This is a genomic window from Mycobacterium sp. SM3041, from assembly GCF_039668335.1.
In the GTDB taxonomy this organism is placed as follows: Bacteria; Actinomycetota; Actinomycetes; order Mycobacteriales; family Mycobacteriaceae; genus Mycobacterium.
This window is the reverse complement of sequence record NZ_JAYXBQ010000047.1, coordinates 1-57,671: the sequence shown is the minus strand read 5'-3', so window position 1 is coordinate 57,671 and position 57,671 is coordinate 1. Positions and strand designations below refer to the sequence as shown.

The following is a 57,671-nucleotide window of genomic DNA, read 5'->3' as shown; positions in this document are numbered from 1 at the left end:
CACCACTTGGCGGTCGACGCCGTGTCGTGGCGAATCCTGTTGGAAGACCTGAACATCGCGTGGGTGCAGCACCGGGCCGGACAGCCCGTGGCATTGCCGGCGGGTGGTACCTCGTTCCGGCGGTGGGCGCAGGTGCTCGCCGAGCATGCCCAGACGACCGACGTCGCCGCTCACGCCGCGGCCTGGCAGCGCGTCACGCAGGCGCCGGCCGTATTGCCTGCCGTGCAGCCCGCGATCGACACCTTCGCCAGTGCGGGGCACCTCGCCGCCGAACTGGATGCCGAGACCACCGCGACGCTGCTGAGCGCCGTGCCGTCGGCGTTCCACGCCGGGATCAACGACATCCTGGTCATCGGATTCGCCTTGGCCCTGGCGGAATTCGCGGGTGAGCACGGCGGGACGATCGGCATCGATGTCGAGGGGCACGGGCGTCATGAAGACCTCGGCGCCGATATCGACCTGACCCGGACCGTCGGCTGGTTCACCACCAAGTCCCCGGTGTCGATCACCCTCGGGGACATCACCTGGGCACAGGTGATCGCCGGTGACACGGCGCTGGGCGCCGTCGTCAAGGACGCCAAGGAGCAACTCCGGGCACTGCCGGACCCGCTCAGCTACGGCTTGCTGCGGTACCTGAATCCCGTTGTGGACGGCAACGATCCGACCGTCGGCTTCAACTACCTCGGGCGACAGGGCGGTACCACCGAACTGTCCGAGGACCTCTGGCGCATCGGGGACCGGACCCCCTCCGCGGCCCTGGCGATCCCCATGCCGCTCATGCACACCCTGGAACTGGGGGCCGGCGCCGTCGAGACTCCCGACGGTCCACGGCTGCATGCCAATTGGACCTGGGCGCCATCGGCACTCGACGCGGAACAGGTGACGCGCCTGAGCCGGCTGTGGTTCGAAGCGCTGTCCGGCATCTGCGCCCACGTGTCGGACGGCGGTGGCGGCCTGACACCGTCCGACATCGCGCCGGCCCGCCTCAGCCAGCAGCAGCTCGATGAGCTGGAACGGCAGCGCGCAGTCGCCGACGTACTACCACTGACCCCGGTGCAGGAGGGCCTGCTCTTCCACGCCACCACCGCCCAGAGCGACGGTGACCTCTACGCCGGACAGCTCGACATCGGCGTCACCGGCCGGCTCGACGCCGACCGGCTGCACACCGCCGTGCGCGCCGCGGTCGCCCGGCATCCGCATCTGGTGGCGAGCTTCCACTCGAGGTTCGGCCAGCCGGTCCAGGTCATCCCGGCCGAGCCCGAAATCGGCTGGCAGTACCTGGAACTCGACAGCGACGCGCAGGTGACACAGCTCCGCGCAGCCGAGCGTGCCGCGGTGTGCGACCTCGGTGCCGGGCCGGTCTTCCGCGCCGCGCTGATCCGGGTCGCACCCGACCGGTACCGGTTCGTGCTGACAAACCACCACATCGTGCTCGACGGCTGGTCGATGCCGATCCTGCTGGCGGAGATCTTCGCGAACTACCACGGTCACCGGCTCCCGCCGGCCACGCCGTACCGCAACTACGTCAGCTGGCTGACCGATCGGGACCACGACGCGGCCACCGCCGCATGGGGCGAACTGCTCCGCGGCCTCGATACGCCCACCTTGGTCGGACCCGCCGGTCGCACGGAATCGGGGCCGCGCGGTGTCGAGACCGTCACGCTCCCGGCGGAAATCGCCACGGCGGCCGCCGAATTGGCACGCGCCCGGCACACCACCGTCAACACCGTGCTGCAGGCCGCGTACGCCCAGCTCCTGTGCTGGCTCACCGGCAGCCACGACGTCGTGTTCGGCACCACGGTCTCCGGCCGGCCCGCCGAGGTCGCCGGCGTCGAATCGATGGTGGGCCTGTTCATCAACACCGTGCCGGTGCGCGCCAACCTCACCGCGACCACCACGGCCGCCGCGCTGCTCGACCAACTGCAGGGTGGGTACAACGACACGTTGGAGCATCAGTACCTGGCGCTCAATGACATTCACCGCATCACCGGTCAGGACCAGCTGTTCGACACGCTGTTCGCGTTCGAGAACTACCCCGTCGACACCGCGGCCCTGTCCAGCGATGCCGAGCTGGCCGTCACCGATGTGGCGACCCACGAATCCACGCACTACCCGCTGACCGTGCAGGCGCAACCGGGCCGCGAGCTGACCATCCGCGTCGAGTACGACACGACGGTCTTCGGCACGGCCGACATCGCGGCGATGGTCGAGCGGCTGCAGACCGTGCTGGCGGCCATGGCCGCCGATCCGGACCGGCCGCTGTCGGCGATCGATGCCCTCGAGCCGGACGAGCGGGCCACGGTCGATCGGTGGAGCGGGCGCGCCGTCCTGACCGAACCCGTCGCCGGGCAGACGGTTCCGGAACTGTTCGCCGCGCAGGTGTCTCGCACCCCCGATGCGGTGGCCCTGACCTACCAGGACTCGGCCTGGACGTACCGGGACCTGAACGACACCGCGGACCGGTTGGCTCACGCGTTGGCGGCTCGCGGCGCGGGTCCGGGACAGACCGTGGCACTGATGTTCCCCCGCTCGGCCGACGCGGTCATCGCGGTCCTGGCGGTGCTCAAGACCGGCGCGGCCTACCTGCCGATCGACCCCGCACTACCCACGGAACGCGTCGAGTTCATGGTCGCCGACGCGGCGCCGGTGCTGCTGTTCACCACCCCGGAACTGGTCGCCGAGATGTCGGGACCGGGTGTCCCCGTGCTGGACGTGGACACCGTCGCGGAACAGCGCAACGGCACCGTCACAGCGGTTTCCGGACCGGGCCCCGACGACATCGCGCACATCATCTACACCTCCGGAACCACCGGGCAGCCCAAGGGCGTCGCCGTCACGCACCGCAACGTGACGCAGCTCTTCGCCGGGCTGGACCTCGGCTTCGACCTGGGTCCGGAACAGGTGTGGGCGCAGTTCCATTCGTACTCGTTCGACTTCTCGGTGTGGGAGATCTGGGCGGCCCTGCTGCACGGCGGGCGCCTCGTGGTGGTCTCCGACGCGGTGGTCCGGTCGCCGGATGAGTTCCACGCCTTGCTCGTTCGCGAGGGCGTCACCGTGCTGGCGCAGACACCGTCGGCGGTCAGTCTGCTGTCGCCGCAGGGTCTGGAGTCGATGGCCTTGCTGATCGGTGCCGAGGCCTGCCCGCCGGAACTGGTGGACCGGTGGGCGCCGGGGCGTGTGATGCTCAACGTCTACGGCCCGACCGAGACCACCATGTGGGTCTCCAAGAGCACGCGGCTGACCGCGGGGTCCGGTGCGCCGCCGATCGGTTCGCCGGTCCCGGGCGCCGCGCTGTTCGTGCTCGACGAGTGGCTGCGGCCGGTGCGGCCGGGCGCGATCGGCGAACTCTACGTGGCGGGCCGCGGCGTCGGGGTCGGCTACTGGGGCCGATCCGCCTTGACCGCAACACGTTTCATGGCGTGCCCGTTCGGCGCGCCCGGAACGCGCATGTACCGGACGGGCGACCTGGCGAGCTGGGGTCCCGACGGGCAGCTGCGCTACCTCGGCCGCGCCGACGAACAGGTCAAGATCCGCGGCCATCGCATCGAACTGGGTGAAGTGCGGTCTGCTCTGGCGGCGGTGGCCGGCGTCGAGCAGGCGGTGGTGGTCACCCGCGAGGACGAAGCCGGCGGCAAGCGTCTGGTCGGCTACGTCGTCGGGTCGGTGAATCCGGCCGAGGTGCGTGCCGCGCTGGCGCAGCGTCTGCCCGGCTATATGGTGCCGGCGGCCGTTCTCGGCCTGGCCGAACTTCCCGTCACGGTCAACGGCAAGCTCGACACCCGCGCGCTGCCGGAACCGGAATACGTTGCGGGCGTGTACCGCGCGCCGGGCAGCCTCACCGAGGAGATCCTGGCCGGCGTCTACGCGCAGGTGCTCGGCATCGAACGGGTGGGTGTTGACGATTCGTTCTTCGACCTCGGTGGCGATTCGCTGTCGACGATGCGGCTGGTCGCGGCCATCAACTCCGCACTGGACGTCGACCTCCCGGTCCGCACGGTCTTCGAGGCACCCACCGTCGCACAGCTGGCGCCGCGAATCGTCGCCGGCGAGCGTGGCCTGCAGCCGCTGACCGTGGCGGCGCGGCCCGACGTGGTGCCGCTGTCGTTCGCGCAGAACCGGTTGTGGCTCGTCGACCAGGTGCAGGGGCCTTCGCCGGTCTACAACATGGCGACGGCCCTGCGGATCGAAGGCGCACTGAACGTCGAGGCCCTCGGCGCGGCGCTGACCGATGTCGTCGGCCGGCACGAGAGCCTGCGCACGCTGCTCACCGCACCCGACGGCACGCCCCAGCAGGTCGTGATTCCCGCGGCGCGTGCCGATTTCGGCTGGAACGTCGTCGACGCCACGCAGTGGTCGGCGAGCCGGCTGCACGACGCTCTCGAGGCCACCGCGCGGAGCACCTTCGACCTGGCCGTCGATATCCCGTTGCGGGCGAAACTCTTCCGCGTCGCGGACGACGAACACGTGCTGGTGGCCGTGGTGCATCACATCGCCGCCGACGGTTGGTCGCTGCGGCCGCTGGTCGCGGATCTGGGACTGGCCTACGCCAGCCGGTGCGCCGGGCAGGCGCCCGACTGGGCACCGCTGCCGGTGCAGTACATCGACTACACCCTCTGGCAACGCGCACAATTCGGCCGCCTCGACGACCGTGGCAGCCGGGTGGCGGCGCAGCTGGCGTACTGGGAGGACGCGCTCGCCGGCCTGCCCGAGCGCGTACAGCTGCCGACTGACCGGCCTTACCCGTTGGTCGCCGACATGGCCGGCGCGACGGTCGCCGTGCAGTGGCCCGCCGAGTTGCAGGAACAGGTCGCCCGGCTGGCCCGCGAGCACAATGCCACGACCTTCATGGTCGTGCAGGCCGCCTTGCTGGCGCTGCTCGCCAAGGTCAGCGCGAATGCCGATGTCGCCGTGGGCTTCCCGATCGCCGGACGACGCGATCCCGCACTCGATGACCTGGTCGGTTTCTTCGTCAACACTCTCGTGCTACGCGCCGACCTGACCGGCGACCCGACATTCGCCGACCTGCTGAACCAGGTCCGCAGCCGCAGCCTGGAGGCCTTCGAGCACCAGGACGTGCCGTTCGAGCTGTTGGTGGAGCGGCTGAATCCGGCGCGCAGCCTCACCCACCATCCGCTGGTGCAGGTCATGCTGTCGTGGCAGAACTTCACCGGCCTGACCGACCCCGCCGCCGGTTCCGGGTTGAAGGGCTTGGACGTCACGTCGATCCCGCTGGGCACCCAGTCCGCCCGCATGGACCTGACCTTCTCGCTTTCCGAACGCTGGACTGCGACAGGTGCACCCGCCGGCATCGGCGGCGAGGTGGAGTTCCGCACCGACGTGTTCGACGCGGAAACCGTTGCCGCGCTGGTCAACCGGATGGAATTGCTGCTGGCGGCGATGACCGCTGAGCCGCAGCGGGCGCTGTCGTCGGTGAGTCTGGTCGACGCCGCCGAACAGGTCCGCCTCGACGAGCTCGGGCACCGTGCGGTGCTCACCGCGCCGGCCGGGGCAGCCGGCTCCATCCCGGAGTTGTTCGCCGCGCAGGTGGCCCGCACTCCGGACGCGGGTGCGCTCACCTGGCAGGGCCGGACCCTGACCTACGCGGAACTGGACGCGGCGGCAAATCGGTTGGCACACGCACTGATCGGTCTCGGTGCCGGTCCGGGGCAGACGGTGGCACTGCTGTTCCACCGGTCTGCCGACGCGATCGTCTCGATCCTCGCGGTGCTCAAGACGGGGGCGGCGTACCTGCCGATCGATCCCGCCCTGCCGTCGGCGCGCATCGAGTTCATGCTCGGCGACGCCGCACCGGTCGCCGCCGTCACCACCGGCGATCTGGTCGAGCGCTTGGCCGGATTCGACCGGCCCGTCCTGGACGTCGCCGACGCGGATATCGAAAACCAGCCCGCCACAACGCCTCCGGCACCCAGCCTGGGTGACATCGCGTACCTGATCTACACCTCCGGCACCACCGGCGTGCCCAAAGGTGTTGCCATCACGCACCGCAACGTCGTGGGTCTGCTCGGTGAGCTGAAAGACCAGCTGCCGACGGCACGCGTGTGGAGCCAGTGGCATTCACTGGCCTTCGACGTCTCGGTGTGGGAGATCTTCGGTGCGCTGCTGCACGGTGGACGCCTCGTCGTGGTGTCCGAGACGGTGGCTCGCTCGCCGGAGGAACTGCACGAGCTGCTGGCTGCCGAGGGTGTCACGATGCTGACCCAAACTCCCTCCGCCGCAATGATGTTGTCGCCGGCGGGGCTGGAGTCGACGTCGCTGGTGGTCGCGGGCGAAGCCTGCCCGCCCGAGCTCGTCGATCGCTGGGCGACCGACAGTGCCCGAGCGGGCCGCGTCATGCTCAACGCCTACGGCCCGACCGAGGCCACCATCTACGCCGCGGTGAGCGCGCCGCTCACCGCGGGTTCGCCCGTCGCACCGATCGGCACGCCGGTGTCGGGTGCGGCGGCCTTCGTCCTGGACGAGCGGTTGCGCCCCGTGCCGGTCGGCGTGGTCGGTGAGTTGTACGTCGCCGGCTCGGGCGTCGCGGCCGGATACGTGCAGCGCGGCGGATTGACCGCGTCGCGCTTCGTGGCGTGCCCGTTCGGCGCGCCGGGACAACGCATGTACCGCACCGGTGACCTCGTGCGGTGGGGCGCCGATGGCCAGCTGCAGTACCTGGGGCGGGCCGACGAGCAGGTCAAGATTCGTGGCTACCGCATCGAACTGGGTGACGTGCAAACGGCTTTGGCCGGTCTCGACGGCGTCCGCCAGGCCGCGGTGATCGTGCGCGAGGACCGCCCGGGCGACAAGCGCCTCGTCGGCTACATCACCGGCACCGCCGACCCGGCCGAGGCGCGGGCCGCGGTGGCCAAACACCTTCCGGCGTACATGGTTCCGGCCGCGGTGGTCGCGATGGCGACGCTGCCGCTGACCCCCAACGGCAAGCTGGACCGGCGCGCGCTCCCGGCACCGACGTACGGCAACGCCGACCAGTACCGGGCGCCGCGAACGCCGGTCGAGGAGACGCTCGCCGCGGTCTACGCCGACGTCCTCGGCGTCGAGCGCGTCGGCGTGGACGATTCGTTCTTCGAGCTGGGCGGCGACAGCATCATGTCGATGCAGGTGGTGGCCCGGGCCCGGGCGGCCGGTCTGAGCTGCCGGCCGCGCGACGTCTTCGTCGAGCAGACGGTGGCGCGCCTGGCCCTCGTGGTCGAAACCGTCGGCGACACCGCCGATGTCGCCGACGCGGGTGTCGGCCCGGTGGTCGCGACACCGATCATGCGATGGCTGGCAGGTGTCGACGGTCCGACGGACCACTTCAACCAGACCATGGTGGTGCAGGCTCCGGCAGGCGCCACCGAGGCCGACGTCGCAATGCTGTTGCAGGCCCTGCTGGATCGGCACGCCATGCTGCGACTGCGGGCCGGCACCGACTGGTCGCTGCACGTGCCCGACGCGGGCACTGTCGATGCTCGGGAGTGCCTGCACACGGTCGACGAGCTGACGGAAGACGCGGTCTCCGCGGCACGGTCGCGGCTGAATCCGGCGGCCGGTGTGATGCTCAGCGCGCTGTGGGTGGCGCCGGCGCGTCAGCTCGTGCTGATCATCCACCACCTCGCCGTGGACGGCGTGTCGTGGCGAATCCTGCTGGAGGACTTGAACGTCGCGTGGCTGCAGTCCCGCGCGGGGCAGCCGGTCGAGCTTCCGGCGAGTGGCACGTCGTTCCAGCGCTGGGCGCAGGTCCTCGTCGAACACGCGGCGGCGCCCGAGGTGGTTGCGCAGGCCGAGGCGTGGCGGGAGGCGGCGGCGACGCCCGCACTGTTGCCCGCCGTGCAGCCGGAGCGGGACACCTTCGCCACGGCCGGGCAGCTGTCGGTCACGCTGGACGACGTCGACACCGTCCAGACGCTTTTGCGCGAGGCCCCGGCGGCGTTCCATGCCGGCATCAACGACGTCCTGCTGATCGGGTTCGCCCTGGCGATGGCCGAATTCGCCGGTAGCGGCCGCACCATCGGTATCGACGTGGAAGGCCATGGCCGGCACGACGAGATCACCGATAACGTCGATCTGTCGCGCACCGTCGGCTGGTTCACAACCAAGTACCCGGTGGCCGTCACGGTCGGGGAGCTGTCCTGGAGCCAGGTGACGTCCGGCGAGGCCGCCCTGGGCGCGGTGCTCAAGCACGCCAAGGAGCAGCTGCGCGCACTGCCGGACGGCCTGACCTATGGCCTGCTGCGCTACCTCAACGACGACATCGATCTCGAAACCGCCGATCCAGCAATCGGATTCAACTATCTGGGCCGACTCGGTGGTGGGTCCGAGCTGTCCGACGAGCTGTGGCAGGTCGGCCGGGACGGTGCGGCGGCAGCTGAGGTCACCGGTCTGGCGACCGCGGTACCGATGCCGTTGATGCACACCCTCGAGCTCAACGCCGGCACAGTCGACACCGACGCCGGCCCGCAGCTGCACGCCAATTGGACGTGGGCACCGTCGGCGCTCGACGGCGAGCAGGTCGAGCGGCTCAGCCGGTTGTGGTTCGATGCGCTGACCGGCATCTGCACCCTCGTGCGTGCCGGCGGTGGTGGGCTGACCCCGTCGGACATCGCACCGGCCGCACTGAGCCAGCAGCAGATCGACGAGCTGGAGCGTGAACACGCGATCGCCGACATCCTGCCGGTGACGCCGCTACAACAGGGCCTGCTCTTCCACGCCGCGCAGACCGGCGCCGAGGCCGATCTGTATGCGGTGCAACTGGATCTGACGCTGGCCGGACCGCTCGACGCGCAGCGGCTCCGCGACGCCGTGCAGACGGTGGTGCAACGGCACCCGAACATCGCGGCCCACTTCTACGCCGGCCTGGAGGTGCAGGTCATCCCGGCGGCACCCGACGTAGCGTGGCGGGTGCTGGACGCAACCGACGACGAGGTCACGCACATCTGCGCCGCCGAACGCGCCGCGGTGTGCGACCTCGGCGACCAGCCGCCCTTCCGGGTTGCGTTGATCCGCGCCGGCGAACAGCGGCACCGGCTGGTGCTCACCAACCACCACGTCGTGATGGACGGCTGGTCACTGCCGGTCCTGCTGCGCGAGATCTTCGCGGGCTATCACGGCTACCGGCTGCCCGCCGCGGTGCCGTACCGCCGCTTCGTCACCTGGCTCTCCGACCGGGATCTCGATGCCGCGCGCACCGCCTGGGCCGAGGTGCTGGCCGGTGTCGACACTCCGACACTGGTTGCCGCACGGACCGCATCGGGTGGCCGTGGCGTGAAATCCGCTGCGCTGTCAGCCGAAACCACACGTGCCGTCGCAGAGCTGGCGCGGGCCCGTCACACCACCGTGAACGTCGTCCTGCAGGCGGCCTACGCGCAGCTGCTCATGCAGCTGACGGGCCGGCACGACGTGGTGTTCGGAACCGCGGTGTCGGGCCGCCCGACCGACGTGGCCGGCGCGGACGAGATGGTCGGCCTGATGATCAACACCGTCCCGGTGCGGGCCACCGCGACCGCGGTCACCACCGTGGCCGAACTGCTCGACCAGATGCAGGACGCGCACAACCGGACGCTCGATCATCAGCACCTGTCACTCGCCGAGATGCACCGGATCACCGGCCAGGACCGGCTTTTCGACACGCTGTTCGCGTACGAGAACTACCCGCTGGGCGCCGCCGCGTCAGGCGGCGTCGGGGACCTGACCATCACCGAGTTCAGCAGCCATGAGCAGAACCACTATCCGTTGACGGTGCAGGCCATGCCGGGTGACGAACTCGGCCTGCGCCTCGAGTACGACACCGCGGTGTTCGAGGCGGCCGACATCGACCGGCTCGTCGAGCGGTTCGAACGCGTGCTGGTCGCGATGACCACCGCGCCCACCGGGCGGCTTGCGTCGGTGAATCTGCTTGCTGCCGAAGAGTGCTCGCAACTGGATCGGATCGGCAACCGGGCCGCCACAGCCGAGGCGCAGGCATCGATTCCGGAACTCTTCGCCGCCCAGGTCGACCGCACCCCGGAGGCTGTCGCGCTCACCGGACCGGACCGCTCGCTGACCTACCGCGATCTCGACGAGGCCGCGAATCGGTTGGCACACCACCTGATCGATGCCGGCGCCGGTCCGGGGCGGACCGTGGCACTGCTGTTCCCCCGGTCGGTCGACGCCGTGGTGGCGATCCTCGCGGTCCTCAAGGCCGGGGCGGCGTACCTGCCGATCGATCCGGCGCTGCCGGCGGAGCGGCTCGCGTTCCTGCTGTCCGATGCGACGCCGAGCGTCGCGGTCACGACGGCAGACCTGGCCGGCCGGCTCGGTGACTTCGACGGCCCGGTCATCGTCGACGCTGCCACCGAAAACTCTCCTGCCACAAGGCTTCCGGACCCGGACCCCGACAGCGTCGCCTACCTGATCTACACCTCCGGTACCACCGGCCTGCCCAAGGGCGTGGCGGTGGCGCACCGCAACGTGGCGCGCCAATTCGCGACACCGCTTGCGGGTCTGCCCGCCGATCCGGTGTGGACGCAGTGCCATTCGTACGCGTTCGACTTCTCGGTGTGGGAGATCTGGGCCGCGCTGCTGCACGGTGCCCGGCTGGTGATCGTGCCCGAGTCGGTGACGGCGAGCCCCGACGAGTTCCAGCGCCTGCTCGCGGCCGAGCACGTCAACGTCCTCACCCAAACCCCTTCCGCAGCAGGCGCGTTGGTGCCGGATGCACTGGCGCCACTGGCGCTGCTGCTCGGCGGTGAGGCCTGCCCGACCGAATTGGTCGACCGCTGGACGGCCTGCGGGCACACCGTCGTCAACGCCTACGGCCCCACCGAGACCACGGTGTACGCGGCGGTGACCGAACCGCTGACAGCCGGCACGGCCTCGGTACCCATCGGCACGCCGGTGCCCGGCACGGCGCTGTTCGTGCTGGACGGCTGGTTGCGCCCGGTTCCCACGGGCGTCGTCGGCGAGCTGTACGTCGCGGGTGCCGGCGTGGGTGTCGGCTACGCCGGCCGGCCGGGGCTGACCGCGGGCCGGTTCGTGGCCTGCCCGTTCCCGGGCGTGGGGGAGCGGATGTACCGCACCGGCGACCTGGTGCGCTGGGACGACGACGGTCGTCTGCACTACGTCGGCCGCGCCGACGAGCAGGTCAAGATTCGTGGCTTCCGCATCGAACTCGGCGAAGTACAAACGGTTTTGGCACGCCTCGACGGCGTGGAGCAGGCGGCGGTGATCGTCCGCGAGGACCGCGCCGGCGACAAGCGCCTCGTCGGCTACATCACCGGCACCGCCGATCCCGCGGCACTGCGCACTCAGCTCGCCGACCTGCTGCCGGCCCACGCGGTCCCGGCCGCCGTCGTCGTCCTGCCGGCGCTGCCCGTCACGATCAACGGCAAGCTCGACGTCCGCGCGCTGCCCGCGCCCGAATACCGGGCGGGCGCCTACCTGGCTCCGCGCACCGCCACCGAGGTGGCGCTGGCCGCCGTGTACGGCCGGGTCCTCGGTGTCGAACGGGTCGGTGTGGACGAGTCGTTCTTCGACCTCGGTGGCGACAGCATCTCGGCGATGCGCTTCGTTGCGGCGATCCGCGCCGACCTCGGCACCGAGCTGTCGGTCACGGCGGTGTTCGAGGCGCCCACGGTGCAGGAGCTCGCCGAGCGGCTGACGGAAGACAGCGCGGCGGCACCCGAGATCGCCCCGGTGCAGGTGCTGAAGACCGGTACGGGCGTCCCACTGTTCTGCCTGCACGCGGTCAGCGGCATCAGCTGGCCGTACCAGGTGCTCGGCGGCCACGTCGACGGTCCGATCATCGGCATTCAGCAACCCGCCGCGGACACCCCGGGATCGCTGAGCGACATGGCGGCGACCTACGCCGACCGGATTCAGGCCGAGCAGCCGTCCGGCCCGTACCACCTGCTGGGCTGGTCGTTCGGCGGTGTCGTCGCGCATGCCGTCGCGGTCGAGCTGCAGCGGCGCGGCGGCACTGTCGCCCGGCTGGTGCTGCTCGACGCCGAGCCGAGCCTGCGCGTCGCGAACCAGGCGGTCGACCGGGATCAGCTGGCCGGCATCGTGGACGACGGTCTGATGGACCTGTTGGTGCGCAACTTCGACACCAACGTCGCGCTGTACCGGGAGCACGAGGCCGGCCGGTTCGACGGCGATGTCGTGGTGATCGCGGCGGCCGCGGATGACGCCGAGCGCGGCGCCTTCCTCGCACAGAGCTGGCGCCCGCACGTGGCCGGCACCGTCACGGTGCACGAGGTGCGGCGCGGACACCATGAGATGCTGACCGGCGAAGCGCTTGCCGAGTACGGCAGGTATCTGAGCGGTGAGGCAACGTGATAGCTCGGTCGGGCAAGGGTGTGTTCGCCGGGGCTTTCGAGCTGCTGGCGCGATTGGTGCTACGCCGGCCCTGGGCCGTGATCGGCGCCTGGCTGCTGCTCGTCGTGGCGCTGTCGGCGGCCGTGCCGCCGCTGATGAAGCTGGCGAGCGACCGCAACCAGGAGCTGTTGCCGAGCAACTCCGCGGTCATGGCGGCGACCCGGGACATGACGTCCGCGTTCCACGAACCCGGGATCCAGAACATCGCGCTGGTGGTCCTCACCGACGAGAACGGCCTGACCAAGGCCGACGAAGACGTCTACCGCACCCTGGTCGACAGCCTGCACCGCGACACCGCCGACGTGGTGATGGTGCAGGACTTCATCTCGCAACCACCCATGCGAGAAGTGTTGGCCAGCAAGGACAACAAGGCGTGGTTCATCCCCGTCGGTATCCGGGGTGAGCTCGGCTCACCGGAGTCCAGCGAGGCGTACAAACGCGTCGTCGGCATCGTCGACCACACCGTCTCCGGCTCGACTCTGACGGTCCACATGACGGGCCTGACGGCCACCGTCGCCGAGCGCGAACAGCTCGGGCTGCGTGATCTGCGGGTCATCGAGACCGCCACCGTCGCCATGGTGCTGCTGATCCTCTTTGTGGTGTACCGCAACATCGTCACGATCCTGGTGCCGCTGGCGACCATCACGGTGTCGCAGGCCGCCGCGACGCAGGGCGTGGCGGCGCTGGCGACATGGGGGCTGCCCATCTCGCAGCAGACCGTCGTGTTCATGAGCGCCATGATGATCGGCGCCGGCGTGGACTACGCCGTCTTCCTGATCAGCCGCTACCACGAATACCTCAGGCAGGGACTCGATTCCGACGAGGCCGTGGCGCGGGCGCTGACCGCCATCGGCAAGGTCATCGCGGCGTCGGCGGCCACCGTCGCGGTGACGTTCCTGGGCATGAGTTTCACCAGCCTCAAGGTCTTCTCGACGACGGGTCCGGCGCTGGCGGTCACGATCGCGGTGGCGTTCCTGTCGTCCATCACGTTGTTGCCGGCGATCCTCACGCTCGTCGGGCGGCGCGGCTGGGCCCGGCCCCGCAAGGAACTGACCAGCCGCTTCTGGCACCGGTCCGGCATCAACATCGTGCGGCGCCCCGTGGTCCACCTGGTCGGCAGTCTCGTCGTGCTGATCGCGCTGGCGGCCGGCGTCGGCTGGCTGCACACCAGCTACGACGCCCGCACCGCACTGCCCGCGACGGCCGAGAGCAACATCGGCATGGCCGCCATCGAGCGGCACTTCCCGGCGAGTGTGACGGCGCCGCAATACCTTTTCGTCCAGTCGCCGCACGACCTGCGGACGACCAAGGGCCTCGCCGACCTCGAACAGATGGCGCAGCGCGTCGCGCAGCTGCCCGACATCGCCGCCGTCCGCGGCGTCACCCGCCCGACCGGCGCCCCGCTGGAGCAGGCGACGCTGAGTTACCAGGCCGGCGAGATCGGCGACAAGCTCGCCGAGGCCACCAACAAGATCAACGGCAGCGTCGACCAACGGCAGGCTCTCGTCGGCGGTGCGGGCAAGCTCGCCGACAGCCTCGCCACGGTGCGCACCCAGCTGACCAAGACCATGGGCGTGATCGACAGCCTGAACAAGAGCATGGCGAGCATCAAGGACCAACTGGAGAGCTCACAGGAGTTCCAGGACGCGCAGCGGCAACTGGACAGCGTGCGCAATTCCGGTGACGTGCCGAACATCCCGCCGCGGTCGGGCAGCCAGAACTTCCAGGACATGGTCGCCATGGCCGACGCGCTGCTGCAGCAGCGCAAGGACAACCCGGGTTGCGATGCCGATCCCGATTGCGCGGGGCAGCGCGACCAACTGCAGCGGCTCTCGGACGGCCTGCACAAGATGCAGCCCTCTTTGGACTCGGCGGCCAAAGCCCTTCGCTCCCTTGGCGGCAGTGGTGCGGGCGCCAGCCCGGCGAGCATGAAGCAGAACATGGCGTCGCTGCAGGAGGGCGCCAACGCGCTGGCCGAGGGCAGCCGCAAGATCGCCGAGGGGCTGCGCGTCCTCGACGACCAGACCAAGCAGCTCGGCGAAGGCCTCTCGCACGCGTCGGCATTCCTGCTGGCGATGAAACTGCACGCCTCGGAGCCGGGAGCCGCGGGCTTCTACATCTCCCCGGAGATCCTCGGCAATGACAAATTCAAGGACCTGGCCCGGGTCTTCATGTCCCCGGACGGGCATTCGGCGCGGTACCTGGTCGAGTCCAAGCTGAACCCCTACGACACCAAGGCCATGGATCAGGTCAAGGCGATTCTCGCCGCCGCGCAAGGCGCACAGGCCAATACGTCGCTGGCGGACGCCAAGATCGCGATGTCGGGCATGACGCCGTACTACGCGGAACTGCGCGACTACTTCAACAAGGACCTGCGGTACATCGTGCTGATGACCGTCATCGTGGTTTTCCTGATCCTGGTGCTGCTGCTGCGGGCCGTCGTCGCACCGCTGTATCTCGTTGGCACCGTGATCCTCTCGTGCCTGTCGTCGCTCGGCATCGGGGTCATCGTGTTGCAGATTCTCGGCGGTCAGCCCATGGCGGCGAGTACTCCGGGCATGGCCTTCATCGTGCTGGTGGCCGTCGGCGCCGACTACAACATGCTGCTGATCTCCCGGATCCGCGACGAATCGCCGAACGGCATCCGTTCGGGCGTCATCCGCACGGTGCGGAGCACCGGCAGCGTGATCACCTCTGCCGGAATGATCTTCGCCGCACCCATGTTCGCCATGCTGTTCAGCAGCATCGGCTCGATGGTGCAGGGCGGCTTCATCATCGGCGTGGGCCTGCTGATCGACACCCTCATCGTCCGCACCGTCACCGTGCCGGCGCTGGCCGTACTGGTCGGCAAGTACAACTGGTGGCCATCGAGAAACAGGAGCGGTTCCAAGCGGAGGCCGGCGCCCGTCCTCGGCTAGCGTGGGGACATGGCCGAACTGCTCGCGCTGACCCCGTTGTTGTACCGACTGCGGATCCCTGGCGAGCGGGCCCATCTGCTCAACTGCTATCTGCGGCTCGACCCCGACGGTGTGACGCTCGTCGATACCGGCTGGCCCGACAGCGCCGCACTGGTCGCCGACGCCCTCACCGCACTCGGCCGGGAGCCCGCCGATGTGAAACGTATTGTGCTGACGCACTTTCACGAGGACCACTGCGGCGCCGCCGCGGAGATCGCCGGCTGGTCCGGTGCCGAAGTGATTGCCGGGGAGCTGGATTCGTCGTACATCACGGGTGCCGCCGACGGGCCGGTACCGGTCCTCACCGATGCCGAGCGGACGCTGCGGCCGGACTTCGACGCCGCACCGCACGGCCCGGCCTGCCCTGTCGACCGCACGGTGGCCGATGGTGACATCCTCGACTTCGCCGGCGGCGCCCGCGTCATCGCCGTCCCGGGTCACACGCCGGGCAGTATCGCGCTGTACCTGTCGGACGACGATGCCGTGCTCACCGGCGACGCCGTCGCGGAGGTGAACGGTCAAGTGGCCGTGGGTGTCTTCAACACCGACCGGCCCGCCGCGGTCCGGGCCGCCGGCATCATCGCGGCGACCGGCGCCCGCATCGCCGGGTTCGGCCACGGTGAGGCGATCGTCGGCGATGCCGCGGCCCGCATCGCCGCGGCCGTCGACCTGTTCGGGTGAATCCGCGGCCAGCAGGCCATCTACTCAACGGGCGCTGCGGATCGGTCAAGTCTCGGCATCCAGTAAAGATCGGTCAATTCTGATTTTGCTGACGGTTCGCCCTCGCGGTGCGCGATATCCTCGAACGCGAGGGTGGGGAGGATCCGAATGCTGGTTGACCCTGAGATTTTGCGGGCGTTCGCAGATCAAGTTGGTATCGCATCCAATGCGATCCGTGCCGCGGACATGGGGAGCAAGGCGAGTAGCGCCGGAGATGGGCTACCTGGTTCCACTACGCAATGGGCCTGCCGCGTTGTCGGAGCCCATATCGCCGCCGAGGCTGAGAAGATCGCAAGCAGCATCACGCGTATGGGGGCGGCGGTTCGCGGGGCCGGCGACAAGTACGAGGTGACCGACAGCGACCTCGCCGGGGCGTTCAAAGGGCTGTTCTGACCGATGTTGCCGTCGAGACCCCGGTTGGAGAAATGGTCGCCAGATTCCCTCGTCTCGGCGGGGAGTGCACTGGGAAAGAGCGGCGACGATATCGCGTCAGCCGTTCGATCTCTCGACGACCAGATCAGGCGGATGCCTGAGGCGAGCGCATGGTCGGGCTCCGCACATGACGCAGCGACCGCGATGTTCGGCCGGGCGACGAGAGCCGCTGATGATTTCGCGAAGTACACGAGCTCGGTGAAATCGGCACTCGCCAAGGGCGCGTCAGATATTGGCAATGCAAGGGCCGCGCTCATCAACAAAGCCGACGCGATCGATCGGACCGAACTTCACGTCAGCGATCAGTGGGTAGTGCTGATCAAACCAGCCGAGATGTCAGAGGAGAAGGCCGCCGCGCTCCAGCGTCAAGCGGAAGTGGAGCAGGTAGAAGTCAACCGGCTGCTGGTGGCCGTCGGTGGCGCCGATAGTGGTACGGCAGCTGCGGTGCAGGCTGCTGCGAAGAATTTTGGCTTCGCGTTGCCTGCGCCGAGTGACATCGGCTTGGGGTTCCCGACGACCGGGCCGGTGCAACCGGCGGACGAGGTTCCAAACCCGCTCACCATGGACGGATTGATGCAGCAAGGCATCGTCCGTGGCGAAGATATGGCGACTATCAGAATTGCCACGACCGAATCGATTGACAAGGACGGAAATCACGTCACCACGTTGACAATGGCGGACGGCGGCAAGAAGGTCATCACGACGTATGACTTCAATAATACGAAGAAGATGGAACATGTGGGGTCGAATTGGTTCGACAAGAACGGCAATTTGCTTTGTCACACGGCGTCCTGGGTTGACCCTGGAACAAAGGTGAAATACACCCAGATGGATTTCGGGAACAACGGTGCATTCTTCCTCGCCACCGAGACCCCGGACGGACACCAAACAGCGGGTTGGACAATGCCGGATGGGCGGCACGGAGCGTTGCCGCCCGACAATCCGTTCTTTACCAGCGACGCGCCGACGGTGGTCGGCGGGGCACTCACAGGCCTCGATGCACACGTGGGCCGAGGCGGCAGCCTGCCGGGGCTGACCCCGGACTCCGTCAAGGACATCGGTAAGGCTGCCAGATACGGCGGGCCAGCTCTGGGACTATTGACAACAATGTATAAGTTTGCCGCTGCGCCGACTCCGCATGAGGCCTGTGTCGCAGGCATCTCTGGGGTTTTCGGGGTTGGCGGTGATTACGCCGGAGGCTGGGGCGGTGCAAAGCTCGGTGCCGTAGTCGGTGCGCCGTTTGGGCCCGAGGTGGCGGCGTTTACAGTGCCAGTGTTTGCGGTCGGGGGTGCGTTCGGCGGGGGCAAGGGAATGGAGTGGATAGGAAATCAGGTTGGTGGTGCATTTTGCCCGAAATAGAATTACAGATGCCCGAGCACTGGAAAAATCCAAGAGTGGCCGCGAATTTTTCTATCTCGGTTTTTGCGGTTCTCGTTGCGCTTTGCCTCATCTGGGTTCTCTATCTACTTGGCCGTCGTGACTATCTAACTTCTGTATTCGCTGTCGGACTACTACTGTGTTTCCTGTTTCTGCTTGTTTTGGCACTACAGGTTCGGCTGGGTCGCGTTGTTCCTCAGGCAACCAGTGAAGCCGACGGCACATATTTCCGTCCACCACACGCAAAGACCCGGTTCCTGGAGCTATCGATTGTCAGCGCGATAGTTAGTGGAATTTCTTTTGTTTGCTACGTTCCTAGCGGGCGGCTCGCAATCGGAATCGGTGGGGCCAGGCAAATCTATTACCCCATTATTGTTGCCGGAATGGTGTGTTGGTTTGCCTACCTTCTCCTGCGCGGTAGGTCGAACGGCTGGGGATATCTGAAACTGTCGCCGGAAGGGTTTGAGGTCTCAAACTCCGTAACCACGACCGCCAGTGGAGCGTGGGATGACGTGGTGGATGTCATTGACCAGGCGCCCAAGGGCAAGGCCGTGAGCTGTCCGGCGGTGATGGTGATGACAGATGGTGAAACGCAGACCATCAACAGCTTGCCTACCTACCAGGCGAATGGAGCTGCGCTCTACTGGGCTATCCGGCATTACTGGCTGTATCCGGAGAACCGCGGTGAGCTCGCCAATGGCCGGGCGATCGAACGGTTGCGGGCGCAGGACTTCGAGGTCGAATGATCCGTCGAGGCGGGCTTCGCAAATGGTGGCTGGTGGCTGGTGCGCTGGCTTTGGCTGCTGCGGTGGTGGCTGCCGTGATCGTCGTCCAGCGACCGGTCGACGGCAGGCCACAGTCTGCGCCACCGCTGGCCACCGCAGAGCAGTTGGGGTTGCCCAACCAGTTGTTGCTGTCTCAGTCGATGCGGAAGCAACCGGTGTTCGGCTGGCACGTGACGGCAGCCGAGCTGGGGCTACCGGCAGATTCGATGATCCATCCGGCCGGCAATGTGGGGGACCGTGGATTCTTTCTCGGTGCCTCGAGCGACGGGTGGCGAGTTGTCGGGGTCAACGTGGCGGATGGTCACCGGCTGTTCGCTCCGGTTCGGCTGGGCCCCAACGCACGCGCGGCCAGTACTCGCTGTTTCGTGAATGGGCCGGCGATGTTGTTGTGCGTATGGGAGGCTTCGGGACAGCCGCGGCGGGCGTGGGTCGTCAACACCGAGACTGGGGCCGTGATGTTCGACGGCCCGACTGAACTACGAGCATACGGATCAGGTCCCGAACCACGCTTGAGCCAGGTAGGTGACTACGTGGTTGCCGCGGTGCCGGACAGTGGTGTTCATGGGGTCGGCCCGCATGCCGAGCTCACATGGTTTGTCCCGGGCGATGGTCTGCTCGGGGATTCTGCGGGAGCCAATTCGGACCTTCAGCCGATGAAGTTTGCGTCGCAAGGTGTTTTCAGGGCGCCGGACATCGTTTTCTCGGTTGTCGACGGCGTCTCGGTGAAGCCTTCAGCGGGGCGTGACGCATCAGTCGGGGGTGCCATCGTCTACGCCGGTGGGTTCGGGTTCAGCTATCACGATCAAGACGGCTCGGAACGCGTTGCGCTGCTTGATGAATCCGGCCGGTTATCGGCGCAGATAGCCGGAGGCCTTGTGAATACCTCGCCCGACGTGCCGATCGTGGAGGACGAGTCGCAGCTTCGAGTCGTCACGATGAGTGGGCGGCAACTGCTCGAAATCCCCAAGCCGACGTTACGGCTATACGCACGGCTCATTGGTACGACCCTGTACGTCGCCTCCGACAAGCGGCTTCGAAGTTGGCAGCAATTCGACCTGCGAACGGGCGCCAAGGGAAAGGCCTGCGATGCCGAAGGCCTGTCCACCAGCTACATCGGCTCTGATGGCGCGATCGCCATCCTGACGGGCGAGCCGTCACCGGTCGCCTATGGCATGGATATGGCGACATGTGAAACCGCGTGGGCCATGCCAGGCACAAGCTCCCCAGACGTGACTGTGCGGGAAGTATGGAGGGTCAACACCACGCTGCTGGGTCGCGGCGCGAACGACTTGTTTTCACTTGTGTCGCAGCCTAAATGAGCTGGAGCTAGTGGAAATCCCTGGGCATTCTCGGCGCGCTCGGTGGGACAGCTAGGCCGTGACGGTGAGCTCGACGCGGCCGTCGGTGCCGAGGGTCTCGCGCTCGGCCAGCGCGGAGGTCTTGGCGACGAGCCGGACCCGGTCGGCGCGGAACAGATCCTCGGAGTATTCGAACGGCCGCCCGCCCGCATCCGAGGCGACACGCGTCATCGCCAGCAGGGGAGTGCGCGTCGGGATTTCGAGCCAGGACGCTTCACGGGGATTGGCGCTGACGACCTCGATGCTCTCGACCGAGGTGACCGGCCGCAGGTCGTAGCGGACGGCCAAGATGTCGTAGAGCGACCCGCCGAGAGGTTGCTCGAGCAGGTCCGGAACGAGGTCGGCGGGGAAGTGCGCGCAGTCGACCGACAGCGGGAAGCCGTCGGCATAGCGCAGGCGCTGGATGACGACGAGTTCGGTGTCGGGCTCGATGCCCAGGCGTTGCGCCTCGATGGCCGTGGCGCCGCGCAGGGCCGTCGACAGCACCCGGCTGCGGGTCGTGGAATGACCGCCCTGCTTCAGCCGATTCGGCAGGCCCGACAGCTCGGCGACGTTGCGTTCCACGAGCACGGTCTTGATGAACGTGCCGCCCGCACGGCCGCTGCGCCGCTCCAGGATGCCGGCGCGGCTCAGCGGAACCAGGGCACTGCGCAGCGTCGCCCGCGAGACGGAGAACTGCTCGGCCATCTCGCGTTCGGAACCGAGACGGTCACCGGGACGGAGCGTTCCGGCGTCGAGCATGCTGACGATGCGGCGCCGCACATCCTCGGCTACCGGGCCACCCTCGGACTCGTCCATGTCGTTCACCGTACCGACCTGGTATCACCCGGCGACGGCGTCCAGGGATTCCGGCAGGATTTGCCCGCCGTCGACGACGATGGACTGGCCGGTGAGGTAACGGGCCTCGTCGCTGGCGAGGAACGCGGCGACGTGGCCGATGTCTTCGGGAGTGCCCAGCGTCCCGGCGGGGATGGAGCGGGCCATGCCGGCGATGTAGTCCTCGCCCATCTCCTGCAGACCCTCGGTGAGGATGTTGCCGGGCAGGATGGCGTTGACGGTGATGCGCTTGGGCGCGAGTTCGATTGCCGCGGTGCGCATGAAGCCCAGCTGTGCGGCCTTGGATGCGCCGTAGTGCGACCAGCCGGGGAAGCCCGTCACCGGACCGGTGATCGACGAGGTGAGGATGACACGGCCGGCGCCGCTGCGGGTGAGCGCCTCGAGACAGGCCTGCACGCTGTAGACGGTGCCCTTGACGTTGACGTCGAGCACGGTGGCGAGATCGTCGGGTGTCATGGTGGCCAGCGGTGCCTCGGGGAAGATGCCGGCGTTGGCGCACAGCACGTCGATGCCGCCGAAGGCGTCGACGGCAGCCTCGGCCATCGCGTGGCAGGACCGGGGATCGGCCACGTCGACCGCGACCCCGATGATCTTGCCGGACCCGAGCCCGTCCAGGCCGGAGACGGCGGTGTCGAGGTCGTGCAGTGAGCGGGCCGCCACGGCGACATTGGCGCCCGCGGTGGCGAAGACCGCGGCGATGCCGTAGCCGATGCCCTTGGTGGCGCCGGTGACGATGACGTTCTTGTTGGTGAGATCGAACATGGTGCGCGGTGTCCTGTCAGTGGGAGAGAGTGGGAGCGGTCGCGGGCACATCAACCCGGAACCACGATGGGTCGGTTAGGTAGGACTGCGCCAATTGTGCTGTGCCGGAGGCGTATCGGTGCCCGAGGGTCTGTGCCGGTCCGGATTCGGGATGGCTGCCGATCCAGGCTGTGAGCATCAGGCGGCGCAGCATGACGAAGGTGGGGATCTCGGCGAGGTCGGCGGCGGGGATGTCGCGGACGGTGCGGTAGCCGGCGAGCCATTCGTCGATGATGCGGGCGGCGTCCGGGGTGTCCTCGACGAACGACACCACCGCACCCAGGTCGGCGAGGTACCACGACCAGCCGCAGTCGTCGAAGTCGATGACGGTGATCTTGCCCTTGTGCACCATCAGGTTCGACATCCGCAGGTCGGCGTGGACCAGCCCGAAGCGGTCGGGGCCCATGCCGTAGTCGGTGAGGCGTTCGATGACCTTGCGCTCGGCCTCCTCGATGACGGCGGCATCGCCGGCCGACAGGGCCGGCGCGTCCCGCCAGTCACCCCACCGGCCGGCGGCGCCGAGCATGGTGTCGAGGTCCCACCGGAAGCGTGTGAAAGCCTCCGGTCGCTGCCAGCGCTGGACGTGGTCGTGCAGCGTCGCCGTGATCGCGCCCAACTCGCTGAAGCTGATGTCCGAGGCGTCGTCCTCGGCGATGGTGCCTTCCACGAACGTGAACAGGTCGACGAGACAGCTCTGGTCGCCGATGCGGGCCTCCACCACCCGGCGTCCGTCGGGGGCGGGAATCACCTGCGGTGTCGTGATCGCGGAGTCGCGGCGCAGGCTCTCCATCCAGTCGAGTTCGGATTCGATGGCGGCCAGCGAGTGGTAGCCGGGCCGGTGCACGCGCAGGACCTGGCGTTCGGTCCCCGATTCCACCAGGAAGGTGCCGTTCTCCGAGTAGCTCAGCAGCGTCACGGTTGCCGAATCGAGCCCATAGTGCGGGAGCGCAGCGCGCGCGAAGCGTTCGTAGTCGGTGGCGGCCATGTCGCTCATTGTGGCTCTCCTGAACTGGCGGTGTGGGCACGGTCACTATTTGGTCTGGTCAGTTGTAGCGCACTTTGGCTCGAAAGTGAACCAAAACCGAAAATTGGTAACGACGGCTTTACGGGCCGGAAATATGGCGCGATTTTGGCAGGGCGCACAGGAAGTGTGCAGGTAGTTCGGGTATTGACCACGTCGGGGCGGTCTGGTACCAATAGCCCTGTGCCGATGGCGTGGGGGTCCATTGGTCCATCGGATTAGCTGAAGTGCCGCTCGACAGAGCAGACCAAATAAACCCAAAACCGGCCAGCGTGGCCCGGACCCATCTCCCATCAGATCGGATCGGTCAGCACCCATGAGTGAAATCGACGACCACCCACGAACCGCCCCGCTGACACCGGCACCGCCCGACAGCGGCCCCGGCGTGCAGCGCCTCAAACCCAACGCCGTCGGCTTGATCGGCGTGCTGTTCATGGCGGTGGCCACCGCCGCCCCGATCACCGCGATGGTCGGCAACGTCCCGATCGCCGTCGGGTCCGGTAACGGCGCCGCCGCTCCTGCCGGGTACCTCATCGCCACCATCGTGCTGGGCCTCTTCGCTGTCGGATATGCGGCGATGTCGAAGCACATCACCGCCACCGGTGCGTTCTACGGCTACATCTCGCACGGACTCGGGCGGGTGCTCGGTCTGTCGGCCGGTTTCCTGACGGTCCTGGCGTACGTGGTTTTCGAGGCGTCCCTGGTCGGCATTTTCTCGTTCTTCTCACGGGATCTGTTCGCCTCACTGTTCAACGTGCATCTGCCGTGGCTGCTGTTCGCCGTGGTGATGATCGTCGCCAATGCGGTACTCACCTACTTCGATGTCAACTTGGCCGCGAAAGTGCTTGGCGGACTGCTGATCACCGAGATTGTGATGTTGACGCTGATGGCGGGTTCGGTGGTCGTCAGCGGCGGTGGCCCGGAAGGCTGGTCGCTGTCATCTCTCAACCCGATCAACGGGCTGAAGGGGCTCGACGCCGTCGTCCCAAACGTCAGCGGCGCGGGCACCATGGCCGTGGCAGGCTCCGCCGGGATCGGCTTGTTCTTCGCCTTCTGGTCCTGGGTGGGATTCGAGTCCAGCGCCATGTACGGCGAAGAGTCCAAGAACCCCAAGAAGATCATCCCCGTTGCGATCATGTCGTCGGTGCTCGGCATCGGGGCGTTCTACATCGTGGTGTCGTGGCTGGCGATCGTGGGCACCGGACCCAGCAAATCCATTGCGCTGGCGCAGGATACGAACACCGCCGGGGAGATCTTCTTCACCCCGGTGCGTGAGCACCTCGGTGGCTGGGCCGTGACCATGTTCCAGATCCTGCTCACCACCGGCTCGTACGCGTGCGGCATGGCCTTCCACAACTGCGCTGCCCGCTACATCTACGCGCTCGGCCGGGAAGACATCCTCCCCGGAACCGCGAAAACCATTGGCCGTACCCACCACATCCACGGATCCCCGCACTTCGCGGGCTTCGTGCAGACGGCCATCACCCTGGTGATCGTGCTGTGGTTCGCGGTCTCCGGTCGCGATCCCTACAGCGGGCTCTACGGCCTTGCCGCGCTGCTGGGCACATCCGCCATTCTCATCGTGCAGGCGATGGCGGCGTTCTCGGTGGTCTCGTACTTCCATGTGCGCAAGCAACATCCGGAGACCACGCACTGGTTCCGCACCTTGGTCGCCCCCGGGCTCGGCGGCATCGGCATGCTGTACGTCATCTACCTGCTGATCAAGAACGCCTCGTTCGCGGCGGGTACGGCCAAGGACGACATCGTCTTCGATTCGATTCCCTGGGTCGTCGGTGGCACCGCGATCGCCGGAATCGTTGTCGCCCTGGTACTTCGGGCCCGGTCCCCGCAGCGCTACGACCGATTGGGGCGCGTCGTGCTCGACGAAGAACGTTGACGCCGTAGGCGTCATCCAGCATCCGCCGTCACCTCGTCACACCGCGCCGATCGCTTTCTACCGCAAGGACAACGAACATGGCTTTCTCCACAATCATGGACTCCAACAGCTACACCGGAGGGGAAGATCTCGACCCCACCACCGATGCCATGGTCGAGAAGCGGCGATCGACGCTGGGTCCGTCCTATCGGCTCTTCTACAACCGGCCCGTCCACCTGGTCAAAGGCTCGGGCGCCCATCTCTATGACGCCGACGGCAACAAGTACCTCGACGCCTACAACAACGTGGCCAGCGTCGGGCACTGCAACCCGCGGGTCATCGAGGCCGTCACCCGGCAGATGTCGGAGCTCAACACCCACACCCGGTACCTGCACGGCGGCATCCTCGACTACTCCGAGAAGCTGCTGGCCACGTTCCCGGCGGAGATCTCGTCGATCATGTACACCTGCACGGGATCCGAGGCCAACGACCTGGCCGTCCGGGTCGCCGAACAGTACAGCGGCGGCACCGGGGTCATCGTCACCGAGGAGGCGTACCACGGCAACAGTGCGCTGATCTCGGCGATGTCGCCGTCGCTGGGCGTCGGTGTGCCACTGGGCGCCAACGTGCGCACGGTGCCGGCGCCGGACTCGTACCGCATCGACCCGGCGGTGCTGGGCCAGTGGTTCGCCGACCAGGTCAGCGCCGCGATCGCCGATCTGGAGCGGCACGGCCACAAGTTCAGCGCGCTGCTGCTGGATTCGATCTTCTCCTCCGACGGCATCTACGTCGATCCATCGGTGCTGGCGCCCGCTGTCGAGGTCGTCCACCGCGCCGGCGGCGTGTTCATCGCCGACGAGGTGCAGCCGGGCTTCTCGCGGACCGGCGAGGCGATGTGGGGTTTCCAGCGGCACGGCGTGGTGCCCGACCTGGTGACGATGGGCAAGCCCATGGGCAACGGCATTCCTGTCGCGGCGATGGCCGCCCGCCCGGAGATTCTCGACGCCTTCGCACAGGAGACGCCCTACTTCAACACCTTTGGCGGCAACCCCGTCTCGATGGCCGCGGCGCAGGCCGTCCTCGACGTCATCCAGGGCGACGGGCTGGCCGCGCACGCCGTCGAGGTCGGTGACCAACTGCGCGCCGAACTGCGCGCGCTGGCGAAGGACTACCCGTTCGTCGGCGACGTCCGCGGCGCGGGCCTGTACACCGGCGTCGAGATCGTCGCCGACCCCGACAGCAAGGAACACGACCGCGGGCAGGCGCAGCGCATCGTCGACATGATGCGCGATAACCGCGTTCTGATCTCTGTGTGCGGCGGACATGGCAACATCCTCAAAGTGCGCCCACCTCTTGTCTTCTCGATGTCGGACCTGGACTGGTTCATGACGGTGTTCTCGGCTGTCGCCAAGGAACTCGCGTGAGCGCCTATCGCGAGGCGTTCGAGGCCGCAGCGGAGCGGCCCGACGACTTCTGGCTGACGGCCGCGCAGGCCATCGACTGGACCGTCGCGCCGACCCGCGCACTCGACGATTCCGCGGCGCCGCATTACCGCTGGTTCCCCGACGGTCAGCTCAACACCTGCTACAACGCCCTCGACCGGCACGTCGCGGCCGGTAACGGCGGCCGCACCGCACTGATCTACGACTCCGCGATGGTCGGCGTGCAGCAGTCCTTCACGTACGCCGAACTGCTCGACCGGGTGGCGCGCTTCGCCGGAGTGCTTGCCGCACAAGGCGTCACCAAGGGCGCCCGCGTCGTGGTCTACATGCCGATGATCCCCGAAGCGGTTGTCGCCATGCTGGCCTGCGCCCGCATCGGCGCCGTCCACTCGGTGGTGTTCGGTGGGTTCGCGGCGAACGAACTCGCGGCCCGCATCGACGACGCACAGCCGGTGGCGCTGCTGACCGCCTCCGGTGGGCTGGAACCGGGTCGCACCGTCGAATACCTGCCCGTCGTCGCCAAGGCGCTGACGCTGACCAGCGCCGCGCCGGCCACGGTGATCGTCAAGAACCGCGGCGAGATCGCGGGGGAGGCCGCCGACTATCCGGGCTACCTCGATTGGGACACGTTGGCCGCAGGTGCCGAGCCCGCCGCTCCGGTGCCGGTGGCCGCCACCGACCCGCTCTACATCCTGTACACCTCCGGCACGACCGGGCGGCCCAAGGGCGTCGTCCGCGACAACGGGGGGCACGCCGTCGCGCTGGCCTGGTCGATGAAGAACGTCTACGACATCGGTGCCGGCCAGGTGATGTGGACGGCCTCGGACATCGGGTGGGTCGTCGGCAGCTCGTACATCGTGTACGGGCCGCTGATCGCCGGCGCCACCACCGTGCTCTACGAAGGCAAGCCCGTCGGCACTCCCGACGCGGGCGCGTTCTGGCGGGTCATCGAGCAACATCGCGTGGCGGCGCTGTTCACCGCGCCGACCGCGCTGCGTGCCATCCGCAAAGCCGACCCTGACGCGTCATTGCTTGCGGGCCATGATATTTCGACGCTGCACACGCTCTTCGTCGCCGGGGAGCGGCTGGACCCCGACACCTATGAATGGGCCTCGGAGAAGTTGCACTGCCCCGTCGTCGACCACTGGTGGCAGACCGAAACCGGCTGGGCGATCTGCGCGAACCTGCGCGGGCTCGAACCCATGCCCATCAAAGCCGGCTCCCCGACCGTGCCGGTACCCGGCTACCGCGTCAGCATCGTCGACGCGTCGGGCAATCCGGTCGCGCCCGGCGTCGAGGGCAACATCGTCATCAAGCTGCCACTGCCGCCCGGCACGCTGGCCGGGCTGTGGCAGAACGACAAGGGCTACGTGCAGTCGTACCTGTCGGCGTTCCCCGGCTACTACCTCACCGGTGACTTCGGCTACGTCGACGACGACGGTTACCTCACCGTGCTGGGCCGCACCGACGACGTGATCAACGTTGCGGGGCACCGGCTTTCGACCGGGAGCATCGAAGCCGTCATCGCCGGCCACCGGGCCGTCGCCGAGTGCGCCGTCATCGGCGTCCACGACGACCTCAAGGGGCAGCGGCCCAGCGGCTACGTCGTGCTCAAGGCCGGGGCGGACATCGACGGCGGGGTGCTGCAACAGGAACTCGCGGCGATGGTGCGGGACCAGATCGGCGCCGTCGCCACCTTCCGTGACGTCACCGTCGTGGGCGCGCTGCCCAAGACCCGCTCGGGCAAGATCCTGCGAAAGACCATGCGGCAGATCGCCGAAGGCACCGACTACGTCGTCCCGTCCACCATCGAGGACAGCTCGGTGATCGACGCGCTCATCCCGGTGCTGCGCCCCAGCTAGCACTCCGCCGCGCCCGGTAAGTTGGCGGCAATGTGGGGTTCTGTGGCGGTGCTGGCACTGCCGATCGCGTTCGATCCGGTGCGCCTCGGCGTCAACCTGTTGCTGATCTCCCGGCCGCGCCCGGCGCAGAACCTGCTGGTGTACTGGGTCGGCTGCGTGGCCGCGAGCGTCATGCTGCTGTTGCTTCCGCTGCTGGCGCTGCACTTCACCGACCTGGCGTGGGTGCACGACCTGGCCAACCCGCGCACCACCGCGAGCGCGACGATGCGGCACCTCCAGGTGGCCGTCGGCGTGCTGCTGCTCGTCATCGCGGCAGTGACGGCGGTGCGGATGGTGACGCGCCGGCGCACCCCGGACGACGACGTCTCACCCATCTCGAAGTTGCTGCACCGGGACCCCGACGCGCCGCCGCGCGGCGGCCTGCTGGGGCGCGCGCAACGCGCCTGGGAGAGCGGGGCGCTGTGGGTCGCGGCGGTGATCGGCTTCTGGGCCGGCCCGAACCCGTCGCTGGTGCTGTTCGCGCTGACGACGATCCTGGCGTCGGGCGCCGCCATCGGCACACAGATCGCCGTCGCGCTGGTGTTCATCGTCGTGAGCCTCGCCGTCGTCGAGGTGGTGCTGCTCTGCAATGTCATCGCACCGGCGAAAACCCAAGCGGCACTGCGGAAAGTGCACGACTGGGTCGGCGGCTACCGGCAACAGATCGTGGTGGCGATCGTGACGCTCGTCGGCCTGGCGTTCATCGCGCAGGGTGCGGGGTTGTTGGCGTAGGGTTAAAGCCGCTCCAACTGGGAAAAGAGTGGGGATGGCTGATCACGAGGTCCACCACGACGGATATCCGACCCACCGCCGAAAGGTCCGCTTCGACTGGTCGGACACGCCGCTGCACTGGGTTCCCGGCGATCCGTTTTCCACCCACATGCTGAACGTGCTGCACCTGATGCTGCCGGCCGGTGAGCGCTGGTTCATCCAGGTCGTCAACGAGGCCGAACCGCTCGTCGACGACCCGCAGATGAAAGCCGCGATCAAGCCGTTCGTGCAGCAGGAGGGCTGGCATGCCCAGGCGCACCAGATGGTGCTGCAACATCTGCTGGAACAGGGCATCGACACCACGCCGTTCACCGGCACGATGTCCACCGAACTGCCGGCGGTGGGTGACAAGGCCGCTGCCAAACAGTCACGACTGCCGCGGGTGGTGCAGCGGTGGGCGCTGTACCAGCGCCTGGCGGTGGCCGCGGCCCTCGAACCCTTCAACGCGGCGCTGGGCCAGTGGACGATCCAGAACCGCGGCCTCGACTACGCCGGCGCCGACCCGACCATGCTGGATCTGCTGCGCTGGCACGGGGCAGAGGAGATCGAACACCGCGCGCTGGTGTTCGACATCTACCAGCATCTGTGTGGCAACTACCTCATGCGGGCGGTGACGATGCTGCTCACCGCGCCCGGGTTCCTGCTCACGTGGTACCGGGGTATGCGGTACCTCATGAACGCCGACCCGACCATCTCCGCCAAGCCACGGTTCCGCGACTGGCTGCGCGCCTCGCGGGAGTACCGGGTGCCCGGTCCCTGGCTGCTCATGGTGACGGTGCCGTTCCGCTACATCCGGCCCGGCTATCACCCCAACGCGGAGGCGTCGACACAGATGGCGCTGGACTACCTGGAGTACTCGCCAGTGGCCCGTGCTGCCCGGGAACAGGCCGCGGCAGGCGGTCAGTAGTCGATCTGCGCACCCAGATCGAATTCGGCAAGGACTCGTGACACCGTGTCGCGCAACGCTTCCCGGGTATCGAGCCGGCCCGGGAGATAGGCGGAGATTCTGATCGACATCTTCCCGCCGGCGCGCCCCGACGACAGGAACATCTGGCCGCCCATCGCCTCGAGCAGGCCCTTCGTGATGTCGGGCTCGACCGATCGCATGGACAGGTAGTCAGCCTCGGTGCCGTCGGGCCGGCTCACCGCCGCCGGCACGTCACCGACGTTGGAGCACGTGACGGGCAGGACGGCGCCGCCTGCTGCCATCGCACCGAACTTCCGGACCGCCCACTTCGGCGTGACCGCCGCCAGGGCCGTCGGCGCCAGGGCCTCGTCGTCAGGGTTCTCGATGGTCTCGAGGGTGGCGCGCGTGATCTTGGCGCGGATGTCGGCGAGGTCCTTCGCCGCGTGTGTGGGGTCGACCACGACGTCGGCGCTCGTCAGCGCATTGGCGCGGGTATCACCCTCGGTGCGACGCGACAGCACGAAGCGCAGCGTGACCGTCCCGTCCTCCTGAACGCGTCCGGTCGCCACCGCGAGCCGGCACGCGATGCCGGCGACGAGCGAGTTGCTGCCGCCGCCAAGGCTTTTCGCGCGCGCATCCCATGCGCTCAGATCGATCTGCGCGGTGAGGCCGGGGACGTCGACCTTCTGGTCGCTGCCGGCTCTGCTCGGGGGTGCCGGCTTGGCCGGCGGCGCTGATTCGCTCCCTCCGGGCCACGGCGGCCACGCCGTGCGCCATGTCGGGCAGGTCCTTGACCGTCCTGCCGCAGATCCTCGCGCAGCGCGCGACCGCGAGGCCGTGACCGCGCCGACAGATAACCCAGGTCGTGCGTCCGGCCCTCGACGGCGTCGGCGACCGCCTGCCCGAAGGCGATGGCATCGACGATCAGATGCGACGCCACGAGGCTGATCGCGGTGGCGCCGCCCTCGAGCGGCAGCACCCCGAGGTGCCATCCGGGCCCCCGCTCGGGATCGAGCGGCAGCCTTGCGCGTTCGTCGGACCATGCGCTCACCTCGGCGCGCGGCCGTGGTGTGGCGGCGAAGTCGATGTCCGGCGCGGCCGGAGACCGGACCCAGCGATCGCGGGCGAACGGTACTGACGCCCGCTCGATCAGGCGGCCCAGCAGTCCATGACCGAGGTTGTGGTGAAACCGCCGCAACGCGGCGACGTCGACGGCCCGGTCATAGATCCAGGTCATCTGCAGGACCGTGCCATGGCTTGCGCGCAGCGCGAGGAACGCGGCCTGGTCCAGGTAGGCCAGCCGGTCGTCCACGGGCCGAGCGGAGGGCGCGTCGACATGCGTCACTGCCGCGGGGGCGTCGGTGGCGGTGAGCGAACCGGCGAGGTGGGCCGCCAGCGCACTGGCGCTGGGGTGGTCGAAGATCAGGGTCGGCGGCAGGGCCAGGCCCGTCACAGTCTTGAGGCGGTTGCGTAGTTCGACGGCGGTGAGGGAGTCGAAGCCCAGCTCCTCGAAAGCGGCCTCGCGGTCGAGATCGTCGGGCGTGGGGTGGCCGAGCACCGCCGCCGCCTGCGCGCACACCATGTCGGTCAGCAGCGTGCGCTGTTCGTCGCGCGTCAACCCGTCGAGGCGGTGGGCCAGCGCTGACTTCGAGGCGGTGGCATCGCCGGAATCGTGGGCCGGCCGCCGCCGCGGACTGCGGACCAGCCCGCTGAACAACACCGGCAGATTTCCGTTGCGGGCCTTGGTGTTCAGTGCGGCCCGGTCGAGGCGGGCGGCGACGGTCACGGGGTGATCGTGCGTCAGCGCGTCGTCGAACAGTTGCAGCGCCTGCGCGGGTGTCATCGGCGCCAGCCCACTGCTGCTGATCCGGGCCAGATCGCGGTCGCTCAGGTGGGCCGTCATCCCACCGGACTGTTCCCACATTCCCCACACGAGGGACGTCCCGGGCAATCCCAGGGCTCGCCGATGGGCGGCAAAGCCGTCCAGGAACGCGTTCGCCGCTGCGTAATTGCCCTGTCCCGGTGCGCCCACCGTGGCGGCGATCGACGAACACAACACGAACATCGCCAGATTCAGATCACGGGTGGCTTCGTGCAGGTTCCAGACCGCGTCCACCTTGGCCCGCAGCACCGGGCCCAGCCGGTCCGGCGTCAGGGAGGCGATCACGGCATCGTCGAGGACGCCCGCGGCATGGATCACTCCGCGCAGTGGCGGGGAGCACCGCGCGACCAGCGCTCGCACCGCGTCCGGATCGGTGACATCGCAGGCCACCAATTCCACGTGGGCGCCGGCACTTTCCAATTCGGCGGCCAGCGCGGTGGCGCCCTCGGCGCGGTCCCCACGCCGGCTGGCCAGCACCAGGTGCCGGACGCCGTAGGCACTGACCAGATGGCGGGCCAGATGCGCGCCGACCATTCCGGTGGCGCCGGTGATCAACACCGTGCCGTCGGCGAGCCGGCCGGCCAGCGCCGTCGGCATCGTCAGCACCACCTTGCCGACATGGCGCGCCTGACTGATGAACCGGTAGGCCTCCGGGGCGCAGCGGACATCCCAGGGCGTGACGGGCAGGGGCCGCAGCCGCTCCGTTTCGAAGAGCTTCGTCAACTCGCACAGCATCGCCTGCATCCGTTGCGGTTCGGCCTCGGAAAGATCGAATGCCTGGTACCGGACACCGGGATACTGCGCGGCGACCGCCTCGGCGTCGCGGATGTCGGTCTTGCCCATCTCGATGAAGCGCCCACCGCGGCCCAGCAACCGGAGCGACGCGTCCACGAATTCCCCGGCCAGCGAGTCGAGCACGATGTCGACGCCGCGGCCCCCGGTGACCGCCAGGAACTTGTCCTCGAAGTCGAGGGTGCGCGAATCGCCGATGTGGTCATCGGCAAAACCCATGGCGCGCAAGGTGTTCCACTTGCCTGGACTGGCGGTGACGAAGACGTCCGCACCGAGGTGGCGGGCCAGCTGCACCGCCGCCATGCCCACCCCGCCGGTGCCGGCGTGCACGAGTACCGATTCCCCGGCAGCGATGCCGGCCAGATCCACCAATCCGTACAGGGCCGTCAGGAACGCCACCGAGACCCCGGCGGCCTGCTCGAGCGACCAGCCCTCCGGCACCGTGGTGAGCAACTGCTCATCGACCACGGCCACCGGGCCGGTGCCGGCCATCAGGCCCATCACCGCATCACCGACCGCAATGCCCGAGACGCCCGGGCCGGTCTCCACCACCACGCCGGCGCCCTCGGCGCCCAGCACGGGGGCCTGCCCGGGATACATGCCCAACGCCGCCATGACGTCGCGGAAGTTGACCCCGACCGCCGCCACCGCCACCCGCACCTGGCCGGCCGGCAACGCTGCTTCCACCTCGGGGCAGGCCCGGATGGCGAGGTTCTCCAGTGTTCCGTCACCGCCGACGGCCAACCGCCACGCACCTTCCGGTGGCACCAAAAGCGCTGGGGCCGAGGCCAACCGGGCGGCGTGCACCTTGCCGGACCGCACCACGAGTTGCGGCTCGCCGGCGGCGACGAGCTTTGTCGGGTCGACCGTGCCGTCGGTGTCGAGAAGCATGATGCGGCCCGGGTTTTCGGCCTGCGCCGAGCGCACCAGACCCCACACCGCCGCGGCAGCCAGATCGCCGACGTCCTCGCCGGCCAGTCCCACCGCGCCGCGGGTCGACACCACCAAGGTGCCGGCTCGCTCGTCGGCCAGCCAATCCTGCAACACCTCGAGGGCGGCGCGCGTGCCGGCATGCACCGCGCCCACCACGTCGTCGTCGGCGGATGTGTACTCCCACACGACCACTCGGTCACGATCCGCCGGTTCGGGCTTGTGGCTCAACGATATCGGTGTCCAGAGCACTTCCAGTGGTCCGTCGGGGGCGGGCAGTTGCCCGGCGCCGATCGGGCGGGTGGTCAGGGCGCGCACCGTGAGCACCGGCGACCCGGCGTGGTCGGCCACGTCCACCGACAGTTCGTCGTCGCCCAGCACGGTGATGCGGGCCCGTACCCGCCCGGCGCCGCCGGCATGCAGCGTCACACCGCGCCAGCAGAACGGCAACATCGTCTGGGTGGTGTCGCTGGCCAGCCCGGCCGCGTGCAGCACCGCATCCAGCACCGCCGGATGGATACCCATCGTGTCGGTCGCACCCGCGTCTTCGGGTGCGGCAACCTCGGCGAAAAGCTCAGGGCCGCAGCGCCAGAGCGCGATCAGGCCCTGGAACGCCGGCCCGTACTCGTAGCCGCGCTCGCCGAGCCGCGCATAGCCACCGGACAGGTCGACGCTCGCCGCACCGGGCGGCGGCCACGCCGTCAGGTCTCCTGCGCGCTCCGAAGCGTGGGCCGTCAGCGTGCCCTCGGCGTGCAGCGACCACTCCGCGTCGGACTCATCGCGACGTGCGTACACCGAGACCGCCCGGCTGCCCGACTCCGCGGCAGCGCTCACCACGACCTGCAGTTGGGTCGCGGCGTCCTCGTCCAGGACCAGGGGCGCGGCCAGCACCAACTCTTCGACGGTTCCGCAGCCCACCTCGTCGCCGGCCCGCAGGGCCAGCTCCACAAACCCGGTCCCGGGGAAAAGCACCGCGCCGCCGATCAGGTGATCGGCCAACCATGGCTGATCCGCCAAGGACACGCGCCCGGTCAAGACCACCCCACCGGAATCAGGCCGCTCGACCACCGCGCTCAGCAACGGATGGTGGGCGGCATTCAGCCCCAGTGCCGCGGTGCCCGCGGATCCGGTGGAGGTCGGCATCGTCCAGAAGCGACGCCGCTGAAACGCATACGTGGGCAACTCGACCCGGTGTCCGTGCGCGGACACCGCCGGCCACGCCACGGGCAAGCCGGTGGTGAACAACCGGGCGGCGCCGTGCAGGAGTGCCGCCACCTCCGGCCGGCCCTTGCCGAGCAGCGACACCGTGACGGGTTCGGCCGGTGACACCGACCGTTCGACGGCGGCCGTCAACCCGCTGCCCGGACCGACCTCGATGAAATGCGTCGCGCCGCTTGTCTGCAGGTTCCGGATGCTGTCGGCGAAACGCACGGGCCGCCGGATGTGGTCCACCCAATATGGTGCCGAGCCGAAACCGGCTGCGGCATCAACTGATTGGGCCGTCACATTCGAGATCAGCGGAATCTGCGGCCGGCGCGGTTCGACTTCTGCTGCGAGCCGCACGAACTCGTCGAGCATCGGCTCCATCAACGGCGAGTGGAAGGCATGCGAGACCGCGAGCGGGTGCACCCGGTGGCCCAGCGCGGCCAGCCGCTCGGCGGTCTCGGTGACGGCGCCCTGCGGACCTGAGAGGACCACCGACTCAGGCGCATTGATCGCCGCGATCACCGCACCGTCGGCCAGCAGTGGCGTCACCACGTCTACTGCGGCGCTCACGGCCGTCATCGCGCCACCGGCTGGGAGGGCCTGCATCAGGCGTCCCCGGGCGGCGACCAACAATGCGGCGTCCGGCAGCGTGAGCACCCCCGCGACGTACGCCGCCGAGAACTCACCGACCGAATGTCCCAGCACGAAGTCGGGCGTGACGCCCCAGCTCCGCAGCACCGCGAACAACGACACTTCCACCGCGAACAGCGCCGGCTGCGCGAATTCGGTGCTGTCGAGCAGGCCGCTGTCGGAGCCCCAGAGCACTTCGCGCAGCGGCAGCCGCAGATGACGGTCCAGCTCGGCGGCCACTTCATCAAACACCGTGGCGTACAACGGCAATTGGTCATACAGCTGCCGGCCCATCCCGAGGCTCTGTGAGCCCTGCCCGGGAAACACGACCACCGACTTGCCGACCGCGCCGGCACGGCCTGCCACGACTGCCGCATGCGGTTTCCCGGCGGCCAACGCAGTCAGTCCCGAGGCGAGTGCCTCACGATCCGCGCCCAGCACCACCGCGCGGTGCTCGAACACCGAACGTCGGGCCAGCGAGTACCCCACGTCGACAGGCTGGAGTTCCGGATGGGCGCGCAGATGTGCCGACAAGCGCTCGGCTTGCGCGCTCAGCGCCTCGGCTGATTTGGCCGAGATGACCCACGGGAGTGCGCCGCTCGGGTTCTCCGCCCCGTGACTTTCCGGTTCAGGCTGCGGACCCTGCTCCAGGATCACGTGCGCGTTGGTGCCGCTGATGCCGAACGACGACACACCGGCCCGGCGCGGGCGGCCATCGAGTGGCCAGGGCCGGGCCTCGGTCAGCACGGACACCGCTCCGCGGTCCCAATCCACGCGCGGGGAGGGGACATCCACGTGCAGCGTCGCCGGCATCACGCCATGGCGCATGGCCTGCACCATCTTGATCACCCCGGCGACGCCGGCGGCGGCCTGGGTATGACCCATGTTCGATTTGATCGAGCCCACCCACAACGGCCGCTCCGCCGGGCGGTCCTGCCCGTAGGCGGCCAGAAGCGCCTGCGCCTCAATGGGATCCCCCAACGTGGTGCCGGTCCCGTGCCCCTCCACGACATCCACGTCGGCGGCGGTCAACCCCGCGCTGGCCAGGGCCGCCCGGATCACCCGCTGCTGCGACGGCCCGTTGGGTGCGGTCAGCCCATTGGAGGCGCCATCCTGGTTCACGGCACTGCCGCGCACCACCGCCAGCACGGGATGTCCCAACCGCTGGGCATCCGACAACCGCTCCAGCGCCAGCACGCCGGCGCCTTCGCCCCACGCCGTCCCGTCCGCGGCGCCGGCGAAAGCCTTGCACCGGCCATCCGGAGCGAGCCCGCGCTGTCTGCTGAACCCGATGAAGGTCTCCGGCGACGTCATCACCGTCACGCCACCGGCCAACGCCAGGTCGCATTCGCCCGACCGCAGGGACTGCGCGGCCCAGTGCAGCGACACCAACGACGAGGAGCACGCGGTGTCCACCGACACCGCGGGCCCCTGCAGCCCCAAGACGTACGACACCCGGCCCGAGGCCACACTGAGTGCCGAGCCGGTCAGCCCGTAGCCTTCCAGCCTGTCGGTTCCCGCGGCGCCGTAGCGTTGCGCGAAGACCCCGGTGAACACCCCGGTGGCGGAGCCGTGCAATGACGTCGGATCAATTCCGGCCTGCTCCAAGGCTTCCCACGAGCATTCGAGGAGCAGCCGCTGTTGCGGATCCATCGCCCGCGCCTCACTGGGGCCGATTCCGAAGAAGCCGGCGTCGAAGCCGGCCACGTCCGCGAGGAAGCCACCCCAGCGGGTGTAGGTCTTGCCCGCCGCATCGGGGTCGGGGTCGAACAAGCTTTTCACATCCCACCCCCGGTCGGTGGGGAACTCCGACACCACATCCCGCGCGTTCGCCACCAATTCCCACAGGCCCTGGGGCGTGTCCACCCCGCCGGGGAAGCGGCAGCCCATACCCACGATGGCGATCGGTTCGTCGGCCCCGGTTGCCGGGGCAGACGCGACGGGGCTTGCGCCGGCGGACAATTGAGCTTCCACATACCGGGCCAGTTGCCCGATCGAGCCGTAATCCCAGCCGACGGTGTCCGAAAGCTGAAGTCCGGTAACGGCTGCCAGCCGGTTGCGAAGTTCGACCGTCATCTTCGAATCGAAGCCGAGTTCGGAGAAGGCGAGATCCCGGTTCAGTGCTTGCGCGTCCGTCAGGCCCAGCATTTTCGCGACCTCGGCGCACACGGTATCGGCCACCAGCCGGTGCTGTTCCTGCCGCAGGGCGGCGACCCGGTCACTGAGCGTCACGTGATTCGGTGGGCGTTCGGGAGCGGGCGGCGGTGTATCCGAGGGTGTTTCGGCGGCCGGGTAATCCCAGATCGGCGGCGCCGGGCTCTCGGCGCGCAGCGCGGGGCGGACCAGCTTGCCGGTCGGCGTGCGGGGGAGCTGCTCGACCACGGCGAATCTGTGTGGTACCTGGACGGCAGACAGCTGAGAAACCAAGCGCTGGTGCAGGTCTCGGAAGACCGATTCGTCGACGACGGCATTTTCGGCGGGGACGAGGAACGCCTGCAGTGCCGAGACACCGGGTGACTCTTTCACCCCGACAACGGCCGCGTGCGCGATTCTGCCGTCCTGGGTGATGAGGCGCTCGATGTCCCGTGGATTGACGTTGACGCCACCGATGATCTCGGTGTCGTCCGCGCGGTAGCAGTACGTCACCCAGCCGTCGGCGTCGACCGACACCCGGTCCCGCGTATCGTGCCAGTCGCCATCCCGTACGAGAGTGCCGGCCGGACGATTCCAGTACCCCGGCGATATCGACGGCCCGCGGGCCCAGAGGTTCCCCACTGTGCCGGGAGGCGCCACCGCGCCCTCCGGCGTGACGACGCGGATCTCGTAGGGCGGGAGAACTTTTCCGATGGTGCCAGGACGCCAGTCCGCGATGGTGTTCGAGACGAACGTCTGCCCCACCTCGGTCGAGCCGATCCCGTCGAGTATCGGGATACCGCCGAAGAACTCCGTCATCCGCTCGGCGAGCCGCACGTCGAGAGCTTCGCCGGCTGATACCAGGCAGCGCAGCGAACGGAATGATGCGGGGGAGCAGGCTTCGACGATGCGCGCGAAAAACGTCGGCACGCCGTAGAGCACCGATGCGCCGAATGTGGTGCTCAGGTCGGCTGTCGCTTCGGGGGTGACCGGCCGTTTGACGATGACCGCGGAACTGCCTGTCGCAAGCGGGAACCAGACCGCGTTGCCGAGCCCGTACGCGAAGTACATTGGCGCACTGCACAACCCGACATCGGGTGCGGTGAGGCGCAGTGCTCGGTCACACATCGCCTCGACGTAGGCCCACACGTCGGAGTGCCGGTGGATGGCGGCCTTCGGTGCACCCGTCGTACCGGAGGTGTAGGTGGCGTAGGCGGGAGCGTCGCCGCTCAGCGGCTCGTAGCCGGCCGGGCCGGCATGGGCCGCTTCGGAAACCAGCTCCGCGGCGTCGGCGACGGCCGACTCACCAAACCGGTCGAGGAGCGCGCCGGATGTGATGACAAGGCCTGGCTCCGTGTCGTTTTCGGCGAAACGGTGGTCCCGGCGATTGAGCTCGGGGTTGGCGAGGAAGGCCACGATGCCGCGGCCGAGGCAGGCCAGCAGCAACTGTACGAGTTCGGGAGAATCCGGAAGGCACAACAGGACGCGGTCTCCGGCGGAGAGTCCACGGCGCTGTAGCACCGTCCCCAAACGTGCTGCGCCGTCGTGGATTTGCCCGTGGGTCACGACCTGCGGGCCATGGTAGGCGGGCCTGTCCCGCCATCCTGCCTGCGATGCACGTTCGGCCAGCAGCGCTGCCAGATTTCCGCTCGGCAGCGTCATGATGCGGTTGCCTCGAAATCGAGGAAGTACTCGGTGATGACGATGACGGGCCGGCCGTCGAGGATGATGCGGTACCGGCGGCTGACGGTCCTCGATTGCGCGTCCCGATCCGTCGCGGCGGCAAGCCAGTCGGGTGATTCCGCCACCCAGATGTCGGCCGGCTCCTTGAATGTTTCGAGGCGGCTGGCGGCCATGATCTCGCCGATGGGCGCAGTTGTGCTCGTCAGGTCTGCCGCGATGGTCGGGGGCAGCAGGTCGATGGCGATGAGGGATTCGGCGCCGACGAATCGCCGGCCCGAGGTCCGGCCGTTGAGCAGGACACGGCGTTGCAGAACCCGGCCCGACAGGTGGTCCCACTGGTCGAGTTCGTGCGGATGAATCTGCTGCTCGACGACCTGGACCACGATCTCCTCGCCGCTGACGACACCGAGAATCCGCGTGAGGGTGCCGTTTGTCGCGATGAGTATCCGTAGGTCCCGATTGAGCTGGTGGATTTCTTCGCCCGCCAGAAAGCACTCGGACATATGGCCGTTCCTAATCGAAGACGCCAATACTCAACGTGCTGCAGGCTCGCGAGACGCTGCGAACCGTGCGGTTCATGATCCCCCACGACCGAGTGCGGTGCATGGCGAACTGACGAGAAATGAACTGGGTACGCGGCTTTCCACGAGCCGGAAAGGTTTGCCTAACCAAATAGGCAACCCATGGCGCGAGTGTGGTGTATTGCGTGAAATATGCACTACAGCAATGTCTTTCACGCTACCTCGGCGTGCTCCTGTGCTGTCGAACTGTCGCAGTGGAGGCAGATGACCGTGTCGAAGGTGAAGTCGCCACACTGGGGGCAGAAGAAGTCGAACATGAGCACACCTCTCGAGCTGGGCAGTGGTGGCTCGTATCTACCCGGTTGTCGAATGGTGAAACCGCGCACGTGCGCGTTGACAGTCAGTTCACAGCAACGGGCTCAAGCGCTTTCGCCGGCGTCAAGCCCGGCGCGGTGCGGCGAGGCGCTCGCGGCGGAGCAGGTCGACCTCGGGCAGTTCCAGGGGTGGCAGCTCACCGACCACCTGAGCCAGCAGGTAGTCGGCCAGCTCCGGATTCCGGGCCAGGCACGGGCCGTGCAGGTAGGTGGCGACCACGCTGCCCTGTACGACACCGTCGTAGCCCGACCCCGCGCGGTTGCCGGCACCCTTCTCGACGCGCGCCAACGGCTTGGCCAGCGGGCCGAGATCGGTTCCGCCGCGGTGGTTTTCGAAGCCTGTGAGGTTCTGGGTGAGGCCGTCGAGCATCGGCACCGACGCCACCTCGCCGATGGTGCGTTCGGGCTGCGGCGAGGTCGTCACGTCCAGCAGGCCGACGCCGTCGACGCGCTCGCCTGACGACGTCTCGTACCAGTGTCCGAGCACCTGGATGGCGGCGCAGATCGCCAGCACCGGAGCGCCGCGCTCGACGGCACGCTGCAGGCCCGGGTATTGCAGCAGGTGGCGGGTAGCCAGGCGCTGTGCATAGTCCTCGGCGCCGCCGAGGGTGTAGAGGTCCATCGAATCCGGCACCGGGTCGTCGAGGGTGATCTCGACGATCTCGGCGTCAATTCCCCTGAGCCGCAAGCGCTGTCGCAGCACGACGGCATTACCGCTGTCACCGTAGGTGCCCATGACGTCGGGCAGGACCAGGCCGATGCGGACGGGCGTGTTCATGCCAGCTCCCGATTCAGCTGCAGGAACGCCGTGTAGTTCGCGATGACCTCGACGTGCCCGGGCGGGCAGGACTTGATGGCGGCCAACGTGTCGTGCACCAGCGTGTGGTCGACACCCGCGTAGCCGAGGCGCACCGCGAGATCGGTGCCGCGCTCGCCCGCCGATACGATGGGCGCCGGGAAGTCCACGAAGTGCTCGAAGTTCACGTCCCACAGCCACGACAGATCCTCGCCGTCGGGTACCTGGCCGTTCACTGAAATGACCGCTCCCGCAACATCGCTGGAGACCATAGACAGCGCCTCCTGCCAGCCGGCGGGGTTCTTGGCCAGCAGCATGCGCACGGTGTGCTCGCCGACGTGCAGGGTCCGGTAGCGTCCGGCGACCTCGTCGACCGTCGACACCGCGGCCACCGCCGCGGCGGGTGACGCGCCCAGCGCGACCGCGGCGGCCACGGCCTGCGTCGCGTTGCCGCGGTTCACCGTGCCGGGCAGGGCCAGCGTCATGGGGGCGGTAAAGCCGTCCGGCCCATAGATGTTCGTCTCGTCGTACCACCACTGGGGCGTCGGCCGGGAGAAATCGGTACCGGTCGAATGCCAGTGCCCGTTCTCGCGGACGATCACCTCACCGCTGCGCGGACAGCTCACCGAATCGCCGGACCAGCCGCCACCGGCGGCGACCCAGACGACATTGGGGCTGTCGTACGCCGCCGAGGTCACCAGAACGTCGTCACAGTTGGCCACGACAACGGCCTTGGGGTGACGGGCCAGTCCGGCACGCAACGTCCGTTCGATGTGGTTGATCTCGCCGACACGGTCCAGCTGGTCACGAGACAGGTTGAGCAACACGATCACCGACGGATCCACCGCGTCGGAGACATGCGGCACGTGCATCTCGTCGACCTCGAGCGCGGCCAGCGTCGCCTTGCGCGATCCGGCCAGCGCGGCAATCAGCCCGGCGTCCATGTTGGCGCCCTCGCTGTTGGACGCCACCGGCCCGAGGGTCGCCAGCGCCGCCGCCGTCATCCGCGTCGTCGTCGACTTGCCGTTGGTCCCGGTGACGACGACGGAGCGCCGCCCGGAGCCGAGCTGTCCGAGGATCGACGGGTCCAGCTTCATGGCGACGAGCCCGCCGATCATGGCGCCGGCACCGCGGCCCGTCACGCGCGACGCCCACCGGGCGGCGGCGCCCGCGCCCAGCGCGACGCGTCCTCGTGCGGTGATCATCCCCGGAAGTCTAGGAGGGGCGCCCCGAATGTGACGACACGTGTGAGGGTGCCCACTACGGCAGCCGGATGCTCGGCCGCTTGCGCACGATGCCGTCGTCGAGCATCTGCTGGAAGTGGTCGGTGACGGTCTGCTCGATGGGTCGATACACCAATCCGAGCTCGCTCTGGCTGCGACTGGCGTCGAAGACGAGCGGGTAGCCCACGTTGGTGTCGACGAACTCGCGCGTCAGCCCGATGACCGGCGCTACGGCCTTGACCGCCAGCTTGGGCACGTTGAGCCACGGGAACGGATACAGGACGCCGAACTTGGCGCGCAGGATCTGGCCGATCTCCAGCAGGCTCAGCGAGGCGGCGTTGACCAGGTAACGGTCGTGCGCCTCGGGTGTGTAGCCGGCGCGTACGTGGGCGTCGGCGACGTCGCGCACATCCACGATGCCCGAGGTCAGCTCCGGCGCACCGGTCAGCATGGTGCCGTCGGCGAACTGCTTCATGGTGGCCAGGCTGGCCGAGTCGCTGGCGCTCGTCAGAGACGGGCCGAGCACCAGGCCCGGATGGATGGTCACCAGATCCCAGCGGTCCTGCGCCTTCTGGTAGCGCCAGGCCTCCTGCTCGGCCACGGTCTTCGAATACGAATACGGCTGATGGTCGACGCTGCTGGTGGTGTTCCACTGGTCCTCGGTGAACACGCCGCCGGGGACGTCGCGCGATTCGCGGGCGTCGCCGTAGATCGCCACCACGCTGCTGGTCAGCACCACGCGCTTGACGCTCTCGGTGCGGTTCACCGCGTCCAGGACGTTGCGGGTGCCTTCCAGCGCGGGGCGCACCAGCGATTCCTGCGCGTCGGTGACGCCTTGGAGCAGGAACGGCGAGGCAGTGTGCATGACGAGCTCACAGCCGGCCATGGCCTCGTCGAAGCTGCCGACGTCGAGCAGGTCGGCCTTGAAGAGTTTGAGCTTGCCCGGGTGGTCGGCCGACAGTTTGTGGAGGTGCTCCAGGCCGGTCGGCTTCTGCGGATTGCGCACCGTCCCGTGCACGGTGTGCCCCGCTTCGAGCAGGTAACGGACGATCCAGCTGCCGATATACCCGCTGGCGCCCGTGACGAGGACGGGCGCGTCGGGGTCGATCGTGGTCATGCCCGTGACGATAGCGTCGAGCACCTCGTCGAGGGCGGTCATCGCCTGATTCGGACGGCGACACGCTGTGGTGCCCGCCGAATCTTGTCAGGGGTCCGTGCCATCCTTGCCACGTGGGCGAAACCAACCTCGGCTGGGGCCGACCGGCCACCGATGCCGGTGCGGGTTGGGCCGTCGTCGACGTCGAGACGTCAGGTTTCGATCCCGGCCATGCCCGCGTCATCAGCGTCGCGGCGCTGGCCCTCGGCGGCGACGGCAACGTCGAGCATTCGTTCAGCAGTCTGCTCAATCCGGGCGTCGATCCCGGCCCCACGCACGTGCACGGCCTGACCTCCGAGATGCTGGCGGGACAGCCGACGTTCGGTGAGGTCGTCGGTGACCTCGCTGCCGTGCTGTCCGGGCGCACGCTGGTCGCCCACAACGCCGGTTTCGACTACGCCTTCCTGGCCGCCGAGTGCGAGCGCGTCGGCGCGGTGCTGCCCGTCGACAGCGTCATGTGCACCGTCGAGCTGACCCGCCGGCTCAACCTGGGCACCGAAAACCTGCGCCTCGAGACGCTCGCGACGCACTACGGCGCGACGCAGATTCGCCCGCACGACGCCCTCGACGACGCCATGGTGCTGGCCCAAATCCTCAAACCGGCGCTGGCCGCGGCGCGTGAGCACCGGCGCTGGCTGCCCATTCGGAATGTGGGTCGCAAGCGCTGGCCCAGTGGCGCCATCACGCATGACGAACTCCGGCCGCTGAAGGTGCTGGCGTCCCGGCTGCCATGTGATTACGCCAACCCGGGCCGGTTCGTACCGGGACAGCCCTTGGTGCAGGGCATGCGGGTGGCGCTGTCGGCCGAGATGGTCCGCACGCACGAAGAGATCATCGAGCGCATCGTGCACGTCGGGCTGTCCTACTCCGACAGCGTCGACGCCCAGACCTCGCTCGTCATCTGCAACGAGCCGGCGCCCGTGCAGGGCAAGGGCTATCAGGCTCGCGAGCTCGGCGTGCCGCTCGTCTCCGACGCCGAATTCATGACGCTGCTCGGCCATGTGGTCGGCGGCTCGGATGTCGAGGAATTCGTCGACCGGACCCCGGCCGGCGACCAGTTCATGCTGTTCTAGCAGTCTCTGCTAAAAACTTTGGTCACTTTGATTGCGCTGGTCACGGTAGATAACTAGCGTCACATTTCCGGCGGCTTCTTGTCGGTGGTTCGAACTAGTGTTCGAGTATGGGATTGAGTGATCCAGCCGCTGTCGAGGAGGCGTACGCCGCCTACGAAGCTGCGCACGCGCGGCTCGCATCCCTGGATTACAGCGGTCTGGATGTGGCGACATTGTTGGCGTTGAAGTCCCGCCGCGAAACCCTCAAATGCGCGGCCGAAGCCGTCGATAACCGGATCCTGGCTGCCGCGCAGTCTCAGGTCGCGGCCCGGGAGTTGGGGGCGAAGAACTGGGCTGAGGTGCTGCGCATCCGGTTACGCGTGGATACCACCGAAGCCCATCGTCGCGTCCGCGACGCCGCGCATGTGGCGCCGCGCACCGGGTTGACCGGAGAGCCGCTGCCGCCGCTGTTCGAGTTCGTCGCCGCGGCCCAGGCCGAAGGCGTGATCAACTCCGAGCACGTGAAAGTGATCACGGGGTTCATCAACAAACTCCCCGGCTGGGTCGACCCCGCCACCATCAGGCAGTTCGAACAGTCCCTGGTTGCCGGGGCGCGGCACCAAACCCCCGAAGAACTGCGGGCCGCCGCCGACGCGCTGCTCTACCTGCTCGATCAGGACGGACCGCTCCCTGATGATGCCGAACGCGCCCGCAAGCGCGGTGTCACCGTGTCCAAACAACGGCCTGACGGGATGTCGGATCTGCAGGGCACCCTGACCCCGGAAGCGCGGGCCTACCTCGACGCCCTGCTGGACAAGTACGCCGCCCCCGGCATGTGCAATCCGGCTGACCCGCAGCCCTGTATCTCCGGAACCCCGTCAGCGGAGCAAATCGCCTCCGACACCCGCAGCCCGGCCCAGCGCCGCCACGACGCCTGCACAACGCTATTCCGGATGCTGCTGTCCTCCGGAACGCTCGGTGAGCACAACGGCGTCCCGGTCAGCATCGTGGCCACCTGCACCGTCACCGAACTGGAGCAGCGTACCGGGGTCGCACTCACCCACACCGGCAGCAAGCTGCCCATCAAGGATCTGCTGCAGATGGCCGCCACCAATGGTGCCGACCACTACCTGGCGGTGTTCGACCAGCACAGTGAACAGCTGCTGTACCTGGGCCGAGCACGTCGCACCGCCACCGTCGCTCAACGCTTCGCGCTGTTCGCCCGGGATCGCGGCTGCACCAAACCCAACTGCACCGCGCCGGCCTCGCGCTGCCAAGCCCACCATGTTGACGCCGACTGGTGCGTCGGCGGCCTGACCAACATCACCACCCTTGCCCTCGCGTGCGGCTGCGACAACCGCCTCGCCGACACCGGCGGCTGGCACACCACCATGGCCAACGGCCGCGCCCACTGGACCCCACCACCACTGCTCGACGTCGGCCAACCCCGCACCAACCACTACTGGCACCCCACCCTCTACCCGCCCGAGGGCGGAGGCGACGACGGCGGCGAAACAGACAGTCCGACAGAATGATTGGGCGCGCCGCGGACAGTGCGCGCCAGGTGTGCCGTCGCCCGGTGCCGAAAGCGGGTGTTCAGCCCGCGATACGCCGGCTGAATGTGCCGTGGAACCCGATCGGCAAGTGGTGCTCCAAATGCGCAGTGGCCAGCGGCCCGTCCTCGATGGTGCGGGCATCGAAGATCACGAGTTGCGAACGATGGCTCCGCAGATCGTGATTGAGCACCAGCAGCCAACCGTCGTCCTCGGCGGCCGTGCGGGAGCGGGGTACGAACAACGGTTCACCCGTCTGGGCCAGACCGAAATCGAACGTGGTCTGTACGCCGGTTCGGTGGTCGATGCGCGTCACCGCGTTGTAGTGGCCCACGTCCTCGGTGGCCTTGCAGGCGTAGGTGACGTTGTGCTGCAGCGTCGAACGGCGCCAGTCGTACTGCGGGAATTCCATTGGCGCCGTTGCTGATAGCACCGTCTCGCTGATTCGTCCCGACTTGCTGATGCGGAAGCGCGAGAGGTGTCCGCGGGGCCACTCATCGATGGTCAGGTGCGCACGGGGATCGGTCGGATCGGCCGGGTCCTGCCACGCCTTACCGAGCTTGCCGAAGATGTCCGAGTCCTCGAACCGGAAGAACTCCACGACGGTGTCGGAGCCGTCCTCGAAGGCGTTGGTGACGTGGATGTGCGTCAGTGCCTCGTGCTCGATGATGCGGGGCTTGGACCCGTCCCGCGGCACCAGGGCGAACCGCGTCGAGCCGTTGCGGGTCTGGTATTCGAGGGCCTTCGCGAGCGATCGGGTTCGCAGCAGCGTCGGAATGTTGGGGCGCAACGGATCCAGCACGAACACCATGTGGTTCTCGGTGAGGGCGAAGTCGTGGTTCCACACCATGTCCCACAACTTCAGTGAGCTGATCTGGTGGCTCCGGCCGGCGCGGTCCACCTTGAAGCACCGCAGTCGCGGCGTGGGCAGCAGGTCGAGGCCGAAGTTGTAGACGTCGCCGGTGTGCGGATCCCATTTCGGGTGGGCGGAGAAGGAGCCGAGATAGCCGAGGCGGTCACCGTCGAAGCGCTTGTAGCCCAACGTGTCCAGTGAGTCCGGATCGATCTGGTACGGCGGGCCGCCCTCCCACATGGCCAGGAGTTCGCCGCAGATCGTGGCCATGTTGGTGTTGCCGGTGTTGGCCGGCGGCAGCAGGTTGCCGCGCAGGGTCGGGGCGTTGGTGGTGATGCCGCGCTGGCTCATCACATCGCCGCTGCGGTACTGCTTGGTGCGCACATAGCGGTTGGTGAAACGCACGGACTTCCCGTCGAGGACGAAACGGGACACCATGCCGTCGGCGTCGAACATGGTCTTGAGCACGGTGTCGCCGACCTCGAACTTGCCGGGGCCGATGCGGAACAGCGTGCCGGTCAGCTCGGGTGGCAGGGTGCCGTCGATGCGTGCGACCTGGTAGTCCATTTCGTCGTACAGCGACGCGAAGGCGCGGCCGTGCAACTGCTTGAGCGTGGGTTCCGCGGGCACTGTGGCTGTCATGCCACCTCCATCTGATGACGTGTGTCCTCAGTTTTGTGCCGCGCCCCGGCGATGTCAAGGTTTCAGGCGTCAACCGCCGAAGAGCAGGTACAGCCCCGTGAACGTGTAGCCGACCATCACCAGCATCATCGCGAGCTGCCCGGTGAGCTGATGGCGCTTGGGCAGTACGCGCAGCGCGCAGTCGTGTGCGGCGACGACGCCCGCGATGTGCCCCGCCACCACGAACAACACCTTCGTCGTGGCCAGCACCGACGGGTGCATGGACAGCACGTAATACACCTGCGCATCGTGCAGGCCCAGGAGCTGGAAGACGGTCTGCTGACCCTTCTCGACGAGATAGGTCAGGTAATGCGCGAACACGTAGCCGATGACGATCGGGATGAGGGAGTGCGCCATCAAACCGGGCAGCTCCCGGCGCCGCGCGCGGTCCACGCCGCCGGTGGCGCGGGCAGCGAGGCTGAACGACAGCGCGACCGTCGTGACAAACACCGCCAGCCCAAGGGTTTTCATCGCGGTGACCTGCCAGCCGCCGTGCGCGTGCGCTTCGACGAACCCCCGCCATGTCGGCGTCGCCGAGAAACTGTCGAAGGCCGTCGAGCCCAGCAGCACCGCGAGCACCGTCACCGTGGCCGGCCGGACCGGCAGTGTGGGTAGGTGATTGAACGGATTGCCGATGGCGATCTGCCCATCGGCGTTGCGCCGCACCGGCGCACACCGTGACGCCACCACGCTGTACACCTCGAACGGGTCGGCATGCGAGCACCACCGGGTGCCGCACACGACCGCCCCGGTCAGCGTCACACAGAGATAGACCAGCAGCCAGATACGCACGGCGCCAACCGAACCCGGGTCAGGGCTGGCCAGCTCGAGCCAGACGAACGCGAAGAGCCCGGCCGCCGCCGGCCAATAGCCGAGCCGCGCGGGATACGCGTCCCGGCTCAGCCGCAGCAGTCGGGCGATGGTCCGCACCGGCGACAACACCCGCCACACTGGGCCCAAAAGCACTGACAGCGCGACGATTCCGACCCACAGCAGTACGTAGAACACGCCCGGCAGCGGGTTGCCGGATTCGGCAGGCGCGACGATGGACGCCACCGCGACCCACACCGCGAACGCCAGAGCCAGCAGCCCGACCGTCCAGCGCGTGGCGGGCGCGTCGACGGCCGTCGTCACCCAGCGCGGCAACGGGCGTCCCGGCGTCTGCGGATCGAACCGCGGCTTGCGCCACGCCAGTGCCACCACCGCGAAGGTGAAGGTCAACGCCCATGCCGCGCCGATCAGGGCGTACGTCACGGGGATGGGCAGATCAGTCGATCCGCCCAGCCCGTGCGCGAGGACCGAAGAGGTCACTGCACCGTGATCGTGGCGACCGTCTTGTCCAGGTGGTGCAGCTCGACATCGACCTTGCCCGGCACGCTCACCGTGAACTGGAACTGCTGATCCTTCGCCGGCTTGATGTCGAAGGTGTGCTCGGGACTCGAGTGCACATGCAGCTGGTCGGCGGCGTCACTGTTGACCCGCAGGATGATCGGCTCGCCGAGTTTGGCCTGCACCTGCTGGTTGAGTGGCGTGGCGGTGCCGCCGGCGATGGTCACGTCGACGTAGACGCGCGCCGGCGGGGCCTGCTGGTTGCTGAACTGCGGTGTGGCACTTGCGGTGGAACTCGGTGAGTTGCCGGTCGACTTGTCGTTGCCACCGCAGCCCGCGAGCGCCAGGGCAACAGCGCCGGCCACGGCGAAGGTCTTCACAAATGTCACGCGGAACCGTCCTCATCGGTTGAACCTGTTGTCTCCGAATCGGTTTCGTCACCGTCGGAGCCGGCGCGCCGGTCTTTCATGGCCACCCAGGCCACGACCCCGGCCACGACGAAAGCGGGAGCGAACGCCGGCAGTGCCAACAATAGCGAGTGATCGGCGAGATAGGTCACGGCTGTCCGACGGGTTCCCTGGTCTCGGTGGCGCTGAACTGTTCGCGCGAATTGATCCGTCCCGCACCCCAACTCAGCAGGGCGATCAGGATCAGCGAGCAGACCAGCACGATCAGCGACGCCGCGGGGTAGAGCCACGACGGCACGTCGAGGTTGCGTTCCCGCTGCAGGACCTTGATCTCCTCCATGAAGTCGCGGATCGTCGAGATCGCGGGCGTCTCCTCGGCACCGATACCGGGGTCGGCCGGCAGATACACCGGGACCGCGGCCATCGTCCGGCCATCCTGCACGCGCAGCACCGTCTTCCACGTGCCCCAGACCGGGATCGGCCGGGTGGACCGGTAGTGGCCCGGACCCACCTGCTGCAGGTGGTCGACGACCAGGCCGCGCTCATTGGCGAGCTTGCCCTGCCACGCCATCAGCGTCACCCACTCCGGGTCGTCGCTGACGAGGTTGGTCGGCGTGATCTGGATGTCGGCGTTCACGAGGCGCTCACCGGCCGGGCTCGGTGCATCGGTGAGGGTGATCTGTGCGCGGGCGTGCTCCGGCACGGTGACGTTGAGGCCGTTGGCCACGGCCACGCCGATGACCAGGACCGTCGCGGTCACGATGCCGATGCCGACGGGACGTGCGGGCAGGCGCTGGCCGGTGAGTACCAGAGCAAGCAACGCGCCGCACATGCCCATACCGATGGCGACGGGCGTCGACATCGTCAGCGCCTCACCCCACATGCTGCTCGGCCACGGGGTGCGGTACATGGCGTCGATCCAGAACGATTCCAGCCACATGCCGACAGTGCCCACGCCCAGGCCGGCCACCGCACCGAACAGGATCGGGCGGTTGGCGAGGGGCGTCAGCCCGATCAGTTCCACGACGACGGCCGAGCCGAGGTAGAGCGCGAACCAGCTGTACGGAGAGCCGAGAATCGGCCCGACCGCCAGGATGACGAGGCCCCGGATGAACCAGGAGAATGCGATGGCGCCGAAGGTGGCGAACCGTCCGAGCGTCAGCCGGGTTGCCACCAGCGACATGGCCGCGGCGGCGGCGATCAGCATGGGGTGCAGCACCAGCCGGAACTGTTCGACGCCGAAGTCGTATTCGACCGGGAACACCGACAGACCGATCACCAGACCGCCGAAGGCCAGGTACGGCAGCACCTTGCTGCGGGCGGCCGGGGCGTCGGCACCCATCGCGATGTCGCCTTCGCGCTCGAGGAGCAGCGTGGCGACCAGGGAGAGTCCGGCGCCGCCGATGAGCATCAAATGTGTTGGGCCCCAGAGCGTCACGTCCTGGCCGAAGATGCGGTGCCAGATGTCGTCGAGCGGGAAGCCGATGAGCGCGTACAGACCGCAACCGGCCATCAGCACGCCGCCGACGGGCGCGTACCAGGTTTTGGTGATCTTGATGGCCGCCGGACCGGGCTTGTCGTACGGCAGGATGATCGACAGCGAGCCCGCGATGAACAGCAGGAACAGGCCGACCAGGATGAAGTAGTGCGCCGGGTTGGCGAGGGGGCCGGCGTCGCGGCCCTTGCCGATGTGCAGGCTGACGTCCCAGATGAAGCCGAACATCGCGCAGATGATCGTCGAGATGAACAGCAGCGACGGCAAGGCGACCCAGCCGGGCCGGTTCATCTTGCGACCGGCCTTGTCGGCCAGGTTCTGCAACCAGGTGATGCGACGTTGCCGGTGCAGATAGCCGATCCACAACAGGCCGGCCGTGATGATGCCGGTTGCGATGGACATCCCGAGAACCTGGTCAAGGGCAGCGCCCCCGCCTTCGGTTCCGGCCGCGGCCACCACGGTGACCTGCTCGGCGAGCTGTGCTGCCATGTTCCACCCCACTATGTAGATGAACCCTGAACCTTACTCGTCGGTAATATTGCCAGAAGACCGAATTTGAAACCGGTGTCCGTCTTCCTTCCTCGGATTTTGACATCATGTGGCAGTCGGAGGGGGAGGTTGCGCCAGATGGCTGACGACGGATCGGGCACCGGTTCAGGCGCCGCGCCGCAGCGCAGGTACTCCGGCAGGTCAGCAGAGGAGCGACGGGCCGATCGGCGCCGGCTGCTGCTGGACGCGGCCGAGGCGTTGTGGCGCGAAGGCGGGCTGTCGGCGCTGAGTGTCCGTGCGGTCTCGGCGCGCGCCAAGCTCACGGACCGCTACTTCTACGAGCAGTTTGCCGGCCTCGGTGCGTTGATCGGCGCCGTCATCGACGACGTGTTGGAAGGGCCGTTCGCCGCGATGCTGGCCGGAGGGAGTGCGCCCGAGTCGGCGACGGTCCAGACGCGGCTGACGCTGGGTCTGGCCGGGTTCATCGAGCATGCCGAGAGCGACCCGCTGGCCGTTCGGATCTTCCTGACCGACGCCCGGCACATCGAATCGGTCTCCGAGCACATCCGGATGGCGCAACACCGGGTGGCTGCCGCCATCCTGGCGTTACTGCAGCCCGACCGCGACGCCGATCAGGAGAGCTTCGACGCGGCGCTCTTCTGTGTCGGCGGCGTCGCCACGCTGATCAACGAACGGCTGCTTGACGAGGCCAAAACCGTTACCGCACAAGACTTTGCGGAACAGGCGGTCGGCTGGTGTGCCCGGGTCCTCCGAGTGTCGGAGGAGCCGGGCGCGCCGAGCTGACAGTCGTCGACTAGCCGCGCGCGGCCCGGTTCACCGCCGAGACGACGGCCCGCAGCGACGCCGTGGTGATCGACGGCGCGATGCCGACGCCCCACACCGTCTTGCCGCCGATCGACGCCTCGACGTAGGCCGCGGCCTGCGCCTCTTCACCGGCCGACATGGCGTGCTCGGAGTAGTCCAGGACGTTGACGTGGAAGCCGACGGCACCCAGTGCGTCGGTGAAGGCCGCCAGCGGGCCGTTGCCGGCGCCGACGATCTCGCGCTCCTCGCCGTCGATCTTCACGATGGCGGTGATGGTGTCGGTACCGCCGTCCTCTTCTGATGCGTCGACGCGCTGCCGCATGCGCTCCAGCGGGGTGATGGGCGCCAGGTACTCCTCGTTGAAGACGTCCCACATCTCCTTCGGGGAGACCTCGCCGCCTTCACCGTCGGTGATCTTCTGGATGGCCTGGCTGAACTCCATCTGCAGCCGGCGCGGCAGCACCAGGCCGTGATCGGCCTTCATGATGTAGGCGACGCCGCCCTTGCCGGACTGCGAGTTCACGCGGATGACGGCCTCGTACGTGCGGCCGACGTCCTTCGGGTCGATGGGCAGGTACGGCACCTGCCACAGGATGTCGTCGACGTCGGCGTCGGCGGCATCTGCGTCGACCTTCATCTGGTCCAGACCCTTGTTGATGGCGTCCTGGTGGCTGCCGGAGAACGCCGTGTAGACCAGGTCGCCGCCGTAGGGGTGGCGCTCGGCGACGGGCAGCTGGTTGCAGTACTCGACGGTGCGACGGATCTCGTCGATGTTGGAGAAGTCGATCTGCGGGTCGACACCGCGGCTGAACAGGTTCAGGCCCAGCGTCACCAGGCAGACGTTGCCGGTGCGCTCACCGTTGCCGAACAGGCAGCCCTCGATGCGGTCGGCGCCGGCCAGGTAACCCAGCTCGGCGGCCGCGACGCCCTCGCCGCGGTCGTTGTGCGGGTGCAGGCTCAGGATGATCGAGTCGCGCGGCGTCAGGTGCCGGTTCATCCACTCGATCGAGTCGGCGTAGACGTTCGGCGTCGCCATCTCGACGGTCGCCGGCAGGTTCACGATCAGCGGCCAATCCGGCGTGGGCTGCACGACCTCGGCGACCGCGTTGCACACCTCGACGGCGTACTCCAGCTCGGTGCCGGTGTAGGACTCGGGGGAGTACTCGAAGCGCCACAGCGTGCCGGGGTACTTCTTGGCCTCTTCGACGCACAGCTTCGCGCCGTCGGTGGCGATCTTCTTGACGGCCTCGCGGTCGGCGCGGAACACCACGCGGCGCTGCAGGATCGACGTCGAGTTGTAGAAGTGCACGATCACGCGCGGCGCGCCGTTGCAGGCCTCGAAGGTGCGCTCGATCAGCTCGGGCCGGCACTGCGTCAGCACCTGGATGGTGACGTCCTCGGGGATCGCGCCCTGCTCGATGATCTCGCGGACGAAGTCGAAGTCGGTCTGGCTGGCCGACGGGAAGCCGACCTCGATCTCCTTGTAGCCCATGCGGACCAGCAGGTCGAACATCCGGCGCTTGCGCTCGGGGCTCATCGGGTCGATCAGGGCCTGGTTGCCGTCGCGCAGGTCGACCGCACACCAGCCGGGCGCCACCGTGGCGACCTTGTCGGGCCACGTGCGGTCGGGCAGGGAGATCTTCTCGACCTCGTCGGCGAAGCTGCGGTACCGGTTGACCGGCATCGCGGAATTTCGCTGGGTGTTCCAGGACGGCTGGCCCTCACGGCGTGGGCCGGACGGGGTGGTGATGGCGCGTACCGACGAGAAGGAGTCGGCAGAAGAATCGGGAGAGTAGGTGGTCACGGTTTTTTGCTCCGGTCTGTCTTGATGGGACCTAGAAGAAGGTCAGGACCGGCGCATCTCAAACCCCCGCGACGGGAGGCCGGTCGGATCAGACCCCGTCGCGGCGTCCGAGGAGGAGCACCCGCGCGCTATACATCACTGGCGAGTTTACTCCGGTCCGGTAGATCGCCAAAACGAGGTCGGGCTGTCGGGTGACAACGTCCTGGCCAGGTGTAATGGGCGTGGTGCCAGCTGTGCCGATACAGTTCGACCGTGTTGACGAGATGGTTGTTGAGCCTGGACCGCAGCTGGAAGATCGGCATCGCGGTCGCGCTCGCCGTCGTCATCGGCCTCGTGGTGTGGCAGACCGAGTTCCGCGGGCCGACGCCGGAGTGCAAACCGGTGCGCGACATGCTCGACTACAACAAGGCGCAGGCCGTGCAGATCGAGTCGAAGATCGACAAGAACAACAATGGCGTCCCGACCATCGCCGAGGAGACGGCCTACCGGGCGTGGGCCGACGGTATGGCCGAGCGGGCGCAGAAGGTCACCGGCGACAAGGTTGCCGCCAACGCCGTGCAACTGGCGACGCTGGCCTCGCAGTTCGCCTCGGCGCTGGACGCCTACCGGATCGCCGCCCAGGGCCGGGCGCCCGGCGCCCCCGCGCCGACCGAGGCCTACCAGCTGTCGGCGATCAACGCGCAGATCACCGAACAGATGAAGGCGCTGACCGACGCCTGCCCGGCACAGCGGAAGCTCACCGACATCTTCTGATCCGGGCGGGAGTGACGAACGTCTCCCGCCCTGCAGGTCCGGCAGGTGACCGGGCAACAAAATCGGGTTCACCCCTCCCTTATCCTTGGAGCAGCATTGATGCGAATGCTTGCTGCCAATTCAGAGAAGGAAACGCGAACAGTGGCGCTCGTCGTCCAGAAGTACGGCGGATCCTCGGTGTCGGACGCCGAGCGAATCCGTCGAGTCGCCGAGCGAATCGTCGAAACCAAGAAGGCCGGCAATGACGTCGTCGTCGTGGTCTCTGCCATGGGCGACACCACCGATGATCTGCTGGATCTGGCCCGCCAGGTCTCCCCGGCGCCACCGGCCCGGGAGATGGACATGCTGCTCACCGCGGGTGAGCGCATCTCGAACGCGCTGGTCGCCATGGCCATCGAGTCCCTCGGCGCGCAGGCCCGGTCGTTCACCGGCTCGCAGGCCGGCGTGATCACCACCGGCACGCACGGCAACGCCAAGATCATCGACGTCACCCCGGGCCGTCTGCGCGACGCCCTCGACGAGGGCCTGATCGTGCTGGTCGCCGGCTTCCAGGGGGTCAGCCAGGACAGCAAGGACGTCACCACGCTGGGCCGTGGTGGTTCGGACACCACCGCCGTGGCGCTGGCCGCCGCGCTGAACGCCGATGTCTGCGAGATTTACACCGACGTGGACGGCATCTTCACCGCTGATCCGCGCATCGTCCCCAATGCCCGTCATCTGGACACCGTCTCCTTCGAGGAGATGCTGGAGATGGCCGCCTGCGGAGCCAAAGTGTTGATGCTGCGCTGCGTGGAATACGCCCGTCGCTACAACGTTCCGATTCACGTCCGGTCCTCGTACTCCAACAAGACCGGCACCATCGTCAAAGGATCGATCGAGGACATCCCCATGGAAGACGCCATCCTCACCGGAGTCGCGCACGACCGCAGCGAGGCGAAGGTCACCGTCGTCGGCGTGCCCGACGTACCGGGCTACGCCGCCAAGGTGTTCCGCGCGGTCGCCGACGCCGATGTCAACATCGACATGGTGCTGCAGAACATCTCGAAGGTGGAGGACGGCAAGACCGACATCACCTTCACCTGTTCGCGCGAGAACGGCCCGGGCGCCGTCGAGAAGCTGACGTCACTCAAGGACGAGATCGGTTTCTCGCAGGTCCTGTACGACGATCACATCGGCAAGGTGTCGCTGGTCGGCGCCGGTATGCGCAGCCACCCCGGCGTCACCGCCAAGTTCTGCGAGACGCTGGCCGAGGTCGGCGTCAACATCGACCTGATCTCGACCTCCGAGATTCGAATCTCGGTGCTGGTCAAGGACACCGAGCTGGACACCGCCGTCTCGGCGCTGCACGAGGCCTTCGGCTTCGCCAGCGAAGAGGCCGCCGTGGTGTACGGCGGAACGGGGCGCTAGTCATGGTGAACATCGGTGTGGTGGGTGCGACCGGTCAGGTCGGCCAGGTCATGCGCAAGCTTCTCGAAGAGCGCGACTTTCCGGCGACCTCGGTGCGGTTCTTCGCCTCGGCGCGGTCCGAGGGCAAGAAGCTGACGTTCCGCGGCCAGGAGATCGAGGTCGAGAACAGCGAGACCGCCGACCCGTCGGGTCTGGACATCGCCCTGTTCTCCGCCGGCGCGACCATGTCGCGCGTGCAGGCCCCGCGCTTTGCCGCCGCCGGCGTGACGGTGATCGACAACTCGTCGGCGTGGCGCAAGGATCCCGATGTGCCGCTGGTGGTTTCGGAGGTCAACTTCGAACGCGACGTCCGCGGCAAGCAGCTCGCCAAGGGCATCATCGCCAACCCGAACTGCACCACGATGGCCGCCATGCCGGTGCTCAAGCCTCTGCACGACGAGGCCGGCCTGACCCGCCTCATCGTGTCGAGCTACCAGGCCGTATCCGGATCCGGGCTCGCCGGCGTCGACGAACTGGCATCCCAGGCCCGCGCCGTCATCGGCGGTGCCGAGCAGCTGGTGCACGACGGCTCGGCGCTGGAATACCCGGCACCGGTGAAATACGTTGCGCCCATTGCCTTCAATGTCATCCCGCTGGCCGGCTCGCTCGTCGACGACGGCTCGGGCGAGACCGACGAGGACCAGAAGCTGCGCAACGAGAGCCGCAAGATTCTCGGTATCCCGGAGCTGGCTGTGAGTGGCACCTGCGTGCGCGTGCCGGTCTTCACCGGACACTCGCTGTCGATCAATGCCGAATTCGCGCAGCCGCTCTCGGTTGAGCGGGCCCGTGAGCTGCTGGCCGACGCGGCCGGCGTCTCGCTGGTCGACGTGCCGACGCCGCTGGCCGCCGCCGGCGCCGACGACTCGCTGGTCGGCCGCATCCGCCAGGACCCGGGCGTGCCCGACGGTCGTGGCCTCGCATTGTTCGTCTCGGGCGACAACCTGCGAAAGGGCGCGGCGCTCAACACTGTTCAGATCGCCGAGCTGCTCGCCACGCGCTGATCTTGCGGGCGGGGGCAGCGTCGGTCGCGGCGCTGGTGCTCGGGTTCGGCATGGGGGTGCCGGCGGCGCAGGCGGATCCGCCTGCGCCGGTACCGACTCCGGTGCTCAAACCGTTGGCCGTCGGGCAGGTGACACGCATCGGTCCGGTGGCCGGAACCGGCACGCCGACAGCCGATTACGGCATCGGTGCGACGGATCTCTGTGAATTCATGGAGTTCCCGAGCGGCATCCTGCAGATCTGTGGCGACAGCTTCGCGGGGCAGGGCGTCGGATTCGGCGGCTGGTATGCGCCCGTCGCACTGCATGTCGAGACCGACTCCATCAACTCACCGGACGGCCTGCGGTACCGCGGCGTCATGGGCATCGACAAGCCGCTGCTCGCCGACGCCAAAGTTCCTGGCACATCGCAACTTCCGGCTGGCGTGGTGAGCATCAACCGGGAGAACTACCTGTTGATCACCACCACGCGCGACCTGAGACCGGCGAGTTCGCGACTGGTCAAGGCCGACCCGACGCGCGGCGCATGGCCGACCGTGCCGGGTTCGGTGCGACCGGCCGGTTATGCCGGGGGAGCGCAGAGTCAGATCACGGGCTACTACGACCCGGTGCCCACCGCGGACTCACCGCGCGGCTGGGTTTACCTGGTCGCCAACAACTTCGACCGCAGCAGCCCGGCCTACCTCTACCGGGCCACGCCGCAGGCGTTCACGGACCGATCCAGCTGGCAGGGCTGGTCCGCCACGGCGGGCTGGGGCAAACCGCCAACTCCGTTGTGGCGCGACCTGATCGGCGAGATGAGCATGAAGCAGGTCGACGGCAAGACCGTGCTGTCGTACTTCAACAGCAGCACCGGCAACATGGAGGTCCGCGTCGCGAACTCGCCGACGGAACTCGGCACCGCGCCGGTGACGACGGTCGTCGTGGCCGGCGGCTGGCCCGAGCAGGCCGACGAACTGCCTGAGCCGCAAGACAATCAGCTGGCACAGCCGTACGGCGGCTACATCTCGCCGGGCTCGACGCTCGATGAACTGCGCATCCTGGTCAGCCAGTGGAACACCACGCCGCGCGATACCGCGCCCTACCGCGTCATCCAGTTCGCCGTGAATCCGGTCAAGCCCTAG

General features: G+C 68.1%; 33 protein-coding genes and 2 pseudogenes (1 of these 35 running past the window's edge). 19 read left to right on the top strand and 16 right to left on the bottom strand.

Features of this window, described 5'->3' with window-relative positions:
* The 7 genes from VXD91_RS15775 to VXD91_RS15745 form a co-directional block, all read left to right on the top strand.
* Positions 1–12,312: the 3' end of a non-ribosomal peptide synthase/polyketide synthase gene (locus VXD91_RS15775; RefSeq protein ID WP_346415851.1), read on the top strand. Its footprint begins 18,624 nt before the window's first position; 12,312 of the gene's 30,936 nt are visible here — the last part of the coding sequence; its start codon lies off the left edge, out of view; it ends in the stop codon at positions 12,310–12,312.
* Positions 12,309–15,269 carry an RND family transporter gene (locus VXD91_RS15770; RefSeq protein WP_244872742.1) on the top strand — a complete coding sequence of 987 codons (2,961 nt, stop codon included), beginning with the start codon at positions 12,309–12,311 and terminating at the stop codon, positions 15,267–15,269. Before VXD91_RS15775 ends, VXD91_RS15770 begins: the two co-directional genes overlap by 4 nt.
* Positions 15,270–15,278: 9 nt before the next feature.
* Positions 15,279–15,989, top strand: coding sequence for an MBL fold metallo-hydrolase (locus VXD91_RS15765; RefSeq protein ID WP_212807389.1), 711 nt, complete (start codon positions 15,279–15,281; stop codon positions 15,987–15,989).
* Positions 15,990–16,136: 147 nt separating this feature from the next.
* Positions 16,137–16,421 carry a type VII secretion target gene (locus VXD91_RS15760; RefSeq protein ID WP_212807388.1) on the top strand — a complete coding sequence of 95 codons (285 nt, stop codon included), beginning with the start codon at positions 16,137–16,139 and terminating at the stop codon, positions 16,419–16,421.
* A gap of 183 nt (positions 16,422–16,604) precedes the next feature.
* Complete coding sequence (locus VXD91_RS15755; RefSeq protein WP_212807387.1) at positions 16,605–17,819, top strand: hypothetical protein; 1,215 nt, start codon at positions 16,605–16,607, stop codon at positions 17,817–17,819.
* An 8-nt stretch (positions 17,820–17,827) separates the two neighbouring features.
* On the top strand, positions 17,828–18,583 hold the full coding sequence (locus tag VXD91_RS15750; protein WP_212807386.1) for a hypothetical protein: 756 nt from the start codon (positions 17,828–17,830) through the stop codon (positions 18,581–18,583).
* 32 nt (positions 18,584–18,615) lie between these two features.
* Positions 18,616–19,941 (top strand): hypothetical protein, encoded by a 1,326-nt coding sequence (locus VXD91_RS15745; protein WP_212807385.1) that lies wholly within the window; start codon positions 18,616–18,618, stop codon positions 19,939–19,941.
* A 51-nt stretch (positions 19,942–19,992) separates the two neighbouring features.
* On the opposite strand, the gene VXD91_RS15740 is transcribed toward VXD91_RS15745, so the two are convergent.
* Genes VXD91_RS15740 through VXD91_RS15730 form a run of 3 tightly spaced genes read right to left on the bottom strand, consistent with a single transcriptional unit; the run spans position 19,993 to position 22,612 of the window.
* Positions 19,993–20,778 carry a GntR family transcriptional regulator gene (locus VXD91_RS15740; protein ID WP_212807384.1) on the bottom strand — a complete coding sequence of 262 codons (786 nt, stop codon included), beginning with the start codon at positions 20,776–20,778 and terminating at the stop codon, positions 19,993–19,995.
* 24 nt (positions 20,779–20,802) lie between these two features.
* Complete coding sequence (gene fabG, locus VXD91_RS15735; RefSeq protein WP_212807383.1) at positions 20,803–21,579, bottom strand: 3-oxoacyl-ACP reductase FabG; 777 nt, start codon at positions 21,577–21,579, stop codon at positions 20,803–20,805.
* A gap of 16 nt (positions 21,580–21,595) precedes the next feature.
* A complete protein-coding gene (locus VXD91_RS15730) occupies positions 21,596–22,612 on the bottom strand; it encodes a phosphotransferase (protein WP_212807382.1) in 1,017 nt (338 codons plus the stop codon).
* A gap of 343 nt (positions 22,613–22,955) precedes the next feature.
* Between VXD91_RS15730 and VXD91_RS15725 the strand changes: the two genes are divergently transcribed.
* From VXD91_RS15725 to VXD91_RS15705, 5 genes are all read left to right on the top strand, one after another.
* Entirely contained in the window at positions 22,956–24,536 is a 1,581-nt protein-coding gene (locus VXD91_RS15725; protein ID WP_212807381.1) for an APC family permease, read from the top strand.
* Positions 24,537–24,613: 77 nt separating this feature from the next.
* Entirely contained in the window at positions 24,614–25,939 is a 1,326-nt protein-coding gene (locus VXD91_RS15720) for an aspartate aminotransferase family protein (RefSeq protein ID WP_212807380.1), read from the top strand.
* On the top strand, positions 25,936–27,819 hold the full coding sequence (locus VXD91_RS15715) for a propionyl-CoA synthetase (protein WP_212807379.1): 1,884 nt from the start codon (positions 25,936–25,938) through the stop codon (positions 27,817–27,819). The genes VXD91_RS15720 and VXD91_RS15715 overlap by 4 nt, the downstream gene beginning before the upstream one ends.
* Before the next feature lie 30 nt (positions 27,820–27,849).
* Positions 27,850–28,590 (top strand): GAP family protein, encoded by a 741-nt coding sequence (locus tag VXD91_RS15710; protein WP_346415850.1) that lies wholly within the window; start codon positions 27,850–27,852, stop codon positions 28,588–28,590.
* 34 nt (positions 28,591–28,624) lie between these two features.
* Complete coding sequence (locus VXD91_RS15705; protein WP_212807377.1) at positions 28,625–29,536, top strand: metal-dependent hydrolase; 912 nt, start codon at positions 28,625–28,627, stop codon at positions 29,534–29,536.
* On the opposite strand, the gene VXD91_RS15700 is transcribed toward VXD91_RS15705, so the two are convergent.
* The 7 genes and pseudogenes from VXD91_RS15700 to VXD91_RS15670 form a co-directional block, all read right to left on the bottom strand.
* Entirely contained in the window at positions 29,530–30,105 is a 576-nt protein-coding gene (locus VXD91_RS15700) for a hypothetical protein (protein WP_346415848.1), read from the bottom strand. The genes VXD91_RS15705 and VXD91_RS15700 overlap by 7 nt on opposite strands.
* A 797-nt stretch (positions 30,106–30,902) precedes the next feature.
* Positions 30,903–36,887: pseudogene (locus tag VXD91_RS15695) on the bottom strand (type I polyketide synthase); the annotation flags it as partial.
* A 72-nt stretch (positions 36,888–36,959) separates the two neighbouring features.
* Positions 36,960–38,771 (bottom strand): annotated as a pseudogene (locus VXD91_RS15690) (AMP-binding protein); the annotation flags it as partial.
* Complete coding sequence (locus VXD91_RS15685; protein WP_212807375.1) at positions 38,768–39,295, bottom strand: chorismate pyruvate-lyase family protein; 528 nt, start codon at positions 39,293–39,295, stop codon at positions 38,768–38,770. The gene VXD91_RS15685 and the pseudogene VXD91_RS15690, both read right to left, overlap by 4 nt.
* A 456-nt stretch (positions 39,296–39,751) precedes the next feature.
* Positions 39,752–40,465: a type 1 glutamine amidotransferase gene (locus tag VXD91_RS15680; RefSeq protein WP_212807374.1), complete on the bottom strand. Its 714-nt coding sequence runs from the start codon at positions 40,463–40,465 to the stop codon at positions 39,752–39,754.
* Entirely contained in the window at positions 40,462–41,688 is a 1,227-nt protein-coding gene (locus tag VXD91_RS15675; RefSeq protein WP_212807373.1) for a Mur ligase family protein, read from the bottom strand. The genes VXD91_RS15680 and VXD91_RS15675 overlap by 4 nt, the downstream gene beginning before the upstream one ends.
* Before the next feature lie 55 nt (positions 41,689–41,743).
* Positions 41,744–42,865 carry an aldehyde reductase gene (locus VXD91_RS15670; RefSeq protein WP_212807372.1) on the bottom strand — a complete coding sequence of 374 codons (1,122 nt, stop codon included), beginning with the start codon at positions 42,863–42,865 and terminating at the stop codon, positions 41,744–41,746.
* A gap of 71 nt (positions 42,866–42,936) precedes the next feature.
* Here VXD91_RS15670 and VXD91_RS15665 point away from each other — a divergent pair, with 71 nt between their 5' ends.
* On the top strand, positions 42,937–43,935 hold the full coding sequence (locus VXD91_RS15665) for a DEDDh family exonuclease (RefSeq protein WP_346415847.1): 999 nt from the start codon (positions 42,937–42,939) through the stop codon (positions 43,933–43,935).
* A 107-nt stretch (positions 43,936–44,042) separates the two neighbouring features.
* Entirely contained in the window at positions 44,043–45,449 is a 1,407-nt protein-coding gene (locus VXD91_RS15660) for a DUF222 domain-containing protein (protein ID WP_346415846.1), read from the top strand.
* Between the two features lie 61 nt (positions 45,450–45,510).
* On the opposite strand, the gene VXD91_RS15655 is transcribed toward VXD91_RS15660, so the two are convergent.
* The 5 genes from VXD91_RS15655 to VXD91_RS15635 form a co-directional block, all read right to left on the bottom strand.
* Positions 45,511–46,962 carry a carotenoid oxygenase family protein gene (locus VXD91_RS15655; RefSeq protein ID WP_244872743.1) on the bottom strand — a complete coding sequence of 484 codons (1,452 nt, stop codon included), beginning with the start codon at positions 46,960–46,962 and terminating at the stop codon, positions 45,511–45,513.
* A 69-nt stretch (positions 46,963–47,031) separates the two neighbouring features.
* On the bottom strand, positions 47,032–48,312 hold the full coding sequence (locus VXD91_RS15650; protein ID WP_212807369.1) for a hypothetical protein: 1,281 nt from the start codon (positions 48,310–48,312) through the stop codon (positions 47,032–47,034).
* Positions 48,309–48,719 (bottom strand): hypothetical protein, encoded by a 411-nt coding sequence (locus tag VXD91_RS15645; RefSeq protein ID WP_212807368.1) that lies wholly within the window; start codon positions 48,717–48,719, stop codon positions 48,309–48,311. The genes VXD91_RS15650 and VXD91_RS15645 overlap by 4 nt, the downstream gene beginning before the upstream one ends.
* The gene (locus tag VXD91_RS15640; RefSeq protein WP_212807367.1) at positions 48,716–48,889 is read right to left on the bottom strand and encodes a hypothetical protein; all 174 of its coding nucleotides are present in this window, start codon (positions 48,887–48,889) and stop codon (positions 48,716–48,718) included. Before VXD91_RS15640 ends, VXD91_RS15645 begins: the two co-directional genes overlap by 4 nt.
* On the bottom strand, positions 48,886–50,721 hold the full coding sequence (locus VXD91_RS15635; protein ID WP_212807366.1) for a hypothetical protein: 1,836 nt from the start codon (positions 50,719–50,721) through the stop codon (positions 48,886–48,888). The genes VXD91_RS15640 and VXD91_RS15635 overlap by 4 nt, the downstream gene beginning before the upstream one ends.
* Positions 50,722–50,859: 138 nt before the next feature.
* Here VXD91_RS15635 and VXD91_RS15630 point away from each other — a divergent pair, with 138 nt between their 5' ends.
* Positions 50,860–51,525: a TetR/AcrR family transcriptional regulator gene (locus VXD91_RS15630; protein WP_212807365.1), complete on the top strand. Its 666-nt coding sequence runs from the start codon at positions 50,860–50,862 to the stop codon at positions 51,523–51,525.
* Between the two features lie 10 nt (positions 51,526–51,535).
* On the opposite strand, the gene leuA is transcribed toward VXD91_RS15630, so the two are convergent.
* Entirely contained in the window at positions 51,536–53,350 is a 1,815-nt protein-coding gene (gene leuA, locus VXD91_RS15625) for a 2-isopropylmalate synthase (RefSeq protein ID WP_212807364.1), read from the bottom strand.
* Positions 53,351–53,602: 252 nt separating this feature from the next.
* Here leuA and VXD91_RS15620 point away from each other — a divergent pair, with 252 nt between their 5' ends.
* The 4 genes from VXD91_RS15620 to VXD91_RS15605 all read left to right on the top strand — a co-directional run bounded on the left by VXD91_RS15620 (position 53,603) and on the right by VXD91_RS15605 (position 57,671).
* On the top strand, positions 53,603–54,103 hold the full coding sequence (locus VXD91_RS15620) for a hypothetical protein (protein ID WP_225433761.1): 501 nt from the start codon (positions 53,603–53,605) through the stop codon (positions 54,101–54,103).
* A 141-nt stretch (positions 54,104–54,244) separates the two neighbouring features.
* Positions 54,245–55,510 (top strand): aspartate kinase, encoded by a 1,266-nt coding sequence (locus VXD91_RS15615; protein ID WP_061001435.1) that lies wholly within the window; start codon positions 54,245–54,247, stop codon positions 55,508–55,510.
* Between the two features lie 2 nt (positions 55,511–55,512).
* On the top strand, positions 55,513–56,550 hold the full coding sequence (locus VXD91_RS15610) for an aspartate-semialdehyde dehydrogenase (RefSeq protein ID WP_212807363.1): 1,038 nt from the start codon (positions 55,513–55,515) through the stop codon (positions 56,548–56,550).
* A gap of 50 nt (positions 56,551–56,600) precedes the next feature.
* A complete protein-coding gene (locus VXD91_RS15605; protein ID WP_212814539.1) occupies positions 56,601–57,671 on the top strand; it encodes a DUF4185 domain-containing protein in 1,071 nt (356 codons plus the stop codon).

Bases quoted from the DNA above. Each gene is read 5' to 3' on its own strand.
- VXD91_RS15680 (WP_212807374.1), bottom strand. From the start codon at position 40,465: ATGAACACGCCCGTCCGCATCGGCCTGGTCCTGCCCGACGTCATGGGC.
- VXD91_RS15675 (WP_212807373.1), bottom strand. From the start codon at position 41,688: ATGATCACCGCACGAGGACGCGTCGCGCTGGGCGCGGGCGCCGCCGCC.
- VXD91_RS15705 (WP_212807377.1), top strand. From the start codon at position 28,625: ATGGCTGATCACGAGGTCCACCACGACGGATATCCGACCCACCGCCGA.
- VXD91_RS15610 (WP_212807363.1), top strand. From the start codon at position 55,513: ATGGTGAACATCGGTGTGGTGGGTGCGACCGGTCAGGTCGGCCAGGTC.
- VXD91_RS15660 (WP_346415846.1), top strand. From the start codon at position 44,043: ATGGGATTGAGTGATCCAGCCGCTGTCGAGGAGGCGTACGCCGCCTAC.
- VXD91_RS15755 (WP_212807387.1), top strand. From the start codon at position 16,605: ATGTTCGGCCGGGCGACGAGAGCCGCTGATGATTTCGCGAAGTACACG.
- VXD91_RS15765 (WP_212807389.1), top strand. From the start codon at position 15,279: ATGGCCGAACTGCTCGCGCTGACCCCGTTGTTGTACCGACTGCGGATC.
- VXD91_RS15725 (WP_212807381.1), top strand. From the start codon at position 22,956: ATGAGTGAAATCGACGACCACCCACGAACCGCCCCGCTGACACCGGCA.
- VXD91_RS15730 (WP_212807382.1), bottom strand. From the start codon at position 22,612: ATGAGCGACATGGCCGCCACCGACTACGAACGCTTCGCGCGCGCTGCG.
- VXD91_RS15685 (WP_212807375.1), bottom strand. From the start codon at position 39,295: ATGTCCGAGTGCTTTCTGGCGGGCGAAGAAATCCACCAGCTCAATCGG.
- VXD91_RS15605 (WP_212814539.1), top strand. From the start codon at position 56,601: ATGGGGGTGCCGGCGGCGCAGGCGGATCCGCCTGCGCCGGTACCGACT.
- fabG (WP_212807383.1), bottom strand. From the start codon at position 21,579: ATGTTCGATCTCACCAACAAGAACGTCATCGTCACCGGCGCCACCAAG.
- VXD91_RS15750 (WP_212807386.1), top strand. From the start codon at position 17,828: ATGCCCGAGCACTGGAAAAATCCAAGAGTGGCCGCGAATTTTTCTATC.
- VXD91_RS15760 (WP_212807388.1), top strand. From the start codon at position 16,137: ATGCTGGTTGACCCTGAGATTTTGCGGGCGTTCGCAGATCAAGTTGGT.
- VXD91_RS15630 (WP_212807365.1), top strand. From the start codon at position 50,860: ATGGCTGACGACGGATCGGGCACCGGTTCAGGCGCCGCGCCGCAGCGC.
- VXD91_RS15655 (WP_244872743.1), bottom strand. From the start codon at position 46,962: ATGACAGCCACAGTGCCCGCGGAACCCACGCTCAAGCAGTTGCACGGC.
- VXD91_RS15720 (WP_212807380.1), top strand. From the start codon at position 24,614: ATGGCTTTCTCCACAATCATGGACTCCAACAGCTACACCGGAGGGGAA.
- VXD91_RS15710 (WP_346415850.1), top strand. From the start codon at position 27,850: ATGTGGGGTTCTGTGGCGGTGCTGGCACTGCCGATCGCGTTCGATCCG.
- VXD91_RS15635 (WP_212807366.1), bottom strand. From the start codon at position 50,721: ATGGCAGCACAGCTCGCCGAGCAGGTCACCGTGGTGGCCGCGGCCGGA.
- VXD91_RS15740 (WP_212807384.1), bottom strand. From the start codon at position 20,778: ATGGACGAGTCCGAGGGTGGCCCGGTAGCCGAGGATGTGCGGCGCCGC.
- VXD91_RS15670 (WP_212807372.1), bottom strand. From the start codon at position 42,865: ATGACCGCCCTCGACGAGGTGCTCGACGCTATCGTCACGGGCATGACC.